The organism is Anaerobacillus sp. ABD4_527, from assembly GCF_056160805.1.
Window position 1 is genome coordinate 1 of record NZ_JBSWXZ010000009.1, and the last position, 52,341, is coordinate 52,341.

Here is a 52,341-nt window from a genome sequence, read left to right on the forward strand (position 1 = left end):
TTCTTGCATGGCGTTTCGTTCAGTTTTCAAAGATCGATTTGTTTCTTTCAATGTCGTTTTCAGCGACTTTATTAATGTAACACATTAACTCGTCCGAAGTCAACATCTTTTTTTGTTTTTTTGTTTCGTGTGTTGCCGTGTTTTTAACGGCGAGTATTAATATACCATGTACTCCAAAGTAGCGCAATGGTTTTTCTCAAAAAATAATAAAAAGAAGCCCGAAGGCTTCTTTTCTATCGTTCCGTATTTCTCATTTGTGGGAATAACAGTACGTCGCGGATAGATGGAGAATTCGTTAATAGCATAACGAGGCGATCAATACCGATTCCAAGTCCACCTGTTGGAGGAAGACCGTATTCTAATGCTTCAATAAAGTCGTGATCCATCATGTGAGCTTCATCGTTACCTTGTTCACGTTCAACAAGTTGAGCTTCGAATCGCTCTCTTTGATCGATCGGGTCGTTAAGCTCGGTAAATGCATTTGCGTGCTCGCGAGCTACGATGAATAGTTCAAAACGATCCGTAAAGCGAGGGTCCTCTGGATTCTTTTTAGCCAATGGAGAAATGGCAACGGGATGTCCAAATACAAACGTTGGTTGTATCAATGTTTCTTCAACTTTTTGTTCAAAGAATTCATTAACAACGTGTCCGAATTCCATTGTCTCTTTTACTTCGACGCCGTGTTCTTTTGCAAGAGCACGCGCTTCTTCATCAGTCATTTCCTTCCAGAAGTCTACTCCAGTCGCTTCTTTTACTGCATCTACCATATGAAGTCTCTTCCACTCAGGCTCTAAGTTAATTTCTTGATCACCATACGTAATCGTAGTTGAGCCAGTTACTTCTTTTGCAATATGAGCGATTAAGTTCTCTGTTAAAGACATCACATCTTTATAGTCGCCGTATGCTTCATAAAGTTCAAGCATTGTGAATTCTGGGTTATGACGTGTAGATACACCTTCATTTCTGAATACGCGACCTACTTCGTATACTTTTTCAAGTCCACCTACGATGAGGCGTTTTAGATGAAGCTCAATTGCGATACGCATGTATAGCTCCATATCAAGAGCATTGTGATGAGTAACGAACGGACGAGCTGATGCTCCACCAGGAATAGAGTGCATCATCGGTGTTTCCACCTCAAGAAAGCCTTGGTCATCTAAATAGCGTCGCATGGATTGGATGATGCGGCTACGAGAGATGAACGTTTCTTTTGATTCCGGGCTCATGATGAGATCTAAGTAACGTTGGCGATAACGTTGTTCAACATCTTTAAGACCATGAAACTTGTCTGGTAGTGGACGAAGTGACTTAGATAACAAGTGAAGATCGCTCACTTTAATAGAAAGCTCTCCTACTTTCGTTTTAAAAGCTACTCCCGTAACTCCGACAATGTCTCCAATGTCCATCGAGTCGAATAAGTCATACTGCTCTTCACCAACAGTATCTTTACGAATATACATTTGGATCTGACCTGTAAGGTCCTGCATATGTGCAAATCCAGCTTTTCCTTTTCCACGCTTCGTCATGATTCTACCTGCAAGAGAAACCGTCTTCTCTGTTTCGGCAAGCTCTTCCTTTGAGAAGGAATCAAACTCCTCAATCATTTGTGTTGCTGTATGAGTACGATCAAAACGATGACCGAACGGATCTATGTTGTTACTTTTAAGTGTATCGAGCTTTTCTCTTCTTACACGAAGAAGATCATTTAGTTCTAGCTCCTGACTCATCACTATCACTCCTGTCAAATCTAGGTTTATCCCGCTATAACTTTATCTGAAAGCAGCATGAATAGCAAGTATTCACGGCATGGTTTTCATTGACAAATGCGCCGGGTGTGTCGCTCATTATAAGAAGAAAACTGCCAGTCAACGATCCTGGCAGTTGGTTTAATCATAGGTGTAGTATAAAAAATGGTAGTTAGAAAGTCAAACTACAGATATATAATTTCAATGTGTCTTCATTTATTTCCTTAACTGGTCTATTGGGAATAGTTCTTCAAGAGAAACATTAAGTTGTTTCGCGACAAGTAGCAAAAAGTCATATGATGGCGCCCTGTTGCCCCGCTCTATCTCTCCAAGGACAGACACTGAGACACCTAAGTCTCTTGCTAATCTTTCTTGAGTAAAACCTTTTAGCTTTCGAAAAGCTCGAATACGCCTCCCGTAGATCTCTGCTTCCATAGACGTACACCTTCTTTGTCTTCTATATGATCAATATACGACTCTATTCGTTTATTCGTAGTAGGTATAACTGCTTCAGGATTTAGCTCATGTAATGGGATGATAACAAATCCTCTTTGAATAAGTCGTGGATGTGGAATAACAAGGCCTTCAGCCACAATGTTTTCGTGATTATAAAGTAAAATGTCAAGGTCTATCGTTCTCGGACCCCAACGTATATCTCTTTCTCTACCCAAAGTTTGTTCGATTCCCTGCAGGATTTCAAGTACTTGAAAAGCGTTCATATCTGTTTCTAGAAGTGCGACCATATTTAAAAATGCAGATTGTTCCGTTATTCCTACAGGCTCTGTTTCGTATAGCGACGAGACGTCTGCAACAGTGATATCTGGATACTCTTCAATTCTCTCAAGCGCAGTCTTTATATAATTTTCGCGATTTCCAATATTGGAACCAATCCCAACATATACGCTATTCATTACGTTCCCTCTTCATTTCAATCGCAACTGAATCATAGTGTCCGTTGATAGGAGGATCTGGTTTAATTACCTTCACTGTACAGACCTTCACAATTTCAAACGCTTCGAACATCGCTTTTGGAATTTCTTCTGCTATTGTTTCTACTAATTTTCTAGGCTCGCCCTCAACGATTTCCTTAATGGTATTGTACGCATCCGCGTAATTCACCGTATAGTTAAGATCATCGGACGCACTCGCTTTAGAGAGGTCAGCTTCCAATACAAGATCTACATAGAATCGTTGACCTAACTTGTTTTCTTCAGGGAAAACACCATGGTATCCATAAAACTCCATTCCGTTCAGGTGAATCTTATCCATCCAACCACGCTCCTAGTTAGTGATGATATCTTGCTTTAGCATTGCGTCCATCATTTTCGCCATTCGAACGATCGGTTTTACATCATGAACGCGAACGATTTGACACCCACGCTCAATGCCGAGGCACACTGTTGCTCCCGTACCTTCTACACGATCATTCGCTTGTGTGTTCAACGTTTTTGCTATTAGAGACTTTCTAGAAGTTCCTAATAATACGGGATATCCTATTGCTGAGAACTCGTCCAACCTGCGCATAACCTCGAGGTTTTGTTCATATGTTTTTGCGAAGCCGATGCCTGGATCTAAGATGATGTTACGATCGAGTACGCCTGCACGTTTTACAATGGCGATGCTTTCTTCGATATCCACTTTGATATCTTCCATAATATCATCATAGTTTGTACCTAGGCGATTATGCATTAAGATAATGGGGACCTCATGCTTTGCAGCAACTTGCCCCATCAGCGGGTCAGCTTTTGCTCCCCAAACATCGTTGATGATATCCGCTCCTGCTAATACGGCCTGATCAGCTACTTCCGCTTTGTACGTATCGATTGAGATCGGAACGTCAACTGCTGCACGTACTGCTTTGATTACAGGGATAACCCGCTCAAGTTCTTCTTCGAGAGAAACAGGAACAGCTCCAGGCCGTGTAGACTCACCACCGATATCGATGATGTCAGCACCTTCTTGCACAAGCTGCACAGCATGTTCCACCGCTCTGTCACGCGTATCATACTTCCCCCCATCAGAAAATGAATCAGGGGTTGCGTTCAATATACCCATTACCCATGTTTTCTTGTTCCAGTCGATTACTTTGTCCCGCCACTCCATTATCATCGGGTGGTTTGTTTGCTTTTTGATTACCGTAGCCACCAAGCTCACTCCTTCTTATTGCATAAAATCATCTCGTTACATCATTGCTGCTGAATAACGAAGTGCGGTCTTTCTCATAGTGCAGGATAAGCTTGCTGGTAACAGTACCATTTTTACCTGGCATAGAGACACGATCTACGCTTCGCAATGGGACAATTTCCTGAATAGAGTTCGTTACGAATAATTCATCTGCGTCGAGTAAGCACTCTTTCTTATAGTACCCTTCTTCAATAGAGATACCTAGCTTTTCTGCAGTACGGATCACATATTGACGAGTGATTCCGTTAAGAATGCCTGTTCCTAAAGAGGGAGTAAAAAGGGTATTTCCTTTTACCCAGAATAAGTTTGAAACGATCCCTTCTGCTACATAACCTTCTTCTGTTAAAAAAATGCCTTCAGTTTTTGGATTATTTCCAATTTCTCTTTTGGCGAGTATGTTATTCAGATAATGATGTGACTTTAATCTATAGTTTCCTTCAGGTGTGTTTCTTCTTAATGATAAAAGGGTCCCGTCCTTTTCATTTCGAACAGGAGCACCAAGCGACTTAACATAGATGATCCGTGTAGGTGATTGATATGGTTCAGTCTGCAGCCCTATATTCCCTGCCCCTGCCGAAACATTTAGACGGATGTAACCATCTCTCATATTGTTTGCTGCAAGGGTTCGCTTCACCTCATGCAGCAATTCATCTGAATTCGCTTCAAGCTCAATCTGCAGCTCTTCTAATGACGCTTGCAGGCGATCGATGTGATCGTTGAACAAAAAGGGGTGACCGTCATAGGTGCGGAATGTTTCAAATACGCCTAATCCATATAAAAAACCATGGTCATATGCCGATATCACAGCATCCTCTTCACGCATCAGTTCGCCATTTACGTTTATATACATAGCTCGTTTTTATGTGTATCGATAAAGTTTTTTAGTAGCGTTTTGCCTACTGCTGTCATAATAGACTCAGGATGAAATTGAACCCCTTCCACTGCAAGCTCCTTATGGCGAATAGCCATAATTTCTCCTTCTTCTGTCCAAGCACTTACCTCAAAGCATTCAGGAAGTGTCTCTTTCTTCACGATTAAAGAGTGGTACCTAGTAGCGGTGAATGGATTCTCCATTCCTTTAAAAACACTTCTTCCATCATGATGCATTTCAGATGTCTTCCCGTGCATCAACCGCTCAGCTTTCACAACATCTCCACCGAATACTTGCGCAATTGATTGATGGCCAAGACAAACGCCAAAGATCGGAATCTTGCCAGCAAAATGCCTAACAGCATCCATACTGATCCCAGCTTCATTTGGACTGCACGGTCCAGGGGAAATCATGAGGAATGAAGGGTTCATGTCTTCAATTTCGTCGATTGTGATCTCATCGTTCCTCTTAACGACAAGCTCCTCCCCCATCTCACCAAGATACTGTACTAAGTTATACGTAAACGAATCGTAATTATCAATCATTAATATCATAATTAATTCCTCCTCTGCTCAACTCTTCTAGGCTCTTCACTCAACTCTTTGGCTTTCCAAAGGGCTCTAGCTTTCTTTAATGATTCCTTATACTCTGCTTCTGGATCAGAATCGATTACGATTCCAGCACCAGCTTGGACGTGGGCAAGACCATCTTTAATGACCATCGTCCGGATGGCGATATTTAACTCCATATCACCATTAAATCCTATCCATCCGATAGACCCAGTGTATATGCCACGGCGAACAGGCTCAAGTTCCTCGATTATTTCCATCGTTCTGATCTTTGGAGCACCTGTGATCGTGCCTCCAGGAAACGTCGCTTTGATCGCATCGAAAGCATCGTATTCAGGAGCGCAAACTCCTCTGACGTTTGAAACAATATGCTGAACATGAGAATACTTTTCGATCACCATGAACTCGTCTACTTCTACGGATCCGTATTGGCATACTCTGCCAAGATCGTTACGTTCTAAGTCTACAAGCATAACGTGCTCTGCACGTTCTTTTTCATTTTCGATCAGCGTTCTAGCGAGCTGTTGATCTTCTGCATCATTTTTACCACGTGATCGTGTACCAGCTATTGGTCGAGTACTGAGCTCGCTACCCTTTTTCTTTACCAAAAGCTCTGGTGATGCACTTACAAGATCGAATCGCTCTGAGTGAATGAACGACATGTAAGGTGAAGGATTCAACGTTCTTAACGTTTCGTATACATGAAGGGGCTCTGCATGCAGTGTCCTCGTTTCTCTAAGAGAAAGATTCACTTGAAATACGTCTCCACTTGAGATATATTCTTGTACTTTTTTAACTGCTGACCCAAATGAGTCCTCATCCATTGAGAAGTGACGTTCATCTTCTTTCGTTGTACTAATTGAATGATGTGTTGTAGTAACACTAGCCTCGAGCCATTCGTCCTTGTACTGATTCAATCGGGCACGAGCAATTTCTGACTTGCTTTCTTCTACTTGAGAAATAAACCACAGCACTTGCTCTTCATGATCATAAACTCCAACATCTTCATAGACAATAAACGATAATTCAGGCAGTCCTAAATCGTCTTCAGCATGATGTGGGAGTTCTTCAATCTGACGGGCAATATCGTAACTTAAGAAGCCCATCGCTCCCCCCTGAAAGTCTGGGAGCCGATCATCTGTGTCCGCTACATGTTGTTGCATGTAATCGCGCATTAAATCGAGCAAGTTCCCTTCAAGCTTTCTTGTTATACCATTCTCAGTTATTGAAAGGGTACGCTCCTTACCTTCTAGAGTAGCCATCGGGAGGATGCCGAACATGCTGTAGCGGCCTCCTCTTGTGCTATCTAAAAGGGTGTGTTCAGAAAGGTCGGATACAAACCGTTTATATTTTGAAAACCATTCATCTCCTGATAAATGTAACGTTTCAAAAATTGGAATGCGGGTTGTTTTTTCTTGGTGTTGCGCCACTATCGTTACACCCCTATTCGGAAGTATCAACACTTCCTTCGGATTATGCCTCTATTTTACATGAAGACGAAAAATCCTTCATCCTTTTTGTATAGAGTTGTTCTCCATCTATTCAGTAGGATAACCGCACACGATCCCTCTCATGAAAATTTTTTATAGAAAAAAGCAGCCCGAAACGGACTGCCTGTTATTGACTGTTATTCATCATCGAATTGAAAAAGCGGGGTGCTTAAGTAGCGCTCACCGTTACTTGGAATAACTGCGAGTACTTTCTTACCTTTACCTAGCTTTTTAGCAACTTCAAGTGCAGCGTATATTGCAGCACCTGAAGAGATGCCTCCAAGAACACCTTCTTCTCTTGCAGCCTTTCTTGCCCATTCGAACGCTTGCTCATTCTCCACTTGAATCACTTCATCGTAAATGTTCGTGTCTAGGATTGATGGTACGAACCCAGCTCCAATTCCTTGGATTTTGTGCGGACCAGGCTTACCTCCTGATAAAATCGGTGAATCCGTCGGTTCAACTGCGTATAGCTTAATTGAAGGGAAATGTTTCTTTAACACCTCTCCAGCACCAGTAATTGTACCGCCAGTTCCAATGCCTGCTATGAAAGCATCGAGATCATCAAATTGGTCTACAATTTCTTTACCTGTCGTACGACGGTGTATTTCTGGATTCGCTACGTTTTGGAACTGTTGAGGCATAAAGTAGCCATGCTCTTTAGACAGTTCTTCAGCTTTACGAATCGCACCGCCCATTCCTTCAGACCCGGGGGTCAATACGAGCTTTGCGCCATAAGCTTTTAAAAGGTTTCGACGTTCCATACTCATTGTATCAGGCATAACAAGAACGGCTTGATACCCTTTCGCTGCAGCTACCATAGCAAGACCGATCCCAGTATTTCCACTTGTAGGTTCTACAAACGTGTCACCTGGTTTAAGTTCACCTTTCTCCTCGCCAGCTTCAAGCATAGCTAATGCGATTCGATCTTTGACACTGCTTCCCGGGTTCATAAATTCTAACTTCAAGTATACATCTGCATGATCTTCTCCAGTTAGACGGTTTAGCTTTACGATTGGAGTTTGACCGATTAATTCTGTAATTGAATTTGCAACTCTCATCTCTTTCGCCTCCCAATCCCAAGTGATTTTATAGGAATAATTTCCTTAAAGATAGCATCAAGGGGAAAAAGCGTCAATCCAAAACCCTTAAACCTTACTTTCTGCAGATAATTCTTCTAGCTCTTCCTTAGAAAAGTGATAGTGAGCGTTACAGAAATGACAAACCGTTTCTGCTTCGCCATCGTCTTCAATCATTTTATTGATCTCTTCTTTACCAAGCCCTATAATTCCATTCGCAAAACGTTCTTTCGAACAACTGCATTCGAATGAGACAGGCATTTTATCTAGAATTTTTATATTATCTTCACCTAACAGTTCCCCGAGGATTTCTTCAGGTGTATAACCCTTCTCAATTAATTTTGAGATAGGAGGAATGTTTTGAATGCGCTTCTCGATGAATTTGATCGTTTCTTCTGCAGCATCAGGCAGAAGTTGAATCATAAAGCCTCCAGCTGCAAGGATTGAATTATCAGGATTCACCAATACTCCAACGCCAACAGAAGAAGGAACTTGTTCTGATGTTACAAGATAGTACGTGAAGTCTTCTCCAAGTTCACCAGATACGATTGGAACTTGACCAGTAAACTTATCGCGCATACCAATATCCTTAACGACTGATAGGAAACCGTCACGACCGACTGCACTTGCTACGTCCAATTTGCCGTGCTCGTTTAAATCAAAGTGCACATGAGGATTGCTCACGTATGCGCGCGTGTTTCCCTGTGCATTAGCATCGACGATAATTGCGCCGATCGGTCCGCCACCTTCTATTTTAACAGTGATTTTTTCTTTTCCTTTTAATGAGGAAGCCATCATCGTTGAAGCGGTCATTGCGCGCCCCATTGCAGCAGATGCAGTTGGCCATGTTGTATGGCGTCTCTGTGCTTCTGCAACCATTTCTGTACTAGATATCGCATAAGCTCTAACATTCCCATCGAACGCTAGTGCTTTAATTAAATAATCATTCATTTCGTTTGAATCTCCTTTCAAATGAGCATATGCCCACTTACAACATACATGATTTTAATCAGAACTTCCATTATGGAAACCTGCGTGCTCTTCACTATTTTATTTAAACTCCCCTTGCTTAGTACCATCTATGCTATCTTATGTGCCTTTTACAAAGGAAAGCAATTGAAAAACGCATCCCTTAGCGGTATGCGTTTAATTCTTCTTTATTCTTATTGTAGATTAGATGTAAACCGTTTAACGTTAAAAACGGATCTACCACATCGATTAGGTCACACTCTTCAGCAATCAGCGATGCAAGGCCTCCAGTTGCGATAACAGTCGGCTCTTTCGTCGCATGTTTCTTCATTCTCGATACGATCCCCTCTACCTGACCTACATATCCATAAAGTGTACCGCTTTGCATTGCACTAACGGTATTCTTTCCGACGATGTGGTCTGGTTTTGCAATCTCGATACGAGGAAGCTTCGCTGCATGCATATATAATGCTTCAGTAGAAATGTTGATACCCGGCGCGATGGCACCACCAACGTATTGTTTATTTTCATTGATGTAGCAATACGTAGTCGCCGTTCCGAAATCAACGATGATCAGGGGTGATCCATATTGATGAATCCCAGCTACCGCATTTACAATACGATCTGCACCAACTTCTTTTGGATTATCATATTTTATGTTCAACCCTGTTTTAATCCCAGGCCCAATAACTAATGGTTTATGATGAAAATACTTCTGGCACATTCGTTCCAGAGCGAACATTATTGGAGGTACGACTGAAGAGATAATGATCCCTTCTATATCATCAAAAGTTAGATCCTCATGAGAGAATAACCCCTTAATGACCATTGCATATTCGTCTTCCGTTTGCTTTTTGCTCGTTCCGATTCTCCAATGATGCGTTAGTTCATCACCTTCGTATACACCGAGAACGATGTTCGTGTTTCCTACATCAAGCACAAGTATCATATTATCACCTTATTTAAATATTTAGCTTTGGTCATGCTCTCTATAGTTATACCACAGATTGACCGTAAACACGAAGCACTTTTTGGAAAGCGCTTACCGGACTTTATTTTGCATAAAAAATAAAGCAGGATGTCTGAACGACACCCTGCTTTTATCACTTACTCTGAATCTTCTTCTTCAGAATCTTTCTCTTCTTTTTTCGAAATGTTTACTTTCACGTCATCGTCTGAGCTTGTAGCATGATGACCTTCAGGTAATTTTCCGTCTTCAACAAGAGAGCGAATCTGTTCTGCATCTAGCGTTTCAACTTCTTTAAGCGTTTCTGCCACTAGATTAAGCTTATCCTGGTTGTCAGTTAGAATCTGACGACAGCGATCATAAGCGTCTTTGATGATCTTCTGAATCTCAAGATCGATTTCATGTGCGATCGAATCACTGTAGTTAGGATCGTTCTGGATATCACGACCAAGGAAGACGTTTCCGCCCTGGCTTGAACCAAATTGCATCGGTCCAAGTTTTTCGCTCATTCCGTATTCCGTCACCATACTACGAGCGATAGCCGTTGCGCGTTGGAAGTCATTACTTGCTCCGGTACTTGCTTCACCGAACGTAATTTCTTCTGCTACACGACCGCCAAGTAGGCCGATGATCTTATCTTCTAGCTCAGGCTTCGTCATGAGATAACGATCTTCTTTAGGAAGCGTTACGGCATAACCACCAGCTTGGCCACGTGGTACGATTGTTACTTTATGAACGATGTCTGCATTATCAAGCTCGGTACCAATAATGGTATGACCAGCTTCGTGGTATGCAACGATGTTCTTTTCTTTCTCAGAGATGACACGACTCTTCTTAGCTGGACCAGCAATAACACGGTCAGTAGCTTCATCGATGTCATTCATGTCGATTTTCTTTTTGTCATGACGAGCGGCAACAAGTGCAGCTTCGTTCAACAAGTTCTCTAGGTCTGCACCAGAGAAACCAGGTGTACGCATCGCAATTGTCTTAAGGTCGATCTCATCACTTAGAGGCTTATTGCGTGCATGTACCCCAAGGATTTGTTCACGACCGTTAACATCCGGGCGGTTAACCGGAATTTGACGGTCAAAACGTCCAGGACGTAATAACGCCGGGTCAAGAATATCAGGACGGTTCGTAGCTGCAACGATGATGATTCCTTCGTTTGCACTGAAGCCATCCATTTCTACTAGTAGCTGGTTAAGTGTTTGTTCACGCTCATCGTGTCCGCCACCTAGACCTGCACCACGCTGACGACCTACAGCATCGATTTCATCGATGAAGATGATACAAGGAGCATTCTTCTTTGCATTCTCGAATAGGTCACGTACACGTGATGCACCGACACCTACGAACATCTCAACGAAATCTGAACCAGAGATCGAGAAGAACGGCACTCCTGCTTCACCTGCTACTGCACGTGCAAGCAACGTTTTACCAGTACCTGGAGGTCCAACGAGAAGAACACCTTTTGGAATTCTAGCTCCAACTGCTGCGAACTTACGAGGGTCTTTAAGGAATTCTACGACCTCAACAAGCTCTTGCTTCTCTTCGTCAGCTCCTGCTACGTCTTTAAATGTTACTTTCTTCTTTTCTTCACTATAAAGCTTCGCTTTACTCTTACCAAAGTTCATGACACGGCCACCGCCGCCTTGAGCTTGGTTAAGTAAGAAGAAGAATAGAATAAAGATGATTACAAATGGAATGATGGATGTAAAGAAAGTGATCCAGCCGCTTTGCTCCGGAGCCTTTTCAACAGTAACATCCGTGTTTTCACCTGCAGCAGATAAGATGTTCTCCACTGCATTCTCAGAATCTGGTACGTTCGTTACAAAGGTGTTTTCTTCACCTTCTTCAGTCTCACCAGTTAGCGTACCTTGAACAGTGTAAACGCCACGTTCAGGTTGTATCGTTAATTCTTGAATTTCACCATTACTAAGTTTCGATTGAAATTCGCCGTAATTTAAAACATTCGTTTCATTGGTGGAGCCGTTAAAAAAGCTAACAACACCTACTACGACGAGGAAAATCAATAAATAAAATATTGTATTTCGGAAGATACGATTCATTCCTTACCTCCTCCCACGAACAGGAAACCATAGATTATCTTACCATATTGGCACATTGAACTACAACAAATCAACCTTGATACATTTCGGGTTTAAGAATACCGATGAACGGAAGGTTTCGATACCTTTCAGCGAAGTCTAGGCCGTACCCTACTACGAATTCATCTGGTACGATGAATCCTGCAACATCTGGTTTAAGATCGACTTTTCTGCCTGTTGGTTTATCCAACAGCGTTACGATTTTGATCGATTTAGCTTTACGATATTTCAGTAGGTCAACTAGGTAGCTTAAGGTCAAACCACTGTCGATAATATCTTCGAGAATCAGTACGTCTCGTCCTTCTACCGAAGTATCAAGATCCTTAATAATCTTAACTTCTCCTGAAGATACAGTTGAATTACCGTAGCTTGAGACATCCATAAAGTCCATTTCAAGATGGCACGTAATACGCTTCGTTAGATCTCCCATAAAAGGTAGTGCACCTTTTAGCACACCAATTACAAGTGGGAAACGATCTTCGTACTCGTCTGAAAGCTGTTTACCTAGCTCGCGACATTTCTCTTGTATTTCTTCCTCACTGATCAATGTTTCTTGTATTTCATTTAGCATCTGTGATCCTGTCCTCCCAGCCTATGTAGATAATTTTTTTCGTAGTGCAGATGCACGAGCTTTTTCCTTTTTGCAGGTAGTGTAACTTTTTCAGAACGGGTCAGTCCTGCTACCCAGATAATCGTCCCATCTGAACTTTCCACGATGGGCCAACTATCACGCTCTGAACGGTTTATTTTACGGTCAATAAAAATATCCTTTACCTTTTTCGTTCCAATCATGCCTTTTGGCTGAATTCGATCACCCGCTCTTCTTGAACGTACGGTGATTGGGAACATTGTACTCTCAATGATTAAATCCTCGCCTGATAATTTTAGAGGTAGCTCATCCACATATGTAGCTGTAATAGTCCCTAGAGGTGTTTCAACCGAACCAGCACTATCCAACTGTTCTGTATACGACTCTACTTCCCTAAAGGTTTCAAATGTAAAACAACAGGTGTCATAGGATTTTACTACCCTTAATTCCAATGGCAAATCAAGGGAAGCTGAAGGATGCTCAGAATCGAGCAAAGACCGCAAATCCTCAATATGTATAGAAGAAAAAGGAGCATTGCTTTTGTAAAGATAGTTTAATATTAGATGAATCACTCTTCTTTGTAAAGGAATAGGCAAGTAATGATAGGACTTGTTATCGATCTTCACAATTTTGTCATTTTGATCGACGATTATTTCGTCCAAACGACTGCCTGCAAGCTCCATCAGATAGTCTTCATCGCTCTGCATACGTTCGCTATAAAGTTGATATCTCACGTGGACGTTAGGATTTTCTTCCTTTAAAAATGGGAGAACTTGCTTCCTAAACCGATTTCTCATGTAACTGTCGCTTTCATTCGAGGGATCAATACGAAATGGAAGGGAATGTTCTTCACAGTACGAAAGAATCTGCTCTTTAGTTACCCCTAAAAAAGGACGAATAAGAAGACCACTAGCAAATTTCCGTTTGACTGCAATGCCAGAAAGTCCAGAAATGCTTCCATGCACTTGCCTCATCAACATCGTCTCGATTTGATCATCCCCGTGATGCGCGAGCGCTAAACTTGTTGCATTGTATTTACTCATTATTTGGTGGAAAAAGTGATATCGACACTCCCTTGCAGCGACCTGGGTAGAAACACCCTTTTCCTTTTTATACTGCTCCACATCGATGGAAGCTGACTCGAATTGTATCTCCTCTCTTTCGCACATTCGTTTTACAAAAGAAAGATCTTCAGCGGATTCAGCGCCTCGTAGCTTATGATCGACATGAGCCGCAATGAGCTTAAGTCCTAACCTATTTAGATAATGAAGGAGTGCTACAGAGTCAGGACCTCCTGAAACGCCTGCGACAACAACATCACCTTCATGGAGCAAGTCATGCTTTTGGATAAATCGGTCAACATCCTGCTGCAAAATCACGTCTTCCTTTCTTGCGGGATTTACAGAGTAAATTAATTTATTCTATACTTCCTTGTGCTTAGAACCCATACCCAACTAAGTATAAAGTATAGAGAGTTAGAATAAAAGCAAACAACAGCACCGTTTCTACCCACCTGATCCTTTTATTCTTCGCTTTAACCGTTCGTTTTCTTGCGGTCACTCTTGAAGTTGCTTTAACCTTTGGTGCCACCTTAGGTTTATCATCCTGCAGGAGTGTAAAAAGTTCGTTCCTCATCTCTAACGCATTTTGATACTTGCCTTTTAACGCTTTTCTAAGAATTGGTTTGTATGGTTTGAGAATAGAGGATGCATCAACCTTACTCATTAAGTATGCCTCAGCATTCTCCTTAGGACGTTCAAAACGCTTTGGGTATGCAGCATTTATTACGACCATCGCTGTTGCAAATAGATCATAAGAAGGCTCTGCTACTCTCGATCCTAATCCCCAATACCCACGATCAAAGAATTCCGTGAACTCTTTTACGGACCTACCGATCACTGTCGTTCCTCCAACATCCAACCACCTCATCTTTGGAGGTGCTCCTTCTACAAGAAGATTATCTGGCTTTAGATCCCCAAACACCCAGCCTTCTCTGTGTAAAACGGACAAGTCCCTAAGCAGCTGTAACATGAGGATACCGAGCCATTCTTTTCCTCTCCTCTGTATAAATGAGAAGAGCGGCTCTCCGTGAATGTACTCCATCACATAAAACGGATATCGCTTTCCGCCCACATCCCAATCGTCCATCTCATAGAAAAACGGTCCAAGAACGGATCCCTGGACCTGCGATAACTGTTTAAGAACGTTCACCTCAGAAGAAATCGACATCGTATCATTACCCACTTTAACAGCTACATGGCCTTTTCGAGAGTTTGCTAGATAGACTGTACCGAGCGCTCCGCTGCCGAGCTTTTTTTCAATTTGGTAACTCTCTTTGTTCCACTTGCCTCTTATCGTTGTTCCATAAGAAACATTAACTGCCTGACTCTTCGATGTATCCGTCATCTTCTAGCAGTCCTCTCTTTGAGCGCTTTTTCTGATATGCGTCGATCGCTTCTTTCAATGCAGGCCCTGTCGGCGTTACGCCTCCAGATGATAGTTTCGGGAAGACCTTATGAATGTCTTTCATTTGTGGCGTCCAATCCATTAGCTGTTCGACTTGTTTCTTCCGACCTGGAAATGCATACAGGGTATATTCATTTTGACCAATTCTCGAATGGAGACTAATAGAAAGATCGAGCAAGGCATCTTCGACCGTAGGCAGTTTATGCTGCATACTAGCGCTTGTGTCGATTAGAATCAACACTTCTAAGTCCATCGTTTCCCCCAAATCATCCACTACCTCTACCACCTGACCCCTTTTTTCAGGCGGCAAATCTTCTATCTCTTTATCACTACCTAAAATCGTTTGTAACTCTTTATGAATAAAGCCTTGAATCGTCTGTGTCATTGCTTTTCTAGTAACCATCTGTACAGTGTGCGATAGTTGGCGCGCATAAACCAACTGGTGAATACCCCCGCCTGATAAAGCGATGTTCTCGATCTCCTTTAAGCCTCCGTTTGTCCGCTCATTCTCATCGAGCACTCCAATAACATTGACTGTCATACCGTATTCTCTTGCAAGCGCAGCCATCGCTACCGGATCTTCTCCCTGATTGGAGCATCCGTCCGTGATCAACAAAATCTGTCTCAGCGTTCCTTTTTTCATCTCGACCTACTCCCTCCTTTTGCTGTTACAAGCATCGCCTTTAGGAGGGAAGTTTATACATCAGTGATCACCTCATCACTGTGCTTTTTTCTTTCTGAAAGAAGGTGCTGAATAGATAGGGATTGTAGACCACTTCGGTATGTTACGCTTTACCTTTGCAACGACGACAGTCATATCATCATCGATTCTACCGTATTCCGTACGGATCACTTCTTCCATGATCAGGTCGGCAACTTCTTGAGGCTTATCCGTGTTTAGCTCTCTGATCTTACGCTTCATCCAAAACTCTGGGTTTTCGATATTCTTGACTCCCTCGTAAATTCCATCGCTCATCATGATTAATAGATCTCCCGCCTTCAGTTGCTCACTGACGACTTCTACATCAAACTCTGGAATAATTCCCATCGGTAGATTTGCAGATTCCACCATCATCACTCGATCACCACGTTTGATAAAGCTTGGTATCGACCCGATCTTTAAAAACTTCGCTGAAGCATCTTGCAAATCTACCATTGCAAGATCAAGGGTGGAGAAGATCTCATCCGTATTTCTTAAAGATAGCACCGAGTTAACTGATTTAATCGCTACCGTTTCATCAATACCAGAGTGAAGAATTTTTTGGAGAAGCTGAATGGTTTCTGTGCTTTCTTTATGTGCCCGCTCACCATTCCCCATTCCATCGCTTATCGCAATCGCATACTTTCCAGCCCCAAGCTCAATTGTGGAATGGCTATCACCAGAAATCCATGCACCACCTTTCGCAGCATTTGCAACGCCGGTTTCAACAAGGAATTCTCTCGCAGACCCAAAATAAAGATGACACGTTTGATGTTCATGTTCGGCACACACTTCTTTTTTTACGATAATATTTTCTTTTAAAATATCAGAAAGCATCGGAGCTATGACTTTTTCTCCCTCACCGCGCCCTCCACACGCTGGGATTTTCATTTCGATGTCGACATTACCCTCCTCAAGACTATAGATTTCAACCTGCCCTACCTCAAGACCCATGCTTTGAATTGCATCTATGATTTGGTCCTCTTGTTGATGTAAGTTATCTCTTTCTTTTTGTATTTCTTTTGCGAAGTCTCCCATCACTTGTGAGACCCCTAGCAATTGATCTGCTACTATTTTTCTGCTTTCACGAACCTGTTTTTTCAGCATTCGATTCGCTTGGTAATGACTCATTTCTTTTCCAATAATATCGATTACTTTATTGGCTTTAATGCAATGTTGATCAAAATCACGTTTTAAACTATGATTATTTAGCTCAGTCGTATGTTCAAGCTCTCCCATGATGTTTGTCATGTGAGAGTACGTTGTATCGAAATCCCTTGCCCAGCACGTCTCCTTCTTAAAACATGTCTGACACGTTTTCTCAGTTACATGACTTAAGAAGTAGTCTACTTCTCGCTCCGACTGTTCTTCTGGCACTGTATCTGAGTCAGAGAAACTCGTAGACAACGCTTGAAACAAGCTTGAAAACTGTTCGACCCTACTAGCGGTAACATCCCTTACTTTTCTAAGATATTGTTGTTGTTCATTCGCATGCTCAACGGTGCCAGGAATGTATTTAGATAACTGTGATGTAATTCGAGAAGGGGTACAGAAGAAAAGAAGTACTGCGATGCCAGACTCTATCAAATTAGGATACAACAGCTCCGGACCACTACCGTAAAGTGCAATTAATAGTGTTCCAATAAGGAGCCCCAAACCAACTCCGATTTTCCTTCCATCCTTCAGAAGTCCACCTAGTAACCCTGAAAAAGCTAGCATACTCATTTGATAGAGGCTGGCGACATTTGCGAGCGCAAGAATCAAACCTGTTACAACTCCAACCGTTGATCCAATGGCTGCGCCGCCCACATAAGCAAATATCAATACAAGATAGCGAGATAGTATATTTTCAATCGAGAACCCGTATACTACCCACCCAATCGTACCGGTTAACATCGTAGCAAGAAGAATGATAAAACTGATGATTTCTTCATTCTTTAACGCCTGGGTCCTTTTTTTAACTGAAATAACAGGAATGCTTTGGATGAAGATGATGGTCAAGATCATTCCTAAAGCACCTTCAACAACAGCCAATATCCAATTTGTATTCGCGAGAGTGCCTTCCATAATTAAGCTAAGTATAAGCCTTCCTACCATACTCGTTATGAAAACTAAAACAGGCAGTGTCTTTATAAGCGATAGCGATGAAAGTTTGATAAATCGATTGATGAGAAGGAAGAATAAAATTCCAATCATGATAAAACCTGTATTTTCGAGGTTCGAGGTTGAAACGGCACCAGCTAGCAAAGCCATGATAATCATGACCGTTCTTTCTTTTTTCAAAAAGAATACCGCTCCAAAAAAAGGAAGCGCAAATGGTGTAACCTGCGTAAGGATCACTGCTCGTCCAAGAAGAAAGCCAATTGCAAACAATAAAAGACCTCTTTGGAACAATAATAGTTCAAGTTTTTCTTTTAACCCTTGAACCCACTTTCCTACCTTTGATCTCGATCGCTCCAAAACCAGTTCGCTTTGCATTCCCACACCTGCTTTCATGATTCATATTTTATTTCCGAACATTACAAGTGAGTTTGTGTAATCCATTAAATCACAGGGCATATTCACTTTTTGTCAAAAAAAGAAGCCAAAACGAATAAAAGTTCTCGACTTCTTCGTGTGAAGCTTGTCAATCAAATGTAGACACAGGAAGAAATCTGTAAACACCTGGAATCAGCGTCATAGTATCAAAACTATAATAAATGAAGTGGGACAAAGACTAATTTGGATTTTTTCATAGAAAAGACAAACGAGGATAAAAACGTCGAAAAGAAGTGAGAAAAGAGGATAAAAAACACAAAAAACCCTGCATTAATTTCTTAATGCAGGGTATATTTATTAGTTTGATTATTTAAATTCAATTAAAAATGGTGACCCGTATGTGATTCCGAAGCGCTAGCTAGTCCTGCTGATTCGTCATCTTGAGATAACTTCTGCAGGGGAACCCTTGGGTGAGAAGCCCGTAAGCTTCTTTTGAAAATGGTGACCCGTACGGGATTCGAACCCGTGTTACCGCCGTGAAAGGGCGGTGTCTTAACCGCTTGACCAACGGGCCAAAGATAAAAATGGTAGCGGCGGAGGGGATCGAACCCCCGACCTCACGGGTATGAACCGTACGCTCTAGCCAGCTGAGCTACACCGCCATATTATCTGTGGCTTTTATAAGCACAAGATATATAATACATGCCCAGAAAGTATGTGTCAACTAGTTTTTTAAATATCTTTTGTATAAAAAAACAAACGTGCCATTGCACGTCTGTTTAGGTTGTTACACATATATTTAGTAGACAACAAGGTCTAGCCGCGTCGAGCTCCACGCCCACCTCGTTTAGACTCAGTTTGTTTTTTCAAGGTTGAAAGGCGATCTTCGCTGTCTTTAAGGAATTTACTCATCTTATCCTCAAACGATTCTACCTGCGGGCGTCCGCCACCGCGTGGCTTTCCTTTGAAACCACCGCCGCCGGGTCTTCCTCCACCAGGTCTGCCACTACTACGTGGACGCTCTGATACAGGTCGATCTTTTGCCTTCTTGATCGATAATCCAATCTTACCGTCGTTTTCAACTTGAATTACCTTAACTTCAACCTGGTCACCTACTGATAGAAAATCATTGATATCTTTGACATAATTGTCTGCGACTTCACTGATGTGAACGAGACCTGTCTTTCCATCTGGCAGCTCAACAAATGCGCCAAAATTAGTAATACCTGTTACCTTTCCCTGTAGCTTGCTGCCTACTTCGATTGCCATTTTAAAAAAAGCTCCTCCTTAAAATCTTTAAAAGATCAGTCGTATTTTAATTATACCTCTTTCCAAAACAACGTGTCAATTTGATGAAGAAGGAAGCTTGAATATTGTCTCGCCGGGTTTTGACATCGAATAATCTCTTCTTGCCAATTCACCTATATAATCCAGATTATTGAGTTTTTTAATCTCTTCCTTCAAATATTTTTCTTGTTGTTCGAGTTTAACTAATTCTTCTTCTGCCTGCTTTTGCTGTATTTGTTTTTCCTTGATCGTTGCAGCTTGTGAAGTGAATACGGAGATAAATAAAATAGTTAGGACTAAAGCAGGTACCGCGAATGCTATAAGGCGGCGAATAAGACCTCTACGTCTACGCTCTTTGACTTTATCTTGTAGCTGTTTTTCCTTATGATAATCCGAGTGTACCTCTGTTACTTTAGGCTTCCGCTTATTCGCAGTAACCAAGCTCTTCCCTCCTCACTTTCTGAATTTCATTAACCAGTTTTTTATGTAGTTCTTTATTGTATCGGCAATTCCTGCTGTTTTTATTAGCCTAGCTCGAATTGACCGAGGAATCAATTTCCATAACAACAAAAAACTCCACTTAACCGGTACCCAAAAGAGCTTGATAATAAACCAAAAAATGGTTGTAATCATACTAATTAACATCATACATAAGCTCAATAGAAGTTTCAATATAAACAATACTGGGCGATAGACGAGATTCGTAAATAAAGACTTAACGACATTAGCGACGTTCACCGTTATAATAATCATTCGTTCTAATGAGTTGCGGTATAGCTGTTGAAATAATGCACGGTATGCTGCGTACCCACACAATAACGCTAAAAACACATATAATCGCAACGTTCCTTCGTTCACTATAAACAATACATAAAAGGTCAATAATCCTTGCAGCAGCCAAAAAACAACATCATTGAGATAAAGCCATAGACTTTTACTCTTCCTTGGATGAAGAAAACGGCTATAGGTATCCATGGCTATTCCCAGCCACACCCCCATAGCCACCATGGCAACCATTGTATAGAATTGAACGGTGAGTGTCATTTGAATAACTTGCTAAAGAACCCTTTAGCTTTATCCCCTTCATGGTGATCCAGGTAGCTGAGATCAAAGATCTTGCCTTCAATCGAAACACGCCCTTGCTCAACATTGAGATTTTTCATCTTGAGGTGCTGCCCTCTAATCGCAAGAAATCCCATCGAAGTTTCGAGAAGAAATTCCTCATTATCAAAACTATCTACATGCTTAACCCCCGTGATTTCAAGTGATTTACGGGCTTTCATGACAAGATCATGATCAGGTGTACTCGCTGAATTTTCGTAAGAGCCATACTCATAGTAATTGTCCATCGCTCTCCCCCTCTTCTCGATACATTACTATGAGTAGAAAAGATGTTTTAGAACAAGCTGTATCTCTCTGAACATGACAGTACTACTCTCATTTTTGGACAATAAAAAAAAGGCCGTTCTCGACCTTTTATTCCCCTGCAGCTTCTTCTTTTAAAATCGTGAACATGTTTCCTGCTTCGTCTTTCTTTGTCGTCTCTTTCAATTCATCTACTCGAGCAGTTACCTTTTTATGTCCAAACGAAATAACAAGCTCATCTCCAGGTTTTACATTCGTTCCAGCTTTTGCTTTGTTTCCGTTCACTTCAATTCTGCCTTTGTCACAGATTTCTTTTGCGATCGAACGACGTTTGATCAATCTAGATACTTTTAGAAATTTATCTAATCTCATCGTTATCTCCCCTTTATTTAATTCCTTTGGTTTTGGCTTCTTCCCAATAATGATCAAGCACCTCAAGCGCTAAATCTTCAATCTTCTCGTTCTTTTCTTGTACACACTTCTCAATATATTGAAATCGTTTTTCAAATTTATGATTCGTACGATGTACGGCTACTTCGGGATCTACTTTAAAAAATCGTGCGAGGTTTACTATGGCAAAAAGCAAATCGCCAAGTTCTTCTTCACGCAATTCGTGCGTTTGATGAGTCACCGCATCATGAAACTCGTCTAACTCCTCTTTGACCTTGTCCCAAATCGGTTCAGCTTCATCCCAGTCAAAACCAACTTTTGCTGCAGCCTTCTGAAGTTCTGAAGCTCGCATTAAGCCTGTGAGACCTTTTGTTATTCCATCTAACTTTGAAGGCGTGGATCCTTTTTCTTGTGCCTTCACGCTGTTCCAAAGACCTGCAACTTCTTCTGCAGTGTGAGCTTTTTCTTCACCAAACACGTGAGGGTGTCTTCTGATAAGCTTTTCATTTAGATAATAAATAACATCATCAACTGAGAACATTCCCTCATCTTCACCGATTTGAGCATGCAGCATAACTTGCAGCAGTACATCTCCTAGTTCTTCAGCTAAATGATCGACATCTCCAGAATCGATTGCTTCAATCACTTCATACGATTCTTCTAATAAGTATTTCTTTAGTGACTCATGCGTTTGCTTTTTATCCCACGGACATCCTTCAGGACCACGTAATGTTGCAACGACTTGTCGCAACCATGAAAAATCACGATACAACAGTGCTTCTTGTTGCACAGGCGGTATATAAACGGCTGTTAAATTATTCACTTCCACTGTTCGATCGAGTTCAAACAAAGGAACAGAGGTCACCTTCTCTTCCTTACTACCTGCAGCTTGGAGTACAGTTACCTCGTAGTCGTCGGGAAGTAATTCCATCAAGGTTAACTTCACGTTTGATGCTGTAAATTGATCATAGACTTGAACAAAGATTAAGTGATTCCTCACCTGTACTTCATCTCGAGAGAAACGCGTTGCATCCAGGATTTGGCACCCCTCGATCGGATCGATGCGCACGGCAGTGAACAATGCATCAAGAAAGCTTTGCCCTCCCGCAACTTCTACATCGATTCCTTGGGCCTCACTTTCATTCAATAATAACTGTACAGTCGCTTCAGCCATCATCGGATGACCAGGCACTGCATATACGAGTGAACTCTTTTTAGCTTCAGCCCACAGGTTATCTACTATCGTACGGTACGTTTCTTCAAAGGAGTCATTTCCTTCATATATTTGATCGAAGCCATGTATTTCTAACCCTTCATTCATCAGTTCCTGAATGACTGGATGATCTAACGTTCTTGCGTAGACTCTTTCAGATGATTGTAACGTACGGTAGCTTCCAATCGAAAGCTGATCGAAATCACCAGCACCTGTGCCTATGATTGTAATCTTATTATTCATACCTTTAGGCTCCTTTACTGAATTTCTGTTGTAGAGAAATGAGCTTTTCTCCCTTTGGGAACTGTAGTAATTCTGCTTTTGTAAACACTCGATTCCAAATAACAGTAAGACTTAAAACGATCACTCCGATCATCGCCCCAGATAGTGCAGTAATGCTTGAAAGTAGTCGGGAGTCACTAGAAGGAATAATGAAACACAGCAAACCTACTGCACTGCTCATCACTGCAAGAGCAAAAAGGAACCGCCAAAAGCGAAACGCATATGTCTCTAATCCAACTTGAGCATGCACCGTTCTAGTTGCTAAAGCTGCAACTACAAAAAAGCCTAATACACTTGATAGTGCAGCACCATTTATCCCGATTATAGGAACGAGAACAATATTCCCTAACCCTTTTATCATCACACCAATAATCGTATACCTAGCAGCTAATCGTTCTTGACCGAGCCCCTGCAGAATGCCTGCTGCAGTCATGGCAATCGCACCGAATAAGATGGCACCTGTTAAAATGCTTAATGTCACCGAGAGCGAATCATCTTTAAATAACATCGTGTTTGTTTCTCTCATGATAAGCGCAAGGCCAACTGATGCAGATGCACCTGTTACGAAGCTGATTTTTAGTGCAAGGCCTGTTTTCTCCCTAATCAGCTGAAGGTTTTCTTGAGAAACAGCTTTTACGATAATAGGGACGATCGATAAAGAAAGTGACGTTGCTAAAACGGTTCCTACTTGAATCAGCGGCTGTCCTCTATCGAATATTCCTTTCGTTTCTTTTGCATGATAAGCACTCAACCCGTATTCTCCTAAAGCGGGAACGATCGTTAATGCATCCATTAATTGAAAAAGGACCATGATCAATACGCTAACACAAATCAATGTACCTTCTGATAAGAGTCTGCGGCCAACGTAGACTAGTTGAGCAAATTTGATCGATACCGATTTTCTATTCGGTTGTTTTAGCCTGAGTACTACAAGAAGGAAAAGCGCTGATAATCCTCCGATTAAAGAGCCTATAGCGGCACCTGTCCCAGTAGCATACGCATTATAACCATTCATCACTAACGTAATGGAGATCACAAGAATGGCTGCTACTCTGACGGATTGCTCTGTTACTTGAGACCAAGCTGTCGGCAGTACATTTTCATTGCCTTGAAAATATCCCCTAATCGATGCGATTCCTGGCATCAATAGAAAGGAAAACGAAGTCGCTTTAAGAGGAACGGTAAGGTCACTGTCTCCCATTAATCCTGCTAGTAAAGGCGCACCATAGAAAAGAGAGATAAACCCTAGCCCTCCAAACACGACTAGTGTAATAAAGCTGTACCTAGTGATTTCTTCTGCTTTCTCATACTCGTTATTGGCTACCTTCTCTGACACGAGCTTAGACACGATGACCGGAAATCCATATGTAGCTAGAATAATCGTAATCGAATAAAAGGGATATATTTGCTGGTAGACGTAAAAACCAATGTCACCTGCAATATTTTGATAAGGAATTCGATACCCGACGCTCAACACCTTCATAAAGAGTGCTACAGCAGTTAACAAAAAAGCGCCGTGCCAAAAACCTTTTACACTACTTGTATTCATATTCACCGCCATGCTTACAACTTCTTAATATGTACGAATTATATCATACGATCATCTTTTTCAAATAAAAAATGGAGGCTGCACGGCCTCCATAGCTTGTCCTATTGCTCCATCTGCCTGGCCAAAAAGCCAGCTGCAGTTTCTGCGAGCTTTTGTTCTAATTCTGTGACTTGCTCTGCTTCTTTCGCTAGTAGAATAACTGATCCGATCGGGTCCCCATTCGCAATGATCGGAGCGATAACGTGTCCAGTGTCATTGGGAACACTGTCAATAAGCTCTGCACTAGCAGGATTCAAAAGACATTTACGTTCATTCATAGACTTTTCTACAGTGCTCCCAATGCTCTTGTTCAAGTATTCTTTCTTTGGACCACCTGCAGCCGCAATGTACACGTCTCGATCTGAGATCAACGCAATATGTCCAGAGTGCTCTGCCAGGGATTCAGCGTATTCTCTTGCAAAATCACCGAGCTCACTAATCGGAGAGTATTTCTTTAAAATAACTTCTCCTTCACGATCCACAAAGATTTCTAATGGATCTCCTTCCCTTATTCTTAAGGTTCTGCGAATTTCTTTTGGTATGACAACACGACCTAAGTCATCAATACGACGAACGATACCTGTTGCTTTCATCTAAGTTGCCTCGCTTTCTAGAAATGTAAGTTTCTTCAACCATTGATGATTAGCTGATCTACAATATCTTTCCATTAGTATCTTTTCGTCTATTGAGTTCTATTCATAAAACTGTCAAATTTATGTTGTTCACCCAAAATCGCCTTTATTTCGCGTTCATCGGCTGCTTCATCGCTTTTTTAATTTTCTTTAGTACTTGTTCAACGAGCTGAAGATGAGGTTTGGTTTCAAGACCCCTACCTTTAACTGTGATCGAGACTTTATTGCCGTCTGCACCTAGGGCTAATTTATTTCCATATTCATTGGCCACTTCAAAAATCGTTTCTCCCCCGATCGCATCACGTGCAGATTCATGGAAAAGAAGCTTGATATCTTTTTTACTTCGACTAATCTTTTCAACCTTCAATTCTTTCGCCATTTCCTTCAGTCGAGAAATTTGGAACAAGTAATCCACTTCTTCTGGGAAATCACCAAATCGATCCATCATCTCATCCTGAAGGTCCATGATGTCTTTTAACGAATCAATTGAACGGAAGCGTTTATACATATCGATCTTTTGCTTTTCGTCACTAATGTACGTACCTGGAATATACGCATCGACTTCAACATCGATTTCGACCGTGAACTCAGGTTCTTTCGGCTTCTCACCTTTTCGCTCTTCAATGGCATCCTTAAGCATTTGAGAATACAGGTCAAAACCTACCGAGTCGATAAATCCGTGCTGCTCAGCTCCAAGTAAATTTCCCGCACCTCTGATGGAAAGATCTCGCATCGCAATTTTAAATCCTGAACCTAATTCAGTGAATTCCTTAATCGCTTGCAATCTTTTCTCTGCAACTTCTGTAAGGACTTTGTCACGCTGATACGTGATATATGCGTAAGCCACTCGATTCGATCGCCCTACACGCCCTCTTAATTGGTAAAGCTGTGAAAGTCCCATTTTATCTCCGTCATACACGATAAGCGTGTTTACGTTCGGGATGTCTACACCCGTTTCGATAATCGTTGTGCTTACAAGCACATCATAGTTTCCATCAAGGAAATCAATCATGACTGATTCGAGCTCGTTTTCACCCATCTGCCCGTGTGCGAACGTAACTCTCGCTTCTGGTACGAGCGTTTGGATTTGGTCTGCCATATACTCGATCGACTCGACGCGATTATATAGGAAGTAAACCTGGCCTCCACGCGCAAGTTCTCTCTCAATCGCTTCTCTCACTAACGTTCCACTATGTTCAACCACATACGTTTGGACTGGGAAACGATTTTCTGGAGGAGTTTCAATGACAGAAAGATCTCGCACTCCAAGCATCGACATGTGAAGCGTTCGCGGAATAGGAGTAGCAGTTAATGTAAGAACATCAACATTTGCTTTAAGTTTCTTGATCTTCTCTTTATGTGTGACGCCAAATCGCTGTTCTTCATCCACAATCAGCAATCCTAATTGACTATAGGTAACATCCTTCGAGAGCAAACGATGCGTCCCGATTACAATATCGACCGTTCCGTTCTTCAAACCTTTTAACGTTTCATTTTGCTCTTTTCTTGAACGGAAGCGACTTAGTAACCCTATATTAATAGGGTGGTCAGCAAAACGCTCTCGTATCGTTTCAAAATGCTGCTGCGCAAGAATTGTGGTAGGAACGAGTAAAGCAACCTGTTTTCCATCCATAATTGCTTTAAATGCCGCACGAATACTCACTTCCGTTTTTCCATACCCTACGTCACCACATAGGAGACGGTCCATCGGACGAGACTTTTCCATATCTTCTTTAATTTCCTGGATCGCTCTTAGTTGATCATCAGTTTCTTGGTATGGGAAGGCAGCTTCAAATTCCTTCTGCTCAAGCGTGTCTTTTTCAAAGCTATGACCGACACTTGCTTCACGTTCCGCGTATAACTTGATCAAATCATCTGCAATATCTTCAACAGATGATTGTACTTTTCGCTTAACTTTCTTCCATTCCGTTCCGCCTAACTTATATAACTTAGGCTCTTTTCCTTCAGACCCCACATATTTTTGAACCTGGTCGATCTGATCTACCGGTACGTATAAATTGTCATTCCCTGCATAGCTAACATAGAGGTAGTCCTTGTGGATTCCTCCCACTTCAAGTGTTTTTATGCCAAGGTATTTTCCGATACCATGGTTTACGTGAACAATATAGTCACCGACTTTTAACTCGGAATAACTCTTAATCCGTTCAGCATTGGACATCTTTTGTGAGCGACGCGGCTTTTTAGACTGCTTAGTAAACACTTCTGCTTCTGTTAAGACAGCAAGCTTTTGCATTGGAAGCTCAAAGCCTCCATTAAGACTGCCGATCAACATTTGCGGTTTATTATGTGAGATCGGTGAATCTTGTTCTACCACCATCGCGTCAATATCATAATCCTCTAACACACGTTCTAAGCGTTTACGCCGCTCTTCGGTAGCTGCAAGAAAAACAATGGCCATCCCACTTTTCTTCCAGCGCTCGATTTCACTCGTTAACACCTTCATCTGTCCATGGAAATTCTGCATCGCTTTACAAGAAACATTGATGATGTTTTGAGGGTTCGTATAAGGAACATGCCTCAAAAAGATCGATAAGTATAGAGTAACGTGTTCAGGTTGAGTAAATAACGCATCATAAGACCTCGATAACGAAACAGAAGAAACGATTTCTCCTTGTTTTAACAAAGCAGTTTGCCACTCAGCTTCTTCTTTGTCCAGTTCTGAAGACATTTCTTGTATACGGCTGACTTCATCAAAAACGACCAGTCCATCATCCGGTAAATAATCTAGTAAACTGGCTGGTTGATTGTAGTAAAAGTCCATGTACTTAATGATGCCTTGAAAGTTTTGCATGTTTTTTAACTGATCAATTTCATATGTGATGTTTTGATGCATCGCTTCCTTGGCCTTCTGGTCTTTTACCTTTTTCAGTGAAGCCTGTAGTTCTTTCTGCAGTCGTTCTGCCCCTTTTTCGAATTGTTCAGGATACAGCACGACTTCTTCTGCAGGACCGATCGTAATTTGTTCTGTTTTATTAGCAGAACGCTGCGATTCAATATCAAAGAACCGTATCGAATCTACTTCAGTATCGAAAAGTTCAATACGAATTGGATTGTTCTCTGTTAATGGATAGACGTCGATGATACCACCACGCACGCTAAATTCGCCTGGAGAAGATACCATTGGTACCCTGTCATATCCAAGCGATACAAATCTATTGAGCGTTTCATCTAAAGGGATGTCATCTCCAACCTTAAACGTAACCTGGCTTTTCTCCCATATGTCTTTTGGGGGCAAATAGCGACGAACACCAGATATTGGTGCGATTACGATTCCTTTCTTATTCTCAATCCAATAATTTAAGGCTTCCATTCTCTGACCTCTAAGCTCTGGACTAGCGATCGCAATTTCTGAAGAGATCAGTTCATTTACCGGGTATAAGTAGACTTCATCCGCCGGAACCAGTTCACTCATATCCTCATATAGTTTTTGAGCTTGAAACAAGTTATGGGTAATGATGAGCTGGGGACGTTTTGTTTCGTGGTAAAGGGAAGCCATCAAAAGCATTCGTGCAGAACCAGATAAGCCTGCTACGAGCTGCTCTTTGAGTCCTTCTTTCACACCGGAAAAAATAGACTGAAACTCATCACCTTTACTAAAATATTCTCTTAGGCCTAACATCGTTTGCTTATTCTCCCCTCTCATTCTTAAAAGCAGTGAATCTCTTTTAAGAACGCAAAAATGCTTTGGTTTCCGCCCAAAGCCTCTTATTGAATAAATGTGTCTAATTCATGGTAAGATGGTGTTCTTTCCATCGCTTCATGACAATCCTCGCAGATCGTCTTCACCGTAATTGTACCATCCTGTTTATATTCAAGCATCGATTGCCGCTCTTCTTGTGTAAGCTGATGAAAGCCCAATCCTTCTGCTGAACAATCGTTTTGATTCAAGGTACCAACCTGCACGTCACAATGGCGACATACATAATGAATAGTCATCGTTTTTCCTCCCTGTCATTACCTAATTTTAGTATTGACGGGAGAAAGAACGGATATTCAAGCGTTGTATTGATTCATCACTTCCGGGAAGGACTCAGTTGTCCAAGCTTCGCAAGCTTTTACTGTTCGCTCAATTGCTTCTTCAATTAGTGGTTGTTCTTCTTTTGAAAATGGTTTTAGCACATAGTCGATAACAGAGTCTCTACCAGAACGATCAATTCCAATTCTCACTCTCTTAAATTCTTGGGTGTGAACGTGAGCGATGATTGATTTCATCCCGTTATGGCCACCAGCGCTTCCCTTCTGACGAAGTCTCACTTTACCAGTCGGTAGATCGAGGTCGTCATAAATGACAAGAAGGTCATCCACCTCAATATTAAAGTATTCCATCAAGGGTCTAACCGATTCACCGGATAGATTCATATAAGTTTGCGGCTTGAGTAAAAAGACCGTCTCTCCATTCACCATACCTTTTCCATATAGCCCATTAAACTTTTTTTGGTCGACGGAGATGCCGAGCTCCTTTGAAAGTTCATCTATCGCCATAAACCCAACGTTGTGGCGTGTGTTATTAAATTTTTTACCAGGATTTCCGAGGCCTACTATAAGTTTCAACTGTTAACGTCCTACCTTTCGTTACTTTTCTTCTATCGTATCAAAAAAACCATTCAATATTCATCGATCGAAGAAATTAATTCTGTAAAAAAGACGTAACCGACCAGGTTACGTCTTTGCTGTTTATTCTGTTTTCGTTGTTTCATCGTCTGTTTCTTCAACTTCGTCAGCAGGTGGCTCTTCTGCCACTTCATCTGCTTCTTCTTCATCTTCAACAGGTTCTTTCGTTGGAGGAACGACAGATGCAATCGGTTCTTCTCCATCAACCACAATTTCGTATTTACTACTTGTCGGAAGATCACTGATGAGAACAGCGTCTCCTACATTCAATTCTGTAATATCAACATCGATACTATCTGGGAAATCATTAGGTTTTGCTTTTACTGTGATTTCATGAAGCATTTGCTGTACAACGCCACCGTCTTTGTCGCCTTGTGCAGTTCCTTTTAAGTGAACAGGAACTTCAGCTTCAACTTCTTTATCAAGGTCTACTGAATAGAAATCTACGTGCAAGATTTGGTTTTTCAGAGGATCTACCTGTAAGTCATACACCATTACAGGATATTTTCCCTGTCCTTCAAAATCAAGCTCAATCACACCGTTCTTACCTACATCACGGTAGACTTTGACAAATTCAAGAGCATCGACTGACACCGGTGCGCTTGAACGATCCTTGCCGTATAGTACCGCCGGAAGACCTTCCTTCTCTTCACGTAGTACTCTTAATTCGCTTCTCTTTGTTGTATTACGATCTAATGCTTTTAATGTTGCTGCCATTTGGAAATCACCTTCCTGAATAGGTTTTATGTCTTCTATATGAATACCCTTATCCAGTAAGTAATAAACCTTGTATTTAAATCTTATTTTTCTTAATCGAAGAGTTTGCTGACAGAAAGCTGCTCATGAACACGGATAATTGCTTCACCTAGAAGAGGAGCAACGGATAGTTGAGTGATCTTATCGATTTGCTTTTCTTCGTGTAGCGGGATCGTATTCGTTACAGCTAATTCTTTAATCTTAGAATTATCGATCCTTTCGATTGCCGGTCCAGATAGAACAGGGTGTGTACAACAAGCATATACTTCTTTTGCACCGTTCTCTACGAGGGCATTTGCTGCTAGCGTAATCGTACCTGCAGTATCGATGATGTCGTCGATAATGATCGCAGTTTTGCCTTCAATATTTCCGACGATGTTCATCACTTCCGCCACATTTGGACGCGGGCGACGCTTATCGATGATTGCGATTGGTGCCTTTAGACGTTCTGCAAGTTTACGAGCTCTTGTTACACCACCGTGATCCGGAGAAACGACTACGATATCATCTAAATCTTTCTCCTCGAAATGTTTAGCAAGTGTTGGTACACCGAGTAGTTGATCGACAGGAATATCAAAGAATCCCTGGATTTGAGACGCATGAAGATCGAGCGTGATCAAACGGGAAACACCTGCTACTTCGAGCAAGTTAGCCATCAACTTAGCCGTTATAGGCTCTCTTGATCTTGCCTTACGGTCCTGACGTGCATAGCCGTAATACGGAATCACGACATTGATGGTTTTTGCAGAAGCACGCTTCAAAGCATCAACCATAATAAGAAGTTCCATGATGTTTTCGTTTACAGGTGAACATGTTGACTGAATAACATACACGTCACAACCACGAATACTTTCTTCAATATTAATCTGAATCTCACCGTCGCTAAAACGAACTACCGAACACTTTCCCATATGAACACCAATATGTTCAACAATTTCCTCCGCAAGGTCAGGATTCGAGTTTAAACTAAACACTTTCAAGTTTGGATCTAAATAATTAGCCATTGGCCGTTACCCCTCCATTATTTAATAAGAAAAGTACAAACGCTCAGGTGACAGAGCGCTGATTCGCACTACGTTGCTTTCTTATTGTTTCAAAATTACTTTTCGGTTGATTTCGAAGCATAGTCTTCTTTATTTGTTTGACGAGAACGCGCAATTGACAAGGCTTGTTCAGGCACATCATCTGTGATGGTTGAGCCTGCTGCTACAAAAGCTCCTTTACCTACATTAACAGGTGCAATGAGATTTACATTACAGCCAATAAACGCTCCATCTTCTACTTTTGTGAGGTATTTATTCTTACCATCGTAATTTACGGTGATTGAACCACAGCCGAGGTTCACATCTTTACCGATCTCAGCGTCGCCGATATAGCTGAGGTGAGAGGCTTTACTTCCTTCTCCCATTACTGACTTCTTCACTTCTACGAAATTCCCGATCTTTACGCCATCGTGAATTTGAGAAGAAGGACGCACGTGAGCAAAAGGTCCAATTGTAACTTCTGAGCCTACTTCGCTATTATGAACGACAGATTGCTTCACTACACTCTTACTACCGATTTTACTATCTTTAATTTCACTGTTCGGACCAATAGCAGACTCTTCACCGATAACAACTTCTCCATTAATAGTCGTACCAGGATAAATTACAGTGTCTTGTCCGATAACCGCTTCAGGGGAAATATACGTTGCATCTGGATCGATAAGAGTAACTCCATTACGCATATGTTTCTCATTAATACGCTTTTTCATAGCTTGTTCTGCACGAGAAAGAGCTACACGGTCATTAACTCCCATGGTTTCATTGAAATCTGCCGTTTGATAAGCAGCTACAATTTCTCCTTTTTGCTGAAGAATTTCAACGACATCTGGTAAGTAGTACTCACCTTGTGAATTTTCATTATTCACTAACTGCAACGTCTCAAAGAGTGTTTTATTATCAAAGCAGTATGTACCTGTGTTAATTTCAGTTACTGTTTGTTCTGCTTCGTTTGCATCTTTTTGTTCGACGATACGCTGAACGCTTCCATGATCATCACGGATAATACGGCCATAACCAAACGGGTTATCTGCTTTTGCAGTAAGAATCGTAGCTTTAGCATTTTGCTCTTCGTGATATGAAAGAAGTGAATCCATCGTTTCTTTCGTAATCAAAGGGGTGTCACCACATACAACTAGCGTTACTCCATCCTTATCAGAAAGGATATCTTTAGCTTGCATAACCGCATGAGCTGTACCAAGCTGTTCTTCCTGAAGAACATACTCAGATCGCTTCCCTAGCTGTTCACTTACCATTTCAGCTCCGTGCCCAACAACAGTCACAACATTTTCTAGCTCAAGCGCATTAAGTTGGTCGACGACATGTTCTACCATCGGCTTTCCACAAACAGGGTGAAGGACTTTGTATAGCTTTGACTTCATACGTGTACCTTGACCTGCTGCCAATACCACTGCGTATCTATTCATGTATATGGAACCTCCATTGTATCCTTTTTTTCCACTATGACTATATCTTAAAAACCCCTTATTTTCAAGGAAGTTCCCTAAATAACAAGCATTTTACATTTCAAATGAACTAATCGTCAATTTCTTGAAACAACTCTTCCATATTAATGTAGAGACCGATTTCTTTGCACATAAAAAAACCCGGTCGATTGACCGGGCTTTCACCTATTAAGAAGCACCTGCTTCTTCATATGCGGATTCCATTTCTCCAACACGATGATATTCAGCTAGGACAGCTGATTGAATTTTTTCCCTTGTATTCGAGGAAATCGGATGAGCGATATCGCGAAATTCTCCATCTGGAGTTCTTTTGCTTGGCATCGCTACAAACATGCCGTTATTTCCATCAATCACACGAATATCATGAACAACAAATTCATGATCCATAGTGATGGAAGCGATTGCGCGCATGCGTCCTTCCGTATTCACACGACGTAGGCGAACATCTGTAATTTCCACCTGATAGTACACCACCTTTTTCCATTAGTTAGAGCATATATGCAATATTCAACTTATTTACAAAAATCCCTTCTTCAAAAAATAAAAAATGTTATAAAAATTTATATAGATATAAAAAAACACCCAAAAATTGAGTGTTTTATCGAACGAGAGCGATGACTTCCATTTCTACTAATGCGTCTTTTGGTAATCGAGCTACTTCTACGCACGATCTAGCCGGCTTATGTTCTGAGAAATACTCCCCATATACCTCATTGATAGAGCCAAACTGATTCATATCTTTTATAAAGACCGTCGTTTTCACTACGTCTTCTAATGAAGAGCCAGCAGCTTCAAGAACCGCTTTAACGTTAGCAAATACTTGATTCGTCTGTTCTTCGATACCTTCACCAACCATGGTTCCATCTGGCTTCAACGGGATTTGACCTGAACTATAAAATAAATTGTTAACGATGATTCCTTGAGAATATGGTCCAATTGCTTCTGGTGCTTCTTGCGTAAACACGTTCTTCATTCGGTTTCCACTCCTTGTGTTGAATTCTCGAGAAAATCTCTGTAGTTCCCTGGAGCTACTTGAATGGTTCGCTGTTTCATATCGACTCCACCGAGATTCATCATCGATACATATTCTTCAACTAACCTTTCTTCTCCTTCACCTTCTGCTTCAACGAGAACACCGATTCCCGCTACTTCAGCCTGAAATTCTTCAAGAAGATTCACCATTCCTTGAATGGTTCCACCTACTTTCATGAAATCATCAACGATTAACACATTTGCCCCCGGCTGTAGGCTTCTTCTCGCTAAAGCCATCGTTTGAATTCGTTTCGAAGACCCTGAGACATAATTAATGCTCACAGTAGAACCTTCCGTTACTCTACTGTCTCGACGAACGATCACGACTGGTACGTTCAAATGACTCGCAACTGCGTATGCGAGCGGAATCCCTTTTGTAGCTACCGTCATAACCACATCGATGTCTCGATCCGCAAAGACAGAAGCAAACAAGCGCCCTACCTGATTCATCATTTCTGGATTTCCAAGAATGTCTGTTAAATATAAATATCCACCAGGCAATAACCGTTCTGGACTTTCTAAAAACTCACAGAGTTCAGAAACGACTTTATCTGCTTCGGGACGACTAATCAATGGGATGTACCGCACTCCCCCTGCTGCGCCAGGGACTGTTAGCAGTGAGCCCACACCTTGTTGCTCAAAGTTTTCTTTGATGATTACAAGATCCTCACTAATGGAGGATTTAGCTGCTCCATATCGTTCAGAGAAATTTGTTAATGATACTAACCGATGCGGATGCTCAAGTAGGTACCTTGTCATGTCCACCAGTCGAGAACTTCGCTTCATCTTCATAGAAGAACCTCCAAAATCCGAATAATTAACAATAATATACCATTAACATACGGATTTTATCAAGGGTTCTTCTCACCGAGCAGCCTAACAGCATAAACCTGATCACAAAATCCTCTTAATCCGTTATAAATTCTTTGCATGCGCGATTCATGTCTCGTTAATCCAAACACAGTTGGGCCGCTACCACTCATCAAGACACCATCAGCACCAAGCTGTTCCATCTTTTCTTTAATCTGACGGACTTCAGGATGAAGTTCGAGTGTAACATCCTCTAGTACATTGCCGAGCTTGGCACATATCGAATCGTAATCCTTTGATTCTACTGCACTTATCATCCCTTTAATATCAGGGTGAACCATATTGGATGTGTTTAGCCTCTTATACACATCAGCAGTTGAAACTCCGATTGAAGGCTTCGCAAGAACGACCCAGCATGGCGGGGGTGCGTCGATCGGTGTAATGATCTCCCCTCTTCCTCTCGCAACTGCTGTGCCACCATATACGCAAAACGCAACATCAGAACCTATTTCTGACCCAAGCTCTGCAAGTTCATCATAACTAAGGCCTAACTCCCAAAACTCATTCAATCCACGAAGAGTCGCAGCAGCGTCACTGCTCCCACCTGCCAATCCTGCAGCAACTGGAATTTGTTTATCGATCTTAATCGATATCCCTTTCTTGATCGAAAAGCGTTCTTTCAATAATGCAGCTGCTTGATAAGCTAAATTTCTCTTATCATCTGGAACGAAGCCACTGGTTGACTCAAGAACAATGCTATTGTACCTTAGCTCGGAAAGCTCCAAGCGATCAGCTAGATCTACATCCGTCATCACCATCTCAACTTCATGAAAACCATCAGATCGTTTATACAACACATCAAGCGCCAAATTGATTTTCGCCGGTGCCTTCACACTTAATTTCTTCATCTCGTTCACCTTCATTTTAGTTCTACCGTTCGACAATTTTATTTCTCCGAATAATTGTAACACAACCGAAAAGCGGAAACGAGCGCTTAGAAACGGAGATATTGGAACTCTTGAAATAGAACACGCTCTTTGTGTTCTGTTGAAAGAGTGAAATATCGCAGTTTCTGCGAGTTGTATTCGAAATGCGGAAGTGGCCGTTTAGGTCCGACAAGCGCTGGAGACTTACAAATTGAACACGTTCTTTGTGTTCGAATTGTAAGTTGAAGCGATCGAGGACCTGGCCACTGCAGCTGGACACCAGAAAAGCGGAAACGAGCGCTTAGAAATGTAGATATTGGAACTCTTGAAATAGAACACGTTTTTTGTGTTCTGTTGAAAGAGTGAAATATCGGAATTTCTGCGAGTTGCAGCTGGACACCAGAAAAGCGGAAGTGGCCGTCTAGACTCGACAAGCGCTGGAGGCATCTCTCAACCCCAAACAAAAAACCCCGGCATTAAGCCGGGGTCCCTCGTCACAGGGTTCAGTGTTTTTGTTGGTTTGCAAGCTGTTCTTGTGCCATTTCAATAGCACGCTTCACGATGTTACCTGCATCGCGAGCTTTGATTCCTCCCCAACCTTCTTTCTGAACCGTATCATAAAATCCAAGCTCTTTCGCAATTTCTTCCTTCAAATGGTCTGACATGATTCCTTTATGTCTGCCCATGCGAATTCAGCTCCTTTCAATCCTGTGACACTCTTAGTGTTAGAATCGAAAGAAGTTGCTATCCCCTTAATATGTATCCAATAATGGGAAGCATTGCAACAAGTAGCTCGTTAAAAAAGCAAAAAAAGCAGTTAGACCGATCGCCTTAACCGCTTACTGCTGCTTGTTCTTCGTTAAATGTTAACTGTACTGTTTCAGTCAGTACGTCCGTGTAGCTGTAAGAGACACGTTCAAACGCATTTGTGTCCTGGTCTAGCTTAACAATGAACACTGCCGGGTAGGTTTCTTCAAGGATGCCTGAACGTTGAATTGTCTTCCTGCGACCTCCGTTTGCCTTCAAGGTCAACCGTTTGCCAACTTGGGATTGTAACGTCTGTTTGATCTCTACGATCGTTTTTGCCATAGGAACATCCACCTCACTTAGACAAATTATAACATCTTTTGCGCCGTTTTGTCAAATAAAACTTAAATTATAACAACCAATTAAAAACTATGTCAATTGTTATTTATCAAAGATGTGTAAATTTAGTCTTTGCAAGTTTGTCGAAAAATATGTGAATGCGCTTAAAAATCTTCAAATACGCGATTGAAGGATGGTGAGATCACCATCCTTCATCCTATTCTGAATATTCCTCGTGGTCTTTCATCGGCATACCAGTTCTAAGAATCCCCTTTGTTTCTACTCCCCCAAGACCATCTTCTCCCGTTAGTGTATTCCGAAGAGCATCCCACACATTAACGTGATCAGTGAAGGAGGTTAATGCAATTTTTGAAACGATAAACACCGGATCCAACATGTGAATGTTAATTCTTGAAGGAGAACTCGCAAAATTTGCACCAGCGCGAATTAACGATTCGAAATGTGATTGACAGGCTCCTGCAAAAATAACTAAGTGATCAAGGTTTGGAAAAACACTTCTCACTTCTTTTACAGCACGAACAAAATATCGCGAATTCCGATAGGATTGTAAGTCTTTTTTCTCACCCTTATGTTTACTATATGCATCATGACCTGTGATCACGAGAATATCTGGCCTGACGTTGTTTACGAGCTTGATGATTTTCTCAGGAATTTCACTTTCCTTCATATAAATACCATAGACGGGCACACCTAACCGCTTATACATTTCTAGGCATTTATTTAAATATAATGCATCGCCATCTATATGAAGGATTTTCCCTGGTATTTCGAAAAAACTTGTTTCCTTCTTAAAGTGGTTTGTAGCGGTATATTCTCTCTTCATTCGTAAAAGTTGATAATCTTGACGAAACAATCGAATAGAATAGTCCTCCTTTTCCTTTATTTGCTCTTGTCTCGACTTGTGCTCCTTCGTATCGATCAGCACAAGATCATCAACTGGTGAATCAGCGATCAATCTCATATCTTCTCCTACAAGCTCAACAATCTGAGTTGATTCATTCACCTTAGTGATCCTAAAAATTAAATCACAGCCATATGAACGCCTGGCTACGATATCTCCTTCTTTCATTGTCATTGTCTTCCCCCCAGGCCGCTTTACCTCTTTGCTTAAAGCATCACTCTTTTTTTACTATATGAAAGCTCAGTAAAAAGATGAACTCGTAGGAAAAGCTTGAAACAGGCAATTTCTAAATGGACATTAAAAAAGACACTTCATTTGAAGTGTCTTAACTTTCTAATCGACGATAAAAAGCGTTACTAAGCTTTGCAAACTCTTCCATAGAGAGCGTTTCACCACGTCGACTGCCTTCTATATCAGTTTCTTTTAAAACTTCTTCAATCATTGGCTTTTTATCTTTACTTAATAAATTATTTTGCAGATTATTCATTAGCGTCTTTCTTCTTTGTCCAAAGCTTGCACGAATCACTTCAAAAAAGTACTTTTCACTAAGCAAATCTACCGGCGGCTCTTTCCTTAACTCTAAGTGTAAAACCGCAGAGTCTACGTTAGGCTTTGGAACAAAGACTGTACTAGGTACGGTAAGTGCCGTCTTAGCTTCAGCATAGTACTGTACAGCTAAAGAAAGTGAGCCATAGTTCTTTGAACCTGGTTTGGCGGCTATACGCTCAGCTACTTCTTTCTGTATCATCACGACGATGCCACGTACAGGTAGTTTCTCTTCTAGAAGTTTCATTAATATAGGTGTCGTCACATAATAAGGAAGGTTTGCAACTACCATTAAATCTTGCCCGCTCTCAAACTCCTCTTCGATCACTTTGTGTACATCAGCTTCTAGAACATCAGCATGACGTATGGTGACATTCGGGTATGGAGATAGCGTATCCGCGAGAATCGGTAGTAACCTTTGATCAATTTCAAACGCGACTACTTTATTTGCTTGCTTAGCCAACTTCTCTGTTAACGCACCAATCCCAGGGCCAATTTCAATTGCGCCAGATCCAGCCGTAAGGTTTGCCTGATTAACGATCTTTGTAAGGACGTTCGAATCGATCAGAAAGTTTTGGCCTAAACTTTTCTTAAATGTAAAACCGTACTTTTCTAATATTGCTTTCGTTCTCACAGGTGTTGATATTTCTTTATTCATTCTTGTTCCTCCTGTAATACTTCTTCAAATGCGAGTATAAATTCTTCTTTTGAAATCTGAAACATCTGTAGTCTTTTATAGAGCTGCTTTCCATTCATATAGCCCATTTGTAGCTTTTCACCTAGCGCCTGCCTTCTCGCCTTAGCGTATGGACCAACGACGAGACCAGCGTCGATTAAATCTTCCCATTCGATCAATATCTCTGGTGCCTCAAACTCTTCTCTTACCGTGAGGATTGCATCACGAATCGCTTCGGATGAGGCGTGTTCAATACCAACCTTTTTTCCATTTGAAGATATAGCATACTTTTTGTTTAAAAAGGCATGCTTACAGGATGGAAGCCTTTGACTAATAATTTGTCTTATACGAGTGCCCGGATAGTCGGGATCTGTAAAAATAATAACCCCTCTTTTTTTCGCAGCAAGTTCAATCCTCTTAAGCGTTTCTTCGCTTATCTCAGAACCATTCGTCTCTAATGTATCAGCATCAACCGCTCGTTTAATAGCTAGTGAATCATTCTTTCCTTCTACTATAATGATTTCTTTAACTTTCACAATACGTCCTCCAGAAATGAAACCTTTTCGATTCCTAATTCGTCTATATTAATAGCTATGTCCATCAAAGTCTTTTATTTTTCATATAAAAAACACAGAGAGAGAAAAATCCCCCTCTGTGTTACTAGCATATCATAGATCTTGTCCTAATTTAGAATCGTAATTTTCACTGACTTACGTCCCCAAGCATAGGCAGCTGATTTTGAAGAGAAGAATACGTCGATCTTGTTTCCTTTGATCGCACCACCAGTATCCGCTGCAATAGCTGTACCGTATCCTTCAACGTGTACTTTTGAACCTAGAGGTATAACGCTAGGATCAACAGCTATAACTTTAGCACCTGGGTTAGACTTCAAGTTAAAACCAGTAGCCGTGATGCCTGAGCATCCAGAGCAATTCGCTGTGTAAGCAGTACTTGATACATATAAGACCTTACCACTTGAAGGTTTTGATGATGAAGTAGATTTTTTCTTCGTTGTTGAAGCGGTTGGAGCCGTCTTTTTCTTAGCTGCTGTCTGCTTGATCACCTGTGTACCAACTGCAACAACACGATCGCTACTTTTTTCTACTACTTCTGTTTTCACAAGCTCTCTCGAAACTTCTTTACCGTTCTCAAGAACCACTTCATAGTGCTTCTTTTCCTTACCATTTTTACCTGAATTGATAACCTTTTCTTTGCCCTTTTGCATTGAGCTATCATTCTTAGTAACTGTTGTAAAATCAATCGATTCTTCCACTACATCGGTGACTTTTTCTACTCTTACAACGTTGATGTCAGATCCTGATTTAAGCTTAGTCTCCTTACCTGGCTCAACGCGGTCGAGTTCTCCGAGTTCAATATTCTGCTGTTCTAAAAAGTCAGCGACCGTAGTCGAAGTGGTCCAAACATCCGTTTGTTTCCCGCCGTCATTGACATTTACTTGGAATGCTTCAGTAATTGAAATCTCCATGTCTTTCTTAAGTTCACTACCCATCGAAACTGATAGCTGGTCATGTTCACTTAAGTTGATCTTCTCTTCAGCTAGTAATTCCTTAACTGTATCTTTCGTAGTCCAAACACGTTCTTCTTTACCGTTCACCTTTATCGTAACTTCCATCGCAGGTTTCCAGATGATTCGATTCCCTCTAGTTAACTCAGCTGAAAGGTCACGGTTGACATAATCGTATTCTCCAACATCAACTTCTTGTTCTTTTAACACATCTCCAACCGTATTAGCATGCGTCTTAACTAGCTTCTCTTCCCCATCTAGGACAAGTGTTACTGAAGCTTTTGTAGTTTCAAACACGATAAAGCCGGAGACTAAACCTAGCACAACCACGCTCAATAGCGCCATAAAAATTTTCTTTCCGGTATTAGCGGAAAAACTTTGCATCTTGGTTTTCATCGTTTTAGAGTCCTCCTAGAACCGTCTTTGTTTCATAAAGAAAAGCTTCATTCATTCTCACACAAGTCCCGCACTTTGCAAGTTTAATAGATTTGACGCTATGTTCCTCGCAAAATGAGGGGGAAATCATAAAGAAATAGGTTTCACTTTTATAGGGTGAATATCTTATTTCAAAAAGCCTAACTTATCATCGATCGACAGTATCTTTTTTAACGTTGTATTCCAAATAACCGCATCGCATTGTCGAAAGTTACTTTAGCCAAGTCTTCGTATTCCATGTCCTTTAAATCAGCAACCTGTTCAGCTACTAGCTTAACGTACGATGGTTCGTTCCGTTTCCCTCTGTAAGGATGAGGGGCAAGAAATGGACAATCAGTTTCGACAAGAAGGCGTTCAAGAGGCACTTCCTTCGCTACTTCTTTTGGTAGTTTTGCGTTTTTGAATGTTACTGGACCACCTAAAGAAATATAAAAGTTCATGTCCAAGCACTCGTTTGCTTCTTCAACTGTGCCTGCGAAGCAATGCATGATGCCGCCAACTTCAGATGCATCTTCTTCTTTAAGAATATCGATAACATCCCTTGTCGCTTCACGGTTATGTATGATGATCGGTAGTTTCACTTTCTTTGCAAGTTGTATTTGCTTTCGAAAAACTTCTTTTTGAATGTCATGTGGTGACTTGTCCCAATGATAGTCAAGTCCCATCTCGCCTATGGCAACTACCTTCGGATGTTCTGCGAGCTTTTCAATCCACGCCAGGTCTTCCTCTTTCATGTCGACAGCATCTACCGGATGCCAACCTACTGCAGCGTATAGAAAGTCATACTCTTCAACAAGCTTCATCGCATTCGTTATTGTTTCATGGTCGAAACCAACGACAATCATCTTACTTACCCCAGCTTCTCGAGCGCGATCAATAACCTCTTTCTTATCTTCGGAAAATTGTTCATCGTTCAAGTGGGTGTGCGTGTCGAATAGCATGAAAAAAACTCCTTTTCCGTATAGTACGAAGCAAGTGTATCAAATGTACTAGTTATTTTCTAATGCTAAACAGTTTCAATTCAATTACAATTCCGTTACAAACGACAAATAACACCCAATTTTATTGTTATCTTAAAACTATTTTTCGTTATTAAAAAGGAATTGCTGATAGTAAAAGAGAACTATTGCAAGGAATATATTGTGAAATTAAAAGTAAAAAAGACCCGGTCCAAGGACCGAGTCTTACGTCAATTATTTAATTTGTGTGCCATTTGGTAAACTGTCAGCTATTGTTGACAGCTTCAGTTCACCGTCATGTTCACCAGCGAGGATCATGCCTTCTGAAAGTTCACCTCTTAGTTTTACAGGCTTCAGGTTAGAGACGCATACAACTTTTTTACCAATCAGTTCTTCTGGCTTGTAATGTTTTGCAATACCAGAAACAACTTGTCTCGTTTCATAACCAAGGTCTAATTGAAGTTTAAGAAGTTTATTCGCTTTCTTGACAGGTTCAGCTTCTAATACCTGTGCAACACGAAGGTCTACTTTCGTAAAATCTTCAATCGTTATTTCGTCTAGGTCAGGTTTCTCGACAGCTGGTGCTTCCTTAACTTGATTGCCGCCCATCTCTTCGACAATGTGTGCTACTTCTTCATCACGGTCGAGGCGAGGGAATAATGGTGTACCTTTTTGAACCTTAGTACCACCATAACCAGGTTTGAACGTAAGAGAATCCCAGCTCGTACGCTCTCCTTCTTCAATCCCAAGCTGAGTCCAAATTTTCTTAGGCGTCTGAGTTAAGAATGGTTGAAGCATAATCGCAACCTGTCTCAATGACTCAGCAAGGTGAACCATAACAGCTCCAAGCTTCTCTTTATTTGAATCATCCTTTGCAAGCACCCATGGCTGTGTTTCATCGATATACTTATTCGTACGGCTGATGAGTTGCCAAATGGACGTCAATGCTACTGAGAACTCCATATTATCAAGAGATTGCTCAACCTTCTCTACCGTTTGTTCAACTAGTGCTACAAGGTTGTCATCAAATTCCGTTACAGACCCGCTATACGTTGGAACTTGTCCATCAAAATATTTATCGATCATCGCCACCGTGCGATTTAAAAGGTTCCCTAAATCATTAGCTAGGTCATGGTTGATACGTTCCACGAAGCTTTCAGGAGTGAAAACTCCATCTGATCCGAATGGAACTTCACGCAGTAAATAGTAACGTAGAGCATCAAGTCCGTAGCGATCGATCAACGTGACAGGGTCAACCACATTTCCTTTTGACTTTGACATCTTGCCATCCTTCATGAGGAGCCAACCGTGCGCGAATACCTTTTTCGGTAAAGGAAGCTCAAGAGACATGAGCATGATCGGCCAATAAATCGTATGGAAGCGAACGATTTCTTTTCCTACTAGGTGAACATCGGCTGGCCAGAACTTATTGTATAGCTCCTCATCGTCTGTTCCATAACCAAGGGAGGTGATGTAATTCGATAGAGCATCGATCCAAACATAAATGACATGCTTAGGATCGCCCGGGACTTTAACACCCCAGTCGAAAGAAGTTCTTGAAACGGCAAGATCTTCAAGTCCAGGTTTAATGAAATTATTTACCATTTCGTTTTTCCGAGACTCGGGCTGAATAAATTCAGGGTTATCTTCGTAGAATTTCAAAAGTCGATCTGAATATTTACCCATTTTAAAGAAGTACGATTCTTCCTTAACTTTTTCTACTTCTCTACCGCAGTCAGGACACTTTCCGTCAACTAACTGGCGCTCAGTAAAGAAGGATTCACAAGGCGTACAGTACCAGCCTTCATATTGATCAAGGTAGATATCACCTTTCTCGTACATCTTTTGAAAGATCTTCTCGACAACTTTCTCGTGGCGCTCTTCAGTTGTTCGAATAAAATCATCATAGCTGATATCTAATTTGTCCCAAAGGTCTTTAATCCCTGAGACGATATCGTCCACATACTGTTGAGGAGTAACGCCTTGCTCTAGCGCTTTCTTTTGAATCTTTTGTCCATGTTCATCCGTTCCTGTGAGGTATTGTACGTCAAATCCTCTCAATCGTTTGTATCTTGCCATCGCATCTCCAGCTACTGTTGTATATGCATGGCCGATGTGCAGCTTACCACTCGGGTAATAAATCGGGGTCGTAATGTAGAACGTTTTGTCACCCATGTCGCTTTCCTCCTTGAATCAAACCATTATCTAGTGAAACAAAAGGTCAATTCCTTTTATTTACGCTGATGATCGTTAGTTAACACTGTGTTGCAGCTATTTTTAAATAAGGGATAAAAAGCCCCCGTCCAAACAGGACGAGAGCATTCAAAACTCTCTTCATCAAATTCAATCAGCATTATAGCCTTAGCTTTATCGTTGCTGGTTAAATGGTAGTGCTTCTTCATCAAAATATACCTAATTTAAGGTAGAAATGCAAGAATGTCACTGATTCGCAAAATAGAATCGACAAACCCCCATTTTGTCGAAGGATTCTCGAAAAATATGTCGAAACTTCATAGCATGAATGGTTCGTATTTTCATAGTATCAGTTCACAAAAACCGTTAAAAACAGCTTCATATTAGGAAATATTTACCCTTTGAAAAGGATTGACGGTTATGGGAAACACTGGTATTATATAAACCATAAATAGAGAAATTTGTCGAATCATGACGTATTTAATAAAAAAATTGGGAATAGGGGAGAAATGTATCATGAAATCTACTGGAATTGTACGTAAAGTTGACGAACTAGGCCGTGTTGTAATCCCGATCGAATTACGTCGTACTCTTGGCATCGCTGAAAAGGATGCGCTTGAGATTTATGTGGATGACGACCGTATTGTACTTAAGAAATATAAGCCAAACATGACTTGCCAAGTAACTGGAGAAGTTTCTGATGACAACCTTGCAATTGGCAACGGTAAGATCGTTCTAAGTCGTGAAGGTGCAGAACAAGTACTTGAAGAAATTCAAAAAGCACTAACGAATAAGTAATTACAAAAAAGCTCCTGCGATGCAGGAGCTTTTATTTTGATATAGAGTTTTAATCGACATGATAAGCTTGATAAACGTCTCGTTTTGGAATGTTTCGGTCCTTTGAAACTAGCTTTATCGCCTCTTTACTCTTTGTTCCTTCATTAATATAGTGTGTTACATGTTCTTCTAACGAATAGCCTTCCCACCATGCTTCTTCCTTAACATCTTCACCAGATCCACCGTCTACAATCACACAGAACTCGCCTCTAACATTCGAATCCTCACACCATTCTAATACTTCTTCCGCTGTGCCTCTGACAAACTCTTCATATCGTTTGGAAAGTTCTCTTGCAATAACGATTTTTCGATTTCCAAGAACCTCTAAGATCGCCTTGATCATTTCTTTTAAACGATGAGGTGCCTCATAGAATAAGATTGGTGAGGTAATACGTGCTAACTGCTCAAGCTCGCTTTTTCTTTCCTTTTTCTGTCTAGAAAGAAAGCCATAATAATAGAAATGCTGCGTCTCTAATCCTGATGCGATCAATGCTGTCGTTGCTGCGTTCGCACCTGGCAATGGGATAACAGGGATCTCTTCCTCCACACACGCACAGACAAGTTCATAACCAGGATCTGAAATAGCCGGCATACCTGCATCACTGACTAAGGCAATGTTTTGGCCGTCCCGTAGTTTCTCTATTAACTTTTGACCGCTCGTATCCTTATTATGTTCGTGGTAACTCGTAAGCGTCGTCTCGATCTCGAAGTGATTCGTTAATTTTCTCGATTGCCTCGTATCTTCTGCAGCGATCAGATCTACTTCTTTTAGAATCTTCACCGCCCGAAACGTCATATCATCTAGATTCCCAATAGGCGTTGGGACGAGATATAACTTACCTGTTTCGCTTTCCTTGTAACTCTGTTGACTCCACATGCTCGTACACTTCCTTTTCAATCAAAGACATTTTCTGAGCTCGGGTTAATTGTTTAATGCGATATTCTTCTTGAAGTGCCTTGCGCTTCGTATCGTATGTGGCATGATAGACAAGTGATAACGGTCCTCTTCCACGCGTATACTTTGCACCCTTCCCACTCTCATGCTGCGATATTCGATGAGCTAAGTCTGTTGTATACCCAGTATAAAAACTATCGTCTTTGCATCTCAATATATAAACGATATGCTTACAACTCATTATATAATGCTTTCATTTCGTTCGTATAGTTGCCATTGTCTTCGTAAACGACAAACGGAGGAAGTACTTTTAAATCAGGCTTTCCATCCTTTATTCCTTCTATTAAAAGAACATTTGCCTCTTTATTCGCTTTTGGATAGACGAGCTGCATCCGTTTAGGTTCAATTCTATACTTCCTCATCACTGTCATAATATCCAACAGTCGTTCTGGGCGATGTACAATGGATACTTTCCCGCCTTGTTTTACAAGACTGCTGCACGCCTGAATCACATCATCAAGCGTACATAACACCTCATGTCTTGCGATCGTTAAATGTTCATTCAAATTACGTTGCTCTGTTTTCTTACTTTTAAAATAAGGAGGATTGCACGTCACCGCATCATAAGATTCGCGCTTCATTTCTACCGGAAGCTCTTTCAAATCTCCATTATAAAGCGTGATCTGATCGCTTAATTCATTTAGTGCAACGCTCCGTTTCCCCATGTCATACAGTCTCTCTTGTATTTCCAACCCGTCGATCGCTACTTTGCTTTTCCTAGATAACAACAGCGGAATAATTCCATTTCCTGAACAAAGGTCAGCTGTTTTGCCACGTGTAATAGGTACCCATGCAAAATTAGCAAGCAGGATGGCATCGAGTGAAAATGAAAACACGTTTGGACTTTGAATAATACTGAGTTCGTTCTCTACGATATAATCCAAACGTTCATCTTCGTTTAATTTCATCATCGTGTTCTCCTAACTCATTAGTGATAAATAACGTCTAAAAAAAGGTCTTTCCACAAAAGGAAAGACCGTACCACTACTTTTTATTTAAGAACGATAGACAGAAAAGGCAATCGCCTTCCGTCCGAATACTCCCGTAGTGAAGGTTGCAAATATGAAAGCCTTCTTGGTACAACCGGGCAAGGTTATCATATCCCTCACCAACTTCAGGCTTTCCGCGCTTCTTCCTGCCAGAAGACTTACCTCTAGGCTCAGAAGTTTGCTCCAACCGCTCTCGCAAGTGGTGATTCTCAATTTCGAGATGGTGATTTTCTTCTAACATCGCTGCTAGATGTGCTTTTAAATCGCCAAGTTGTTTATATAAGTCACCAATCTGTTCCTCCATTGAGCTTACTCGTGAAAAAACTTCTTTTTTCTCCACTTCCGTTCCACCTCAATCACTCTGTGGCTTGCGTAGACACTGCGCCGTCTTGTATTAATTCATCTAATGTATATTCTGTCACACGATTTAATTCGAAAAGTTCCACCTGTACAAGGCGTTCGAGTATATTTAACCCTACAACCTTACCTTTACCCTGACCTGTGTTGATCGTTTTCCCAACGTCAGGAAGTTCTTTTTTGCCTGATTCATAAGCATCGTTCTCATATTTTAAGCAGCACATCAAGCGTCCACATAGTCCAGATATTTTTGCTGGATTCAATGAGAGGTTTTGATCTTTCGCCATCTTGATCGACACAGGCTCGAAATCCCCTAACCAAGTCGAACAGCATAGCATTCTGCCACAAGGGCCGATACCGCCAAGCATCTTCGCCTCATCTCGGACACCGATTTGGCGAAGTTCGATTCGCGTTCTAAAGATTGAAGCTAAACCTTTAACTAAATCACGAAAGTCTACTCTTCCATCGGCTGTGAAATAGAAAATGATCTTGTTGCGATCGAATGTATATTCTACATCAACAAGCTTCATATCGAGCTTATATTCTTCAATTTTCGCACCGCATACTTCAAATGCTTCTTCTGCTGCGCTCTTATTATCTTCAACCGCTAAACGATCTTTCTCATCAGCGATGCGTATCACTTTCTTTAACGGAAGAACTACGTCTTCTTCGTCAACTTTCTTATTTGCAATTACTACTTTTCCGAACTCGACTCCGCGTGCTGTCTCTACAATTACGAATTCTTTGTTAGAGACCTGGAGGTTATTCGGGTCAAAGTAATAGATCTTTCCCGCTTTTTTAAAGCGTACCCCGACTACTTCATACACAAACTTATCCCTCCCGTAACCTGAGCACTAACTGTTCCATTACAAACTGCGGGTTCGTATTGGCGCTCAGACGTCTTTTGGCATCAAGTATCGCCATCATATGCTCGCTTATTCTCTTCCTTGGGAATTGAAGGGCATAACGTTCGAGCTTATCTTTATAATCTGCATAGACAATCCGCTCATCTTGCAACTGTATCTTCATCAAATCTTTGTACCAAAACAGCATAAGGTTTAGCCCCATGTCTTGCTGCGATTTCTCTTTAAAATGCGCGAGCCATTTATCATGGATCGTAAGAAAAACCTGATGAGGCCGTTCCTTCAACTCTTCAGTCAATTGTATCACTATCGCTCTTGCCTGTGCAAACCAGTCATCGGTCGCAAGTTCCTTCGCTTTTCCCTTATCGTTCGTTAATTGTGACGCTAGTTTCGCTAACTGTGACGTGATTCCTTCATTTACTAGTTCTTTTTCGATATTACTAACCGATAAAGGTCGAAACGTCAGCACTTGACACCTCGAGTAAATCGTTGGAAGAATATGCTGCTTTTGTTCCGTTAAAAGGATAGCCATCGTCATTTTACCAGGTTCTTCTAGAAATTTTAGCAAGCTATTAGCAGCCTGCGTCGTCATTTTATCTGAATGGTTAAGGATATAAACTTTCTTATTCGATTCTACACCTAAATAAGAGAATTCTTTTTGAAGCTTACGTATTTGATCTATTTTAATCGATTGACCATCTGGCTCTACCAGATGAAGATCTGGATGATTTCCAGAATCGACTCGTTTACAATCTTTACATGTTTGGCAAGGGGCGATACCATCTCTCTCTTGGCAAAAGTAGGTTTTTGCCATGTGCACGGCAATATCCTTTTTGCCAGTGCCAGCTCCACCATCGAATAAATACGCATGAGAGAGCCTATCTTTCTTGAAACTATTCATAACCATCCGCACGACAGTTGGCTGTCGCTCTTCTAATTGCTTCCAATCCGTCATTTTCAATCACTCATTCCAAACACATTTTAGAAGTGGTGGAACGCTTCTACAGGTAACACGAAAACAGTCGCGCCTCCAACCGATACTTCAACTGGGTATGGCACATAAGAATCAGCATTTCCACCCATAGGTGATACAGGTGCCACCATTTGATCCCTGCTCTGACAATTGTCCTTAATAATATCAAGAAGCTTTTGCACCCTGTGGTCCTCAGTTCCTATAAGGAACGTCGTATTACCTGCTCGTAAAAATCCACCGGTCGTCGCAAGCTTGGTCGCCTGAAAATTATGGTCAACCAGGGCATTAGATAAACGATTACTATCTTTATCCTGTACGACTGCCATCACTAATTTCATGAGTATCCCTCCTCGGCGGCGAGCATGCACCTCGTTATTTTTTGTTACTAAAATAGTTATCCCAAAGCGCTATAAAATCCTCTTTTATCACCTGAAAAATCTCATTCGCTTCGTTATCGCCATCAACAAGAGTGATTCTCTCTTGATTCCGGTCGTAAAGTTCTAGAAAAGCACCACGGACTCTTTCATGATATTCTGTGCCTTTTTGTTCGATACGATCGAGTTGATTCCTAGCAACCATACGCTCTTTCCCTATTGCTACTGGAAGATCGATCATGTAACTTCGATCTGGGGTTAACCCCCCTGTCGCAAATTCGTTGATCATCTTGATCGATTCGACATCCAAACCAAGGCCAACACCTTGATAGGCGATCGATGCATCAACAAAACGATCACATAACACAACATAACCTTCCTCTAGTGCTGGAATGATTTTTTCGTTTACATGCTGAGATCGAGAAGCGGCATACAATAATACCTCTGTTTCATCAACCATTTCGGCATGCTCAGGATTTAGAATGAGCGATCGGATCTTATCACTGATCGCTGTTCCTCCTGGCTCTCTTGTATGAATAAAAGGGATGTTTTCCTCACTTAAATACTCGGCAAGCTTTTGGACCTGTGTCGATTTCCCTGCTCCATCAGGACCTTCAAACGTTATAAATAAACCTTTCAATGCTTTACTCCTCTTCTAGTGCAATCGTTATAGTATTCCCCATCATCCCCTGGACATGACCACCTTCGGATAAAACATTCAGAAGGAACTTCACATGTTTACTTGTAAAACGTTCACCAGGCATAACGACCGGAATCCCTGGGGGATATGGAATGACTGCTTTTGCAGAAATTTTTTCTATGGCATCCTTCACTTCGATCTCTCGTTTGCTCATTTTCTCCAATTCTTCAAAAGAATAAGCAGGAGTCGAGATTTCTTTATCTATTTCTATATTGTAGGAAATCACAGGGTTCGTTCGAGATTTTAATGCGATTTCCTTGAATACTTGAATCGTCTTCTTATAATTTTCTTGTTTTGGCGCAAGTGGTAAAACGAGGAGAACGTTTAACGAATCTGCTAGCTCTGGAAAAATAGATTCTTGTTCTAACTTATCAGCTAATTGAAAGCCTGATAACCCCTTCACTTGAACCGTTACTTTCAACGGGTCAATCGTACTGACTGATGAAGTAGCATGATCGATTACAGTAACACCATCTATACGATTTAGACTTTCCTTAAACCAATCGATTTCAGAAACAATCTGTGTTAACTGTTCATGAGTTAAGGACGAAAGGTAATATCTAGCTAAATCAAGTGAAGCCATAATCGGATAAGATGGACTGCTAGACTGAAGGATTTGCAAATAATCGTTTACCTTCGAACGGTAGTCTTCATTCACAACATGCAAGTACGCTCCCATCGTCATCGCAGGAAGGGTCTTGTGAGCAGAATGGACAACAAGGTCCGCACCATGTGCGATCGAACTCTTTGGAAAATAGCTAGACTTTCCAAAATGGGCTCCGTGCGCTTCATCTACAATTACTGTAAGATGATGCTCATGAGCGAGCGCAATCACATTCTCTATTTCAATCGACATTCCATAATAATTAGGGTTTGTTAGCACTAGTGTACGTGCCTCTGGGTACATTCTTATCGCCTCTTTAAGACTTTCAACCGTAATCCCAGTCGCAACCTGACTCCTATGTTCCATTTCCGGTGAAATAAAGACAGGCTTTGCTTTTGTTAACCTCAGTCCATTTATTATAGACTTGTGACAGTTTTTTTGAATGAATACAGTGTCACCCTGCTGACATACCGCCATCATCATCGCTAGATTTCCTGCTGTTGAACCGCCAACTAAAAATCTAGTTTGTGCGCTGCCGTATAGTTCAGAAGCTAACTCCTCAGCTTCCTTTATCACTCCATATGCATCATGCAAATCATCAAGCCCAGTAAGCTCCGTTGCATCAATCGCCATCACATGCTTAAATACTTCTTCTGCCTGTTCCATAGCTGGAATGATCGCACCATTTTTGTGACCTGGCACATGATAAGATATTGGATCCCTCTTGCTCCAAACTGATAGTGCTTCTAGTAGTGGTACTCTGTTTTGGTCTCTCATCTATCCCACTTCTATCTATAAAAATATCGTTACCCATATACTATTATTCTATCATTATCTAGCAAAGACGAGAAGTAAAGGTAGAGGGATAACGCGGGTATGTATCAGTTTTATAAACAAAAAAAAGACAGCTTTTTCAGCTATCCCCTTATGCTAAACGACTGAGTCGTAATTTACGTAGTTTTTCTAAGTAGTACTGATAATTTGCATGACTTGTATCGGTTTCAATAACTTTTCTCTCACAATCATAACAAATAAAACGCTCACAAATATGAATCCCTTTTAAACGCGTTTCCTCACAAACAAGACAGATTTCTCCCTTACTCTGTCTCACCGAATTCTCCATCGTCCCACCTCCATGATAAAAGCTTTGCCCAATTGTATGTTAGATATACATGACAGTTATCATTTCTCAGCAGGAATATAAGGTTCCTTTCTAAGGATATGTTACACCTGCCTATCCCGTGTCTGTCTTAAGGTAAAAGAGATGAAAAATAACAAATGAGGATTGGTGTAGTGGTGTAATGGAGGTTGATTGGGATGGAAAAGTGCTTTTTTTATCAGCGAAGCGTTGTTTGTAACTTTTGATTTGTTAAAAGCACATTCAGATAAAAGCTTTTGGGGGCGGGAATCGGGGCGATATCCGCGAAATTTTCATTTTATCCGCGATAATCATGATATATCTGCGCTTTTCGATTTATATCCGCGAAACCCGGGCATTTATCCGCGATTCTGAGAATATATCCGCGAAACCACTTTTCAGGAACCCCTGATAACTCAACCCCGCATTCAGACAAAACAAAAAAGCCAGAGCTCTATGCTCTGACTTCTCTCTTGCCTAGCGTCGTCCTACTCTTGCAGGGGGAGAGCCCCCAACTACCATCGGCGCTGAAGAGCTTAACTTCCGTGTTCGGCATGGGAACGGGTGTGACCTCT

At 41.3% G+C, this 52,341-nt stretch carries 54 protein-coding genes, 2 tRNA genes and 1 rRNA gene; 1 reads left to right on the top strand and 56 read right to left on the bottom strand.

Features of this window, described 5'->3' with window-relative positions; all coding sequences use genetic code 11:
• Positions 1 to 233: 233 nt before the first annotated feature.
• The 45 genes from lysS to metG form a co-directional block, all read right to left on the bottom strand.
• Positions 234 to 1,727 carry a lysine--tRNA ligase gene (lysS, locus tag ACXAHI_RS20285; RefSeq protein WP_474850856.1) on the bottom strand — a complete coding sequence of 498 codons (1,494 nt, stop codon included), beginning with the start codon at positions 1,725 to 1,727 and terminating at the stop codon, positions 234 to 236.
• A gap of 234 nt (positions 1,728 to 1,961) precedes the next feature.
• The gene (locus ACXAHI_RS20290; protein ID WP_474809687.1) at positions 1,962 to 2,180 is read right to left on the bottom strand and encodes a helix-turn-helix domain-containing protein; all 219 of its coding nucleotides are present in this window, start codon (positions 2,178 to 2,180) and stop codon (positions 1,962 to 1,964) included.
• Positions 2,132 to 2,656 (bottom strand): 2-amino-4-hydroxy-6-hydroxymethyldihydropteridine diphosphokinase, encoded by a 525-nt coding sequence (gene folK / locus ACXAHI_RS20295; protein ID WP_474850858.1) that lies wholly within the window; start codon positions 2,654 to 2,656, stop codon positions 2,132 to 2,134. Before folK ends, ACXAHI_RS20290 begins: the two co-directional genes overlap by 49 nt.
• A complete protein-coding gene (gene folB, locus ACXAHI_RS20300; RefSeq protein ID WP_270182884.1) occupies positions 2,649 to 3,014 on the bottom strand; it encodes a dihydroneopterin aldolase in 366 nt (121 codons plus the stop codon). The genes folK and folB overlap by 8 nt, the downstream gene beginning before the upstream one ends.
• A gap of 12 nt (positions 3,015 to 3,026) precedes the next feature.
• Positions 3,027 to 3,854, bottom strand: a complete 828-nt coding sequence (gene folP, locus ACXAHI_RS20305; RefSeq protein WP_474850917.1) for a dihydropteroate synthase — start codon at positions 3,852 to 3,854, stop codon at positions 3,027 to 3,029.
• 64 nt (positions 3,855 to 3,918) lie between these two features.
• A complete protein-coding gene (gene pabC / locus ACXAHI_RS20310; protein WP_474850860.1) occupies positions 3,919 to 4,779 on the bottom strand; it encodes an aminodeoxychorismate lyase in 861 nt (286 codons plus the stop codon).
• Positions 4,770 to 5,354 carry an aminodeoxychorismate/anthranilate synthase component II gene (gene pabA, locus ACXAHI_RS20315; RefSeq protein ID WP_474850862.1) on the bottom strand — a complete coding sequence of 195 codons (585 nt, stop codon included), beginning with the start codon at positions 5,352 to 5,354 and terminating at the stop codon, positions 4,770 to 4,772. Before pabA ends, pabC begins: the two co-directional genes overlap by 10 nt.
• Positions 5,355 to 5,356: 2 nt before the next feature.
• Positions 5,357 to 6,769 carry an aminodeoxychorismate synthase, component I gene (gene pabB, locus ACXAHI_RS20320; protein ID WP_474850919.1) on the bottom strand — a complete coding sequence of 471 codons (1,413 nt, stop codon included), beginning with the start codon at positions 6,767 to 6,769 and terminating at the stop codon, positions 5,357 to 5,359.
• A gap of 227 nt (positions 6,770 to 6,996) precedes the next feature.
• Positions 6,997 to 7,920 carry a cysteine synthase A gene (gene cysK, locus ACXAHI_RS20325; protein ID WP_270182887.1) on the bottom strand — a complete coding sequence of 308 codons (924 nt, stop codon included), beginning with the start codon at positions 7,918 to 7,920 and terminating at the stop codon, positions 6,997 to 6,999.
• Positions 7,921 to 8,007: 87 nt separating this feature from the next.
• A complete protein-coding gene (gene hslO / locus ACXAHI_RS20330) occupies positions 8,008 to 8,889 on the bottom strand; it encodes an Hsp33 family molecular chaperone HslO (RefSeq protein ID WP_474850864.1) in 882 nt (293 codons plus the stop codon).
• A gap of 181 nt (positions 8,890 to 9,070) precedes the next feature.
• Complete coding sequence (locus ACXAHI_RS20335; protein ID WP_270182889.1) at positions 9,071 to 9,856, bottom strand: type III pantothenate kinase; 786 nt, start codon at positions 9,854 to 9,856, stop codon at positions 9,071 to 9,073.
• Between the two features lie 158 nt (positions 9,857 to 10,014).
• The gene (gene ftsH / locus ACXAHI_RS20340; protein WP_270182890.1) at positions 10,015 to 11,943 is read right to left on the bottom strand and encodes an ATP-dependent zinc metalloprotease FtsH; all 1,929 of its coding nucleotides are present in this window, start codon (positions 11,941 to 11,943) and stop codon (positions 10,015 to 10,017) included.
• A gap of 70 nt (positions 11,944 to 12,013) precedes the next feature.
• Positions 12,014 to 12,553 carry a hypoxanthine phosphoribosyltransferase gene (gene hpt, locus ACXAHI_RS20345; RefSeq protein ID WP_270182891.1) on the bottom strand — a complete coding sequence of 180 codons (540 nt, stop codon included), beginning with the start codon at positions 12,551 to 12,553 and terminating at the stop codon, positions 12,014 to 12,016.
• A complete protein-coding gene (gene tilS, locus ACXAHI_RS20350) occupies positions 12,547 to 13,944 on the bottom strand; it encodes a tRNA lysidine(34) synthetase TilS (protein ID WP_474850867.1) in 1,398 nt (465 codons plus the stop codon). The genes hpt and tilS overlap by 7 nt, the downstream gene beginning before the upstream one ends.
• Before the next feature lie 64 nt (positions 13,945 to 14,008).
• Positions 14,009 to 14,977: a serine/threonine protein kinase gene (locus ACXAHI_RS20355; protein WP_474850869.1), complete on the bottom strand. Its 969-nt coding sequence runs from the start codon at positions 14,975 to 14,977 to the stop codon at positions 14,009 to 14,011.
• The gene (locus tag ACXAHI_RS20360; RefSeq protein WP_270182894.1) at positions 14,946 to 15,680 is read right to left on the bottom strand and encodes a vWA domain-containing protein; all 735 of its coding nucleotides are present in this window, start codon (positions 15,678 to 15,680) and stop codon (positions 14,946 to 14,948) included. The genes ACXAHI_RS20355 and ACXAHI_RS20360 overlap by 32 nt, the downstream gene beginning before the upstream one ends.
• A gap of 75 nt (positions 15,681 to 15,755) precedes the next feature.
• Complete coding sequence (spoIIE, locus tag ACXAHI_RS20365; protein WP_474850871.1) at positions 15,756 to 18,215, bottom strand: stage II sporulation protein E; 2,460 nt, start codon at positions 18,213 to 18,215, stop codon at positions 15,756 to 15,758.
• Positions 18,216 to 18,714: 499 nt separating this feature from the next.
• Positions 18,715 to 18,789, bottom strand: a tRNA-Glu gene (locus tag ACXAHI_RS20370).
• Positions 18,790 to 18,800: 11 nt separating this feature from the next.
• Positions 18,801 to 18,877: transfer RNA gene (locus tag ACXAHI_RS20375), tRNA-Met, on the bottom strand.
• 154 nt (positions 18,878 to 19,031) lie between these two features.
• On the bottom strand, positions 19,032 to 19,484 hold the full coding sequence (locus ACXAHI_RS20380) for a S1 domain-containing RNA-binding protein (RefSeq protein WP_270182896.1): 453 nt from the start codon (positions 19,482 to 19,484) through the stop codon (positions 19,032 to 19,034).
• Between the two features lie 75 nt (positions 19,485 to 19,559).
• Positions 19,560 to 19,943 (bottom strand): FtsB family cell division protein, encoded by a 384-nt coding sequence (locus tag ACXAHI_RS20385; RefSeq protein ID WP_270182897.1) that lies wholly within the window; start codon positions 19,941 to 19,943, stop codon positions 19,560 to 19,562.
• Positions 19,944 to 19,955: 12 nt separating this feature from the next.
• Positions 19,956 to 20,546 carry a spore cortex biosynthesis protein YabQ gene (gene yabQ, locus ACXAHI_RS20390; protein WP_442865234.1) on the bottom strand — a complete coding sequence of 197 codons (591 nt, stop codon included), beginning with the start codon at positions 20,544 to 20,546 and terminating at the stop codon, positions 19,956 to 19,958.
• The gene (gene yabP / locus ACXAHI_RS20395; protein ID WP_224885451.1) at positions 20,543 to 20,851 is read right to left on the bottom strand and encodes a sporulation protein YabP; all 309 of its coding nucleotides are present in this window, start codon (positions 20,849 to 20,851) and stop codon (positions 20,543 to 20,545) included. Before yabP ends, yabQ begins: the two co-directional genes overlap by 4 nt.
• Before the next feature lie 127 nt (positions 20,852 to 20,978).
• Entirely contained in the window at positions 20,979 to 21,239 is a 261-nt protein-coding gene (locus ACXAHI_RS20400) for an RNA-binding S4 domain-containing protein (protein WP_270182898.1), read from the bottom strand.
• 13 nt (positions 21,240 to 21,252) lie between these two features.
• A complete protein-coding gene (yabN, locus tag ACXAHI_RS20405; RefSeq protein WP_474850873.1) occupies positions 21,253 to 22,713 on the bottom strand; it encodes a bifunctional methyltransferase/pyrophosphohydrolase YabN in 1,461 nt (486 codons plus the stop codon).
• 4 nt (positions 22,714 to 22,717) lie between these two features.
• Positions 22,718 to 24,301 carry a putative polysaccharide biosynthesis protein gene (locus ACXAHI_RS20410; RefSeq protein ID WP_474850875.1) on the bottom strand — a complete coding sequence of 528 codons (1,584 nt, stop codon included), beginning with the start codon at positions 24,299 to 24,301 and terminating at the stop codon, positions 22,718 to 22,720.
• A gap of 101 nt (positions 24,302 to 24,402) precedes the next feature.
• Positions 24,403 to 24,933 carry a stage V sporulation protein T gene (gene spoVT, locus ACXAHI_RS20415; RefSeq protein WP_270182901.1) on the bottom strand — a complete coding sequence of 177 codons (531 nt, stop codon included), beginning with the start codon at positions 24,931 to 24,933 and terminating at the stop codon, positions 24,403 to 24,405.
• A gap of 145 nt (positions 24,934 to 25,078) precedes the next feature.
• On the bottom strand, positions 25,079 to 28,612 hold the full coding sequence (gene mfd, locus ACXAHI_RS20420) for a transcription-repair coupling factor (protein ID WP_474850878.1): 3,534 nt from the start codon (positions 28,610 to 28,612) through the stop codon (positions 25,079 to 25,081).
• A gap of 86 nt (positions 28,613 to 28,698) precedes the next feature.
• Positions 28,699 to 28,929: an anti-sigma-F factor Fin gene (locus ACXAHI_RS20425; RefSeq protein ID WP_474850880.1), complete on the bottom strand. Its 231-nt coding sequence runs from the start codon at positions 28,927 to 28,929 to the stop codon at positions 28,699 to 28,701.
• Between the two features lie 57 nt (positions 28,930 to 28,986).
• Positions 28,987 to 29,544, bottom strand: coding sequence for an aminoacyl-tRNA hydrolase (pth, locus tag ACXAHI_RS20430; protein ID WP_474850882.1), 558 nt, complete (start codon positions 29,542 to 29,544; stop codon positions 28,987 to 28,989).
• A gap of 123 nt (positions 29,545 to 29,667) precedes the next feature.
• Positions 29,668 to 30,321, bottom strand: a complete 654-nt coding sequence (locus ACXAHI_RS20435; protein WP_474850884.1) for a 50S ribosomal protein L25/general stress protein Ctc — start codon at positions 30,319 to 30,321, stop codon at positions 29,668 to 29,670.
• Between the two features lie 92 nt (positions 30,322 to 30,413).
• Positions 30,414 to 31,364 carry a ribose-phosphate diphosphokinase gene (locus ACXAHI_RS20440; protein WP_270182906.1) on the bottom strand — a complete coding sequence of 317 codons (951 nt, stop codon included), beginning with the start codon at positions 31,362 to 31,364 and terminating at the stop codon, positions 30,414 to 30,416.
• Positions 31,365 to 31,459: 95 nt separating this feature from the next.
• Positions 31,460 to 32,827 (bottom strand): bifunctional UDP-N-acetylglucosamine diphosphorylase/glucosamine-1-phosphate N-acetyltransferase GlmU, encoded by a 1,368-nt coding sequence (gene glmU / locus ACXAHI_RS20445; protein WP_474850886.1) that lies wholly within the window; start codon positions 32,825 to 32,827, stop codon positions 31,460 to 31,462.
• Between the two features lie 207 nt (positions 32,828 to 33,034).
• On the bottom strand, positions 33,035 to 33,325 hold the full coding sequence (spoVG, locus tag ACXAHI_RS20450) for a septation regulator SpoVG (RefSeq protein ID WP_224885464.1): 291 nt from the start codon (positions 33,323 to 33,325) through the stop codon (positions 33,035 to 33,037).
• A 139-nt stretch (positions 33,326 to 33,464) separates the two neighbouring features.
• On the bottom strand, positions 33,465 to 33,839 hold the full coding sequence (locus ACXAHI_RS20455; RefSeq protein ID WP_474850888.1) for a RidA family protein: 375 nt from the start codon (positions 33,837 to 33,839) through the stop codon (positions 33,465 to 33,467).
• The gene (purR, locus tag ACXAHI_RS20460; RefSeq protein ID WP_474850890.1) at positions 33,836 to 34,690 is read right to left on the bottom strand and encodes a pur operon repressor; all 855 of its coding nucleotides are present in this window, start codon (positions 34,688 to 34,690) and stop codon (positions 33,836 to 33,838) included. Before purR ends, ACXAHI_RS20455 begins: the two co-directional genes overlap by 4 nt.
• Before the next feature lie 59 nt (positions 34,691 to 34,749).
• On the bottom strand, positions 34,750 to 35,616 hold the full coding sequence (ispE, locus tag ACXAHI_RS20465) for a 4-(cytidine 5'-diphospho)-2-C-methyl-D-erythritol kinase (RefSeq protein ID WP_474850892.1): 867 nt from the start codon (positions 35,614 to 35,616) through the stop codon (positions 34,750 to 34,752).
• Between the two features lie 521 nt (positions 35,617 to 36,137).
• Positions 36,138 to 36,320 (bottom strand): small, acid-soluble spore protein, alpha/beta type, encoded by a 183-nt coding sequence (locus ACXAHI_RS20470; protein WP_224885480.1) that lies wholly within the window; start codon positions 36,318 to 36,320, stop codon positions 36,138 to 36,140.
• A gap of 145 nt (positions 36,321 to 36,465) precedes the next feature.
• The gene (gene veg / locus ACXAHI_RS20475) at positions 36,466 to 36,723 is read right to left on the bottom strand and encodes a biofilm formation stimulator Veg (protein ID WP_270182910.1); all 258 of its coding nucleotides are present in this window, start codon (positions 36,721 to 36,723) and stop codon (positions 36,466 to 36,468) included.
• 214 nt (positions 36,724 to 36,937) lie between these two features.
• Positions 36,938 to 37,816 (bottom strand): sporulation peptidase YabG, encoded by an 879-nt coding sequence (yabG, locus tag ACXAHI_RS20480; RefSeq protein WP_474850894.1) that lies wholly within the window; start codon positions 37,814 to 37,816, stop codon positions 36,938 to 36,940.
• A 151-nt stretch (positions 37,817 to 37,967) separates the two neighbouring features.
• Positions 37,968 to 38,846 (bottom strand): 16S rRNA (adenine(1518)-N(6)/adenine(1519)-N(6))-dimethyltransferase RsmA, encoded by an 879-nt coding sequence (gene rsmA, locus ACXAHI_RS20485; RefSeq protein WP_474850896.1) that lies wholly within the window; start codon positions 38,844 to 38,846, stop codon positions 37,968 to 37,970.
• A complete protein-coding gene (rnmV, locus tag ACXAHI_RS20490) occupies positions 38,843 to 39,400 on the bottom strand; it encodes a ribonuclease M5 (protein WP_474850898.1) in 558 nt (185 codons plus the stop codon). The genes rsmA and rnmV overlap by 4 nt, the downstream gene beginning before the upstream one ends.
• A gap of 146 nt (positions 39,401 to 39,546) precedes the next feature.
• Positions 39,547 to 40,785, bottom strand: a complete 1,239-nt coding sequence (locus ACXAHI_RS20495) for a ubiquitin-like domain-containing protein (RefSeq protein ID WP_474850900.1) — start codon at positions 40,783 to 40,785, stop codon at positions 39,547 to 39,549.
• A 209-nt stretch (positions 40,786 to 40,994) separates the two neighbouring features.
• The gene (locus tag ACXAHI_RS20500; protein WP_474850903.1) at positions 40,995 to 41,765 is read right to left on the bottom strand and encodes a TatD family hydrolase; all 771 of its coding nucleotides are present in this window, start codon (positions 41,763 to 41,765) and stop codon (positions 40,995 to 40,997) included.
• Positions 41,766 to 42,017: 252 nt separating this feature from the next.
• A complete protein-coding gene (gene metG / locus ACXAHI_RS20505) occupies positions 42,018 to 43,958 on the bottom strand; it encodes a methionine--tRNA ligase (protein WP_474850905.1) in 1,941 nt (646 codons plus the stop codon).
• A 534-nt stretch (positions 43,959 to 44,492) separates the two neighbouring features.
• On the opposite strand from metG, the gene ACXAHI_RS20510 reads away from it, so the two are divergent.
• Positions 44,493 to 44,774, top strand: coding sequence for an AbrB/MazE/SpoVT family DNA-binding domain-containing protein (locus ACXAHI_RS20510; protein WP_270182917.1), 282 nt, complete (start codon positions 44,493 to 44,495; stop codon positions 44,772 to 44,774).
• Positions 44,775 to 44,823: 49 nt separating this feature from the next.
• On the opposite strand, the gene rsmI is transcribed toward ACXAHI_RS20510, so the two are convergent.
• The 11 genes from rsmI to rrf all read right to left on the bottom strand — a co-directional run.
• A complete protein-coding gene (rsmI, locus tag ACXAHI_RS20515; RefSeq protein ID WP_474850907.1) occupies positions 44,824 to 45,690 on the bottom strand; it encodes a 16S rRNA (cytidine(1402)-2'-O)-methyltransferase in 867 nt (288 codons plus the stop codon).
• On the bottom strand, positions 45,650 to 45,949 hold the full coding sequence (locus tag ACXAHI_RS20520) for a GIY-YIG nuclease family protein (RefSeq protein WP_474850909.1): 300 nt from the start codon (positions 45,947 to 45,949) through the stop codon (positions 45,650 to 45,652). Before ACXAHI_RS20520 ends, rsmI begins: the two co-directional genes overlap by 41 nt.
• The gene (locus ACXAHI_RS20525; RefSeq protein WP_474850921.1) at positions 45,939 to 46,676 is read right to left on the bottom strand and encodes a tRNA1(Val) (adenine(37)-N6)-methyltransferase; all 738 of its coding nucleotides are present in this window, start codon (positions 46,674 to 46,676) and stop codon (positions 45,939 to 45,941) included. Before ACXAHI_RS20525 ends, ACXAHI_RS20520 begins: the two co-directional genes overlap by 11 nt.
• A gap of 76 nt (positions 46,677 to 46,752) precedes the next feature.
• Positions 46,753 to 47,097, bottom strand: coding sequence for a DNA replication initiation control protein YabA (gene yabA, locus ACXAHI_RS20530; RefSeq protein ID WP_270182920.1), 345 nt, complete (start codon positions 47,095 to 47,097; stop codon positions 46,753 to 46,755).
• Between the two features lie 16 nt (positions 47,098 to 47,113).
• Positions 47,114 to 47,941 carry a PSP1 domain-containing protein gene (locus ACXAHI_RS20535; protein WP_270182921.1) on the bottom strand — a complete coding sequence of 276 codons (828 nt, stop codon included), beginning with the start codon at positions 47,939 to 47,941 and terminating at the stop codon, positions 47,114 to 47,116.
• A 4-nt stretch (positions 47,942 to 47,945) separates the two neighbouring features.
• Positions 47,946 to 48,932, bottom strand: a complete 987-nt coding sequence (gene holB / locus ACXAHI_RS20540) for a DNA polymerase III subunit delta' (RefSeq protein ID WP_474850911.1) — start codon at positions 48,930 to 48,932, stop codon at positions 47,946 to 47,948.
• Positions 48,933 to 48,958: 26 nt separating this feature from the next.
• Positions 48,959 to 49,288, bottom strand: a complete 330-nt coding sequence (locus ACXAHI_RS20545; protein WP_224885500.1) for a cyclic-di-AMP receptor — start codon at positions 49,286 to 49,288, stop codon at positions 48,959 to 48,961.
• 34 nt (positions 49,289 to 49,322) lie between these two features.
• Complete coding sequence (tmk, locus tag ACXAHI_RS20550; protein WP_474850913.1) at positions 49,323 to 49,964, bottom strand: dTMP kinase; 642 nt, start codon at positions 49,962 to 49,964, stop codon at positions 49,323 to 49,325.
• A 4-nt stretch (positions 49,965 to 49,968) separates the two neighbouring features.
• On the bottom strand, positions 49,969 to 51,405 hold the full coding sequence (locus ACXAHI_RS20555; RefSeq protein WP_474850915.1) for an aminotransferase class I/II-fold pyridoxal phosphate-dependent enzyme: 1,437 nt from the start codon (positions 51,403 to 51,405) through the stop codon (positions 49,969 to 49,971).
• A gap of 148 nt (positions 51,406 to 51,553) precedes the next feature.
• Entirely contained in the window at positions 51,554 to 51,751 is a 198-nt protein-coding gene (locus ACXAHI_RS20560; RefSeq protein WP_270182925.1) for a sigma factor G inhibitor Gin, read from the bottom strand.
• A 490-nt stretch (positions 51,752 to 52,241) separates the two neighbouring features.
• Positions 52,242 to 52,341: ribosomal RNA gene (gene rrf / locus ACXAHI_RS20565) — 5S ribosomal RNA — on the bottom strand; the annotation flags it as partial.

Bases quoted from the DNA above. Each gene is read 5' to 3' on its own strand.
- ACXAHI_RS20555 (WP_474850915.1), bottom strand. From the start codon at position 51,405: ATGAGAGACCAAAACAGAGTACCACTACTAGAAGCACTATCAGTTTGG.
- ACXAHI_RS20510 (WP_270182917.1), top strand. From the start codon at position 44,493: ATGAAATCTACTGGAATTGTACGTAAAGTTGACGAACTAGGCCGTGTT.
- yabG (WP_474850894.1), bottom strand. From the start codon at position 37,816: ATGACAATGAAAGAAGGAGATATCGTAGCCAGGCGTTCATATGGCTGT.
- ACXAHI_RS20470 (WP_224885480.1), bottom strand. From the start codon at position 36,320: ATGGGCAGACATAAAGGAATCATGTCAGACCATTTGAAGGAAGAAATT.
- ACXAHI_RS20290 (WP_474809687.1), bottom strand. From the start codon at position 2,180: ATGGAAGCAGAGATCTACGGGAGGCGTATTCGAGCTTTTCGAAAGCTA.
- ACXAHI_RS20335 (WP_270182889.1), bottom strand. From the start codon at position 9,856: ATGATACTTGTGCTTGATGTAGGAAACACGAACATCGTTCTCGGTGTA.
- ACXAHI_RS20410 (WP_474850875.1), bottom strand. From the start codon at position 24,301: ATGAATACAAGTAGTGTAAAAGGTTTTTGGCACGGCGCTTTTTTGTTA.
- cysK (WP_270182887.1), bottom strand. From the start codon at position 7,920: ATGAGAGTTGCAAATTCAATTACAGAATTAATCGGTCAAACTCCAATC.
- lysS (WP_474850856.1), bottom strand. From the start codon at position 1,727: ATGAGTCAGGAGCTAGAACTAAATGATCTTCTTCGTGTAAGAAGAGAA.
- folP (WP_474850917.1), bottom strand. From the start codon at position 3,854: ATGATAATGGAGTGGCGGGACAAAGTAATCGACTGGAACAAGAAAACA.
- folK (WP_474850858.1), bottom strand. From the start codon at position 2,656: ATGAATAGCGTATATGTTGGGATTGGTTCCAATATTGGAAATCGCGAA.
- ACXAHI_RS20455 (WP_474850888.1), bottom strand. From the start codon at position 33,839: ATGAAGAACGTGTTTACGCAAGAAGCACCAGAAGCAATTGGACCATAT.
- rsmA (WP_474850896.1), bottom strand. From the start codon at position 38,846: ATGAATAAAGAAATATCAACACCTGTGAGAACGAAAGCAATATTAGAA.
- ACXAHI_RS20560 (WP_270182925.1), bottom strand. From the start codon at position 51,751: ATGGAGAATTCGGTGAGACAGAGTAAGGGAGAAATCTGTCTTGTTTGT.
- spoIIE (WP_474850871.1), bottom strand. From the start codon at position 18,215: ATGCAAAGCGAACTGGTTTTGGAGCGATCGAGATCAAAGGTAGGAAAG.
- pabC (WP_474850860.1), bottom strand. From the start codon at position 4,779: ATGTATATAAACGTAAATGGCGAACTGATGCGTGAAGAGGATGCTGTG.
- mfd (WP_474850878.1), bottom strand. From the start codon at position 28,612: ATGTTAGGCCTAAGAGAATATTTTAGTAAAGGTGATGAGTTTCAGTCT.
- spoVT (WP_270182901.1), bottom strand. From the start codon at position 24,933: ATGAAAGCAACAGGTATCGTTCGTCGTATTGATGACTTAGGTCGTGTT.
- ACXAHI_RS20360 (WP_270182894.1), bottom strand. From the start codon at position 15,680: ATGAAAAAAGGAACGCTGAGACAGATTTTGTTGATCACGGACGGATGC.
- hpt (WP_270182891.1), bottom strand. From the start codon at position 12,553: ATGCTAAATGAAATACAAGAAACATTGATCAGTGAGGAAGAAATACAA.
- ftsH (WP_270182890.1), bottom strand. From the start codon at position 11,943: ATGAATCGTATCTTCCGAAATACAATATTTTATTTATTGATTTTCCTC.
- ACXAHI_RS20425 (WP_474850880.1), bottom strand. From the start codon at position 28,929: ATGACTATTCATTATGTATGTCGCCATTGTGACGTGCAGGTTGGTACC.
- hslO (WP_474850864.1), bottom strand. From the start codon at position 8,889: ATGAATGATTATTTAATTAAAGCACTAGCGTTCGATGGGAATGTTAGA.
- ACXAHI_RS20520 (WP_474850909.1), bottom strand. From the start codon at position 45,949: ATGAGTTGTAAGCATATCGTTTATATATTGAGATGCAAAGACGATAGT.
- yabP (WP_224885451.1), bottom strand. From the start codon at position 20,851: ATGGACAATTACTATGAGTATGGCTCTTACGAAAATTCAGCGAGTACA.
- ACXAHI_RS20435 (WP_474850884.1), bottom strand. From the start codon at position 30,321: ATGGCAGCAACATTAAAAGCATTAGATCGTAATACAACAAAGAGAAGC.
- yabN (WP_474850873.1), bottom strand. From the start codon at position 22,713: ATGAATAATAAGATTACAATCATAGGCACAGGTGCTGGTGATTTCGAT.
- holB (WP_474850911.1), bottom strand. From the start codon at position 48,932: ATGACGGATTGGAAGCAATTAGAAGAGCGACAGCCAACTGTCGTGCGG.
- ACXAHI_RS20440 (WP_270182906.1), bottom strand. From the start codon at position 31,364: ATGGCTAATTATTTAGATCCAAACTTGAAAGTGTTTAGTTTAAACTCG.
- purR (WP_474850890.1), bottom strand. From the start codon at position 34,690: ATGAAGATGAAGCGAAGTTCTCGACTGGTGGACATGACAAGGTACCTA.
- veg (WP_270182910.1), bottom strand. From the start codon at position 36,723: ATGGCAAAAACGATCGTAGAGATCAAACAGACGTTACAATCCCAAGTT.
- ACXAHI_RS20355 (WP_474850869.1), bottom strand. From the start codon at position 14,977: ATGACGGATACATCGAAGAGTCAGGCAGTTAATGTTTCTTATGGAACA.
- glmU (WP_474850886.1), bottom strand. From the start codon at position 32,827: ATGAATAGATACGCAGTGGTATTGGCAGCAGGTCAAGGTACACGTATG.
- ispE (WP_474850892.1), bottom strand. From the start codon at position 35,616: ATGAAGAAATTAAGTGTGAAGGCACCGGCGAAAATCAATTTGGCGCTT.
- rsmI (WP_474850907.1), bottom strand. From the start codon at position 45,690: ATGTGGAGTCAACAGAGTTACAAGGAAAGCGAAACAGGTAAGTTATAT.
- ACXAHI_RS20500 (WP_474850903.1), bottom strand. From the start codon at position 41,765: ATGCTATTCGACACGCACACCCACTTGAACGATGAACAATTTTCCGAA.
- pabA (WP_474850862.1), bottom strand. From the start codon at position 5,354: ATGATATTAATGATTGATAATTACGATTCGTTTACGTATAACTTAGTA.
- folB (WP_270182884.1), bottom strand. From the start codon at position 3,014: ATGGATAAGATTCACCTGAACGGAATGGAGTTTTATGGATACCATGGT.
- metG (WP_474850905.1), bottom strand. From the start codon at position 43,958: ATGGGTGACAAAACGTTCTACATTACGACCCCGATTTATTACCCGAGT.
- ACXAHI_RS20380 (WP_270182896.1), bottom strand. From the start codon at position 19,484: ATGGCAATCGAAGTAGGCAGCAAGCTACAGGGAAAGGTAACAGGTATT.
- yabQ (WP_442865234.1), bottom strand. From the start codon at position 20,546: ATGACACTCACCGTTCAATTCTATACAATGGTTGCCATGGTGGCTATG.
- ACXAHI_RS20525 (WP_474850921.1), bottom strand. From the start codon at position 46,676: ATGAAATTAAACGAAGATGAACGTTTGGATTATATCGTAGAGAACGAA.
- ACXAHI_RS20495 (WP_474850900.1), bottom strand. From the start codon at position 40,785: ATGAAAACCAAGATGCAAAGTTTTTCCGCTAATACCGGAAAGAAAATT.
- ACXAHI_RS20400 (WP_270182898.1), bottom strand. From the start codon at position 21,239: ATGAGATTAGATAAATTTCTAAAAGTATCTAGATTGATCAAACGTCGT.
- ACXAHI_RS20545 (WP_224885500.1), bottom strand. From the start codon at position 49,288: ATGAAATTAGTGATGGCAGTCGTACAGGATAAAGATAGTAATCGTTTA.